Consider the following 44,920-nt stretch of genomic DNA (forward strand, 5'->3'; position numbering starts at 1 on the left):
GCTCAAAGCCTTGGAGCCGTGAAAGTCCGTCTTGTGCCTGGTGGTTAATGGCTGGTGTGCCCGAAACCAAATTTTAGCGGCGTTTCGGCACCGAAGTTTAATCGTCTCCCATATAAGGTGTTTCCTGAAGAACGACCCGGCAAATCGGGCGATGAGGCAGGGGCATGCGTCACAATAATTTCACGGCAATGGCCGCGATGGCGGTCGTCTTGATGATGTCTGGCTGTACGACGGGCGGCGTCGACACCACCAAGACCACCGCCATCCAACCGGCGGCAAAGAACATCGACACCTCCGATCTGGCGCAAGGCAAGGCGCAGTTTCGCGACGCCAATTACGGCCTCGCCGAAAAGCACTTCCGCAAGGCCGTCGAGTTGAAGGCAGACAATGCCGAGGCCTGGATGGGGCTCGCCGCTTCCTATGATGAACTCGGCCGCTTCGACTTCGCCGATCGCGCCTACGGCCAGCTTTTGAAAGTCGCCGGCCGCAAGCCGCAGATTGTCAACAACATGGGCTATTCGCAATTGCTGCGCGGCAATCGCAAGAGGGCCAAGGCGCTGCTGCTCGAAGCGAAGGCCGGCATGGCGGATCCCACGGTCGTCGACGCCAATCTCGCCTTGCTGAACAAGGGTTGATCCGGTCGTTGCGTCCTATGGTCCGGTTTCGGGACATAAGGCATCGACGCTTTGTAAACCCTATCGGTAGGTTGCGTCGAAAGATCGGCCGAAAACCATGTCTGAGAGCTGCCGCTGACCTAGAATACAGCGCAACCCGCCGACGCTCGAGAGGCCTTCGCCCGATATGCTGGACTTCAGTTCGCTCCTGCTCGCAGCCGCGCTGTCGGGCATCTGCCTTAGCGTCACCATGTTTGCGATCTGGTTCACCGCGCCCAAGGCAGGCTTCGTGCTGACGGTGGCGTGCGGCATTCTGGTGCTCGTCGCGCATGTGGTCCTGTTCTGGCAATACACCAAGGACCCCGATCCACTGCTTTGCCAGATCGTGCTTGCGCTGCTCAGCCTGGGGTTTCTGATCATCTGCGTGTCGGCCATGCAATATCTGGGTGTGCCCGGCTACAGACGTGCCGTTGCGCCGGCGCTTGCCGCCATGGCTGCCTGTGCCATTGTCACCTTCCTGGGCCTTGATGGCATCGGCTTCATCGTCACATACACCACGGTGACGGCGCTGCTGTCGGCGATCGGCGCCATGTTCTGGATCAGCGGCAGCCACGATCGCCGGATCCTGCTGGTGGTTTCGTTTCTGAGCGGCACCTGCGCGGTTTCGTTTGCGCTTTGCGGCGCGGTTCTGCTGACCAAAGGGCAATGGACGCTCGCGGTCGCGCCCGACAACTGGGCCGAACGGCTGAATTCCGTCGTGGCGGTGGCCTGCATGACCGGGCTCGGTGCCTTGACGCTCTCGCTCCACCATCTGCAGGCGCAGATCGAGCTGAAGGCCGAGACCATGACCGACCCGCTGACGGGGCTGATGAACCGCCGGGCGTTGACGTCGCTCTACGGAGCGCGGAGTTTCGGTCCGTTCATGTCCGTCGTTATGTTCGACCTCGATCATTTCAAGCGGACGAACGATGTCTATGGCCACCCGGTCGGGGATCAGGTCTTGTGCCGCTTCGCCGCGGTGATCAAGAAATATGCCAGGACCGGTGTCGACGCATTTCGCCTGGGTGGCGAGGAATTCGCCGTCGTCATGTCGCGAATGACGGAAGAGAAGGCCCATGATCTCGCCAGCAGGATCTGTGTGGCCTTCGGCACCGAGATCGTCGCCACCCAACTCGGCAAGTTGCGCAGCACGGTCAGCGGCGGCCTCGGCTTTGGCGAGGTAAGCGGCCGCACCCTCGATGACGTGCTTGGCGAAGCCGACGCGGCGCTCTATTCCGCCAAGCGCGCCGGTCGAAATTGCGTCATCGGTCGGGCGGCACCAGGCAAGGCCGACCCGGTCAAGCCGGCCTTGCGCTCCGCGTAGAGCCTGTTCCATCCCGATGGAACAGGGATGGGGCTCTACCTGTTTGTTTGAGCATGATCTCTGGACAAACGGTTTCCGTTTGTCCGAGAAAACCGGTACCCACTTTTCGGGATCATGCTCTGGCTACTCCGCCGCGCCCAGATAGTCCGACAGCGGCGGGCAGGAGCAGACCAGGTTGCGGTCGCCGGCGACATTGTCGATGCGTGAGACAGGTGGCCAGTACTTGGCCGCCGTGTCGGCGTCGCCGGCGGGATAGGCCGCTTCCAGGCGCGAGTAGGGATGGGTCCACTGGCCGGCCAGCACCTCGGTGGCGGTGTGCGGCGCGTTGACCAGCGGATTGTCGGCCAAAGGCCATTCGCCCCTGGCGACTTTCGCCGCCTCGCCCGCAATGGCGATCATAGCCTCGCAGAAGCGGTCGAGTTCCCGCTTGGGCTCGGATTCGGTCGGCTCGACCATCAGCGTGCCGGCGACCGGGAAGGACATGGTCGGCGCGTGGAAGCCGTAGTCGATCAGGCGCTTGGCGATATCATCGACACTGATGCCGGCGCTGTCCTTGAGCACGCGGGTGTCGAGGATGCATTCATGCGCGATGCGATCGTGCCGGCCCTTGTAGAGCAGCGGGAAGTGTGGTGCGAGCCGTGTCGCCACGTAGTTGGCCGAGATGATGGCGGTCTCCGTCGCCTGCTTCAGTCCGGCGGCGCCCATCATGCGGATATACATCCAGGTAATCGGCAAGATGGAAGCGCTGCCGAACGGCGCGGCCGACACGGCGTGCGCAGAACCCTCGGTGACATGTCCCGGCAGATAGGGCTCCAGATGGGCCTTGACGCCGATCGGGCCGATGCCCGGGCCACCGCCGCCATGAGGGATGCAGAAAGTCTTGTGCAGGTTCATATGGCAGACATCGGCGCCGATATCGGCGGGCCGCGCCAAGGCGACCAGGGCGTTGAGGTTGGCGCCATCGAAATAGACCTGGCCGCCATGCTCGTGGATGAGGGCACAGAGGTGGCGTGCACCTTCCTCGTAGACGCCATGCGTCGAGGGATAGGTGAACATCAGCGCCGCGAGATTCTTGGAATGCTCGTTGGCCTTTGCCCTCATATCGTCCATGTCGATATTGCCGTCCTCCAAGCAGCGCACGACGACAACACTCATGCCGGCCATCGCCGCACTCGCCGGATTGGTGCCATGCGCGGAGGAGGGGATCAGGCAGACGGTGCGATGGCCTTCGCCGCGCGAGCGGTGATAGGCGCGGATGGCGAGCAGGCCGGCATATTCGCCCTGGCTGCCGGCATTGGGCTGCAGGCTAACGGCGTCGAAGCCTGTGATCTCCGACAGCCATCCTTCCAGTTCGCCGATCATGGCGCGATAGCCGGCAGAGTGTGCGGCCGGCGCGAAGGGATGCAAATTGGCGATTTCAGGCCAGCTTACCGGCATCATTTCCGCCGCCGCGTTGAGCTTCATGGTGCAGGATCCGAGCGGGATCATGCTGCGGTCGAGCGCCAGGTCCTTGTCGGCCAGCCGGCGCAGGAAGCGCATCATCTCGGTTTCCGACTTGTTTTCGTGGAAGACCGGCTGGGTCAGAAACTCCTTGCCGCGCGGCTTGCCAGGCACGGTGCTGTCGGCCGATGGAGCGGCCTTGGCGCCGAACAGGGCCGCGATCGCATCGAGATCGGCATCGGTCGAGGTCTCATCGAAGCTGATGCCGACATGGTCGGCATCGATGACGCGCAGGAGCCGACCGGTCTGTTCGGCCGCAGCGGCGATCTGCGCCGCCTTACCCCCGGTCTTCACGGTCACGGTGTCGAAACGGCTCGCGCCAATCACCGCCACGCCTGCCGCTTCGAGGCCGCTTGACAGACGATTGGCCAGTGCGTGGATACGCCCGGCAATCGCCTGCAGCCCGGCGGGGCCGTGCCAGATGGCGTAAGCAGTCGCCATGTTGGCAAGCAGCGCCTGTGCGGTGCAGATGTTGGATGTCGCCTTGTCGCGGCGGATATGCTGCTCGCGTGTCTGCAAGGCAAGCCGATAGCCGGGCCGGCCCTTGCTGTCGGTGGACTGGCCAACTAGGCGGCCGGGCATCAATCGCGTCAATTTATCGGAGACGGCGCAATAGGCCGCGTGCGGGCCGCCAAAGCCCATCGGGACGCCGAAGCGCTGCATCGGGCCAACGGCAATGTCGGCGCCAAGCTTGGCCGGCGCGTCGGTCAGCGTCAGGCCGAGCGGGTCGGCGATGAAGACGACGATGGCGCCCGTGGCGCGCGCCTTGTCGATCGCCGCCTTGTGATCGCCATAGACGCCGAACGTATCAGGCCAGGAGACGAGCAGGGCAGCCGTGTTGTCGTCGATCGCCTCGCCGTCGATCTCGATGCCGAGCGGCTCGGCGCGGGTGCGAACCACGTCCAGCGTCTGCGGATGCGGCGTGCCGGCAAATGCGATCTTGGTGCGCTTGTCGCGGTGGTGGCGCAAGGCGATGCCGACGGCTTCAGCCACCGCCGTCGCCTCGTCGAGCAGCGATGCCGATGCCACCGGCAGACCAGTCAATTCGGTGACCAGCGTCTGGAAGTTGAACAGCATCTCGAGCCTGCCCTGGCTGATCTCGGCCTGATAGGGCGTGTAGGCCGTGTACCAGGCCGGGTTCTCGAACAGGTTGCGCTGGATTACCGGCGGCACCTGGACGCCATGATAGCCGGCGCCGATGAAGCTCTTCAGCACTGTGTTCTTGGCCATGGTCGCCGACAATTCGGCCAGCGCTTCCGCTTCGCTGGCCGGTGCGGGCAGGGTCAGCGGCAAGTCGAGGCGGATCGACTGCGGCACGGCCTGGCTGATCAGCGTCTCGACGGACGGAACGCCGATCACGGCAAGCATGGCTCTGACATCGTTGACATCAGGACCGATATGGCGGGCCGAGAAGGGAGTGAGTGCTGCGGTCATGTCAATACGTCCTGATATCAGCCGATATGGGCTTTGTAGGCGGCTTCATCCATGAGGCCGGCGAGCTGGCTTTCGTCGGCAAGCTTCATCTTCCACAGCCAGCCGGCCCCGGTTGCCGCCGAGTTGACCAGCGACGGATCCGACGACAGCGTGCCGTTGGCCTCGGTGATCTCGCCATCGACCGGCGCATAGACATCGGATGCCGCCTTGACGGATTCGACCACGACGGCGGTGTCGCCCTTGGTCAATTTCTTTCCGGTTTCGGGCAGTTCGACGAAGACGAGGTCGCCGAGCTGCTCCTGCGCGTAATCGGTGATGCCGACAGTGGCGATACCGCCCTCGACGCGGAGCCATTCGTGATCTGATGTGAAATAGGTCGTTGCCATTGAGATCATCCTTTGCGGTAGCGATGCGGTGTGAAGGGCAGGGAGCTGATATCGACTGGGATTTTCGTGCCGCGGACATCGGCGAAAACCCGTGTTCCGGGCTTGGCCAGTGGCGCCGTGACATAGCCCATGGCGACCGGATGGCCGGCTGACGGGCCAAAGCCGCCTGATGTGACATGGCCGGCGGGCGTGCCGTCGGCGTCAAAGAGCGCAGCGCCGGCGCGCACCGGCTGGCGGCCTTCCGGCTTCAGCCCGACGCGCTTTTGCGCGGGTCCTCGTTCCACGGCGGCGCGGAGCGCATCGGCGCCGATGAAAGTGCCGGAAGCGCGGATGTCTTTCGGAATAGCCCACATCAAGGCGGCGCTGGCCGGGTCGGTCTCCGGCGTGATGTCCTGGCCATGCAGGCAGAGCCCGGCCTCCAGCCGCAGGCTGTCGCGAGCGGCAAGGCCGATCCACAGCACGCGCTGATCGTCGAGCAGTTTCGCGACGAGATCGCGCGCATCGGCCTCCGGCAAGCCGATCTCGAAACCGTCCTCGCCGGTATAGCCCGACCGGGTCATGAACCAGTTTTTTCGCGGCTCGACGCCGTGCATGAACAGCAGCGAGCCGGTCTCGATGCCGGCACGGGAAAGGGCTGCCCAGGCTTCAGGGCCCTGGATGGCGAGGAAGACGCGGTCGAGCGGCTCGACTCTGACGTCGAAATCCGCGGCAAGCGCACGCAAATGCTTTTCGTCGGCGACGGCGTTGCCGGCGTTGGCGACCACCATGAAGCGCTGGTCGCCAAGCCTGGTAACGATCAGATCGTCCAATATCCCGCCTGCTTCATTGAGGAAGAAGGACAGTTTGGATTGCGAGATTTCGAGCGCGCCGGCGTCCAGCGGGCAGGCGCGGTTGAGCAAGGCAACCGCTTCCGGCCCGCTGATTTCGAACAGCTTCATATGCGAGATGTCGAACAGGCCGGCCAGTTCGCGGGTGTGAAGGTGTTCCTTCATGACGCCGGCCGGATAGGTCAGCGGCATCGACCAGCCGGCGAAGGCGCCAAAGCGCGCACCAGCGGCTACATGGATATCTTCGAGGGGAAGGTGTTTGCTGTCGTCGCCCGTCATGTCATCTCCAGAGTCGCACGCAATCGGTCGCGAATGGCGACCAGTCCGTGCCCCTCTGTCTGAAGCCTGAGAGACTTGCGCAGCCGGAACTCTGTCAGCGGCGCTTACACCTTCGGCGCGGGGGCAAGCCCCGACTTTCCAGAGTGTCTTTCCCGTCTACGGTTCTTTTGCCTGAGAGATTTCGGGCGATTTCCCCTTCGGCGGCAGCTTTCGCTGCTCTCTCCCGCAAACAGGTAGGACTCAGACCCTGAGTCCTCGACACGCCATCCATAGCTTGTGCGCGACGGCTTGTCACCTGTCAGCGACATCTAAAGCGCGTCGCGCTGTGGATGCGCTTTAGATCCTTGTTTTGATGCATGTCGTTCTCTCAAAACCGCGGCACACCTTGGGCGACATGCATTCGCCGACAAGTCTTCGCTAACCACGCCGTTTGCCGGTTTTTCAAGACACTGCTGATATGTTGGCGGGCATGACGCTTTAGGGCCGGCAGTGGACGGCGGCGGACGGGGACGACAAATGGGCGAATTGATCATGAGCGCGCCGGTGGCCGGGCTGACCTCGAAAAGCCGCATCGCCGCGGAGGACGTGGCGATGTTGCGCCATGAGGTGTTCGGCGACGGTGTGGTGATGCGCGGCGAGGCCGAGGCACTGTTCGCGCTCGATGCCACGGCGAAGGACAAATGCCCGGAATGGCCGCTTTTCTTCATCGAGGCGGTCACCGACTATATCGTCCACCAGGAGAAGCCGTCGGGCTATATCTCGCAGGACAATGCCGACTGGCTGATCCGCACGATCTCGCGCGACGGCATGGTCGACAGCCGGACCGAACTCGAATTGCTGGTGCACGTGCTGGAGGAGGCGAGATCGTCACCGGGCCAGCTTTGCGTCTATGCACTGCAACAGGTCGCCCACGCCGTCATCGACGGCAAGGGGCCGCTGATGCTCGGTGGTGCGCTGGTTCCCGGGCTGATCGCCAAGGCGGAGGTCGAACTGCTGCGCCGTATCCTTCATGCCCATGGCGGAGACGGCAACATCGCCATCACGCGCGCCGAGGCCGAGGTGCTGTTCAAGATCAACGAGCGTACCGCTCAAGGACATAACGATCCGTCCTGGAACGAACTGTTCGTCAAGGCGATCGCCAATTTCGTCATGTGCTCGGCCGGCTACGAAGCGCCGACGCGCGATGTGGCGCTGCGCCGTGATGCCTTCCTCGAACGCGCCGATCCGGAAATCGGCGGCTTCTTCAGCCGGATGGTCTCCGGCGGCCTTGCCGGCATCATCGAGGCCTACCGGTCCCCTGATGACATCGAGGCCGAGTGGGAAGCCAAGAACAGGGCGGCCGAGGCGCTCGCCCGCCGCGCCGAGACGATCGAAGCCGGCGAAGCCGGCTGGCTGGTCGAGCATATCGGCGTGGACCGGCCTCTATATGAGAACGAACGCGCGCTGCTGACGCTGATCAAGCATGCCTCGCCGGAAATCCACCCGGTGCTGAGGCCGCTGCTCGACAAGGTTGCCTGATGTGCTGAGGGTTAAGCGGCTGATCTCAGGGCATTATTTCCCTAAGTGTCAGATACCGCCATACCAGTCGTAGCCATTGTCTTCCCAATAGCCGCCGCGACCGCCGCCGATACTGGCGAAGCCGTCGACCAACTCGATCTTGTAGAGATATTTCGGCATCTTATAGCCGAGCTGCCGTTCGACGCGGACGCGCAACGGCGCGCCGTTCTCAACCGGCAGCGGCTTGCCGTTCACGCCATAGGCGAGGATCGTCTGCGGGTGACGGGCATCGATCAGGTCGATGGAGCCGTAATATTTGATGTCGCCGGAAAGGCTGCGGTCGATCGTGTCGAGGCAATGGAACATGACGTAGCGCGCCTGCGGCTTGACCACCGCCTGGTCCAGCACCAGCGACAGCGGTGTGCCGGTCCATTTGGCGATGCAGCTCCAGCCTTCGACGCAGTCATGGCGGGTAATCTGGGTGCGGCTCGGCATGTTCATCAACTGCTCGCGGCTGAGCGACAGCGGCTTTTCGACCAGGCCTGAAACTTCCAGCCGCCAGTCGGCGAAGTTGTTGGCGAGCAGGCCCTTGTAGACGTCATCATCGGGCGCCGTGACACCGTTCGGCCGCTGCGGCTGGCGGATGTCGGCTTCAGTGAATTCGGGCGCCAGGGCGTTACGTCCGGCGAGCAGGCGCTGTGCCCGGTATGTCAGGTCATTGGCGTTTTCGAGGAAACTGCGCAGGCCGCTGCCAACGCTCAACTGGCTGTCGAAGGCGTCGCAGCCCGACAGCATGATGCCGGAGGCACCGAGGCTGGCACCGGTCAGGAATTTGCGGCGGCTGATCTCAAACTTCGCCATGTCAGGCACTCCTCTCGGCAGTTTTGTCGTCCTGAGCGGGAGGATCCGTGCGGTACCAGCCGGTAATGATCGAGCGCAGTTCGTTGATCGGGCCGGCGGCCAGGATCATCAGGATATGGACGACGAAGAAGACGACCAGCAGCACCATCACGGTGAAATGGATGGTGCGTGCCGTCTGCCGGCCACCGAGCAGATCGTTGAGGAACGGCAGCACCGAGTTCATGCTTGGCGACATCGCCAGGCCGGTGATGATCATCAGCGGCAGGAGGACGAACAGCACGCCGCCATAAGCCATCTTCTGCAGCGTGTTGTACTCCCGGGTGTGGTGGAATCTGAGCTTGGCGTGATCGATGATGTCCTGCGGCAAGCGCTTCAGGTCGTCGAGGCGTGGTGCGAGGTCGCGGCGCAGATGGCCGTTCACGGTGCTGGCGACGAACCAGACGATCAAGGTCGTGGTCAGTATCCAGGCGAAGAAGAAATGGACGACACGGGCGGTGCCGAGGTCGTAGTAGGACGGGATGGTCGCCCAGGACGGAAAGGCGCGGGATGTCTCCTGGCCTGCCGGCCCCGACCAGCCGAGCACTCCTGTGGTGTCGAAGCGATGCCCAAGGATCTCGGTGTAGCCGCGTGGCCCGACGTTGGTGTTCTCGGCGCCGATGGCGAAGATGGTGTTGTTGTAGCCAAAACCAGACTCCTTGCCGATATAGAGCTGCGGGCGGGCATTGAAGATCTGCAGGCCGGACAACAGCATGAAGAACAGCGAGATGGCCCAGAGCCAATGCGTCAGCCGCGTCCAGCGCGACTGCCGGTAGATCAGCGGTTTTTCGTTCGACGCCGAAGCACCGGGATCGGCGGCGGATTGGCTTCTGGCAACGGATTCCATCTTGTCTCGTCTCCCGGCCTCACGGCGTGGCCTGCACGTTCATTGTCCTCCTGATACGTCGCGATCCAAACCAATGTTTCATCCGATCACGGATTTATTACGGAGCGCCCAGGCTGACGGCGAGATTGACGGCGGCGGCGACGATGACCGTGTTGAAGAAAAACGACAGGATCGAATGGACAAGCACGACACGTCGCATATGCGTCGTAGAGATGTTGGTGTCGGCGGTCTGCGCCGTCATGCCGATAACCGTCGAGAAGTAGAGGAAATCCCAGCCTTCCGGCCGTTTGTCGCCCGGGAACAGCAGTCCGCCGACCGGAACCTTCTTCTTGGTCTCGGCGTCGACCGTATCGCCGTCCATCCAGTAGACGTGCGCATAATGGAGCGCCACCATGGCATGGATCGTGAACCAGCCAAGCGGGATCGACAGCAGCGCGAAGATCAATTCGATAGGGTGGGTGCTGTCTTTCTCATTGATCAGCTGAAACAACGAGAAGGTGGCAACGCCGACGACGACCAAAGTCACCGCGAAGATGACCAGCATCGGCTGGTCGGTGGCGCGCGCATTCTTGCTCAGATACCTGCCGGTGAATTTCGGCATCTGGGTGACGACAAGAATGACGTAGGTAGCAAAGAATGCGTTGGCGCCGATCGAATAGGCGAGCGAGGCATGAAGCAGCAACGCCACGGCAAGCGCCACGACGCCGAAGCAGGCCGACACCGCAAACAGCATGTGGCGCTGCAAGGGAGGCTTCATCGGGGTTTCAGCAGCCATGGCGGTTCCAACCTTGGATGGCGCTCGGTTTCTACTGCGGTGTGGCGGATTTGAGCGCCCGCCGCAAGATGCGGTCGAGTTCGCCGAGAAACCGCGAACGGTCCTGCGGCGCGAAGCTGGCATTGTAGCCCTTGCTTTCGCCTGTCTCGCGCAAATGCTGCTTGAGGTCGCGCATCGCCACCGCCATGCCGATCGTTTCCGGCGTGAACGGACGTCCGGTTGGCCCAAGCACATGCGCGCCAAGCGCCACCGCGCGGGCGGCCAGCGGAATGTCCGCGGTGATCACGATGTCGTTGGTCCGCGCATTGTCGACGATCCAGTCGTCGGCGGCGTCGGCGCCCTTGGACACCACGACATTGCGGATCATCGGGTCGCGGGAAGGGCGCAAGCCACCATTGGAGACGTAAGTGACAACGATGCCATGGCGCTCGGCGACCTTTTCGACCTCGGCCTTGACCGGGCAGGCGTCGGCATCGACGTAAATAGCAGGTGCTGGCATCGCTGGTTCCAATGAGCATGGGGCCAGACGATTTCGTCCGGCCCCATGGATACAATCCGATTAGATACTAAGCCGGCAAGGCGCCGGACTTCTTCGCCGTCCAGGTGGCGATATAGTCCATCAGGCCGGGATTGAGGCAGTCATAGGGTTCGAGCCCGATCGACCTCAACTGGGCGCGGATGCCGTCCATACGGCTTGGATCGACGCCGGATTCGATGATCGACGAGACAAAGGCGGTAAAGCCCGGAGGTGACCAGCCGTCCTCCTCGAAGCGCTCCGGATGGATGAAGGAAAGCCCCTTGAACGCGTGGTCGCGCTCGACCGGTCCGTGCATGTGGACGCCGCAGCCGGTGCAGGCATGCCGCTGGATCAGCGCCGAGGGGTCGACCACTTTGAGCTTGTCGCCATTCTCGGTGACCGTCACGTCGCTCGTACCGGCAACCGCCACGACCGAGAACAGGGCCCCTTCGGGCTTCCAGCATTTGGTGCAGCCGCAGGCGTGGTTGTGGGCGATTTGGCCCTTGACCTTAACCTTGACCGGATTGCTGGTGCAGGCGCAGACCAGCGTGCCGCCGGCAAAGCTTGCGCTTTCCCTGGGCAAGCCATTGTCGATTTTCGGATGCAGTTTCTCCGCCATGTTTTTCTCCTCCCAGTTGTGAGCCACAGAGGTCGCAGGCCGGTTGGTCGGCGGCTTGTGGTCTTCTTCAGTAAACGACGACGCTTCGGATCGATTTGCCCTCATGCATGAGGTCGAAGCCCTTGTTGATATCCTCGAGCTTCAGCGTGTGGGTGATCATCGGGTCGATCTGGATCTTGCCGTCCATGTACCAGTCGACGATCCTCGGCACATCGGTGCGGCCGCGCGCGCCGCCAAAGGCGGTGCCCATCCAGGTGCGCCCGGTGACCAGCTGGAACGGCCGCGTCGAAATCTCCTGGCCGGCGCCTGCCACGCCGATGACCACCGACTTGCCCCAGCCGCGATGCGAGGCTTCCAGCGCCTGACGCATCACCTTGGTGCTGCCGGTGCAGTCGAAGGTGTAGTCGGCACCACCGATCTGGTCGGCGCCGCGCTTGGTCATGTTGACGAGGTGGGGCACGACATCGCCGTCGATCTCCTTCGGATTGACGAAATGCGTCATGCCGAATTTCTCGCCCCAAGCCTTCTTGTCGTTGTTCAGGTCGACGCCGATGATCATGTCGGCGCCGGCAAGTTTTAACCCCTGGATGACATTCAAGCCGATGCCGCCGAGGCCGAAGACGACCGCGGTCGCGCCTTGCTCGACCTTGGCGGTGTTGATCACAGCCCCGATGCCGGTGGTGACGCCGCAGCCGATGTAGCAGATCTTGTCGAAGGGGGCGTCGGGATTGACCTTGGCCACCGCGATCTCAGGCAGCACGGTGAAGTTGGAGAAGGTCGAGCAGCCCATGTAGTGGAAGATCTTGTCCTTGCCGATCGAAAAGCGCGACGAGCCGTCCGGCATCAGGCCTTGGCCCTGGGTGGCGCGGATCGCCGTGCACAGGTTGGTCTTGCGTGACAGGCACGACGGGCACTGGCGGCATTCGGGCGTGTAGAGCGGGATGACGTGGTCGCCCTTCTTGACCGAAGTGACGCCCTTGCCGACATCGACCACCACGCCGGCGCCCTCATGGCCGAGGATGGCCGGAAACAGGCCTTCGGGATCGGCACCCGACAGCGTGAACTCATCGGTGTGGCAGATGCCTGTCGCCTTGATCTCGACCAGCACCTCGCCCTCGCGCGGACCATCGAGGTCAACCTCCATGATCTCCAGCGGCTTTCCGGCGGCGACAGCAACTGCGGCGCGGGTTTTCATGGGGCAGTTCCTCCAATGCGAATTTTTTTCCAAGGTTTCAGGTTTTATCGACACGATCAACTGGAAGCTGGTGCCTGGACTGGGCCACAGCGATGAATTGGAATCGCAAATCGATTGAAAAGCAGTGATTTGCATGGTCGGCTTGACCCCGCAAGCACAGGCCATAAAAGGAACGGCCGACCCGAGGGATAACATTCCGCATGTTCACCAAGATCCTGATCGCCAATCGTGGCGAGATTGCCTGCCGTGTCATCAAAACGGCGCGCAAGATGGGCATCGCCACGGTTGCCGTCTATTCCGATGCCGATCGCGATGCGGTGCATGTCGAGATGGCCGACGAGGCGGTGCATATCGGGCCTTCGCCAGCGGCGCTGAGTTATCTCGCGCCTGAAAAGATCATCGCCGCCTGCAAGGAGACGGGCGCCCAGGCCGTGCATCCCGGCTATGGCTTCCTGTCCGAGCGGGCGGCCTTCTGTGAGGCGCTGGAAGCGGAAGGCATCATTTTCATCGGTCCAAAACCCAAGGCCATCAAGGCGATGGGCGACAAGATCGAATCGAAGAAGTTCGCCAATGCCGCCAAGGTTTCCACCGTGCCCGGCTGGCTCGGCGTCATCGAGAATGCCGACCATGCCGAAAAGATCGCCGGCGAGATCGGCTATCCGGTGATGATCAAGGCTTCGGCCGGTGGCGGCGGCAAGGGCATGCGCATCGCCTGGAGCCGGTCGGAAGTGCGCGACGGCTTCGACCGGGCGCGCTCGGAGGCCAAGAGTTCGTTTGGTGATGATCGCGTCTTCATCGAGAAATTCGTCGTCGATCCGCGCCATATCGAAATCCAGGTGCTGGCCGACGCGCATGGCAACGCGCTCTATCTCGGCGAGCGCGAATGCTCGATCCAGCGCCGCAACCAGAAGGTCGCCGAAGAGGCGCCGTCGCCGTTCCTCGACGCCAAAACGCGCAAGGCCATGGGCGAGCAGTCCGTGGCGTTGGCCAGGGCTGTCGACTACCAAAGCGCCGGCACGGTCGAGTTCATCGTCGACAAGGACAAGAACTTCTATTTCCTTGAAATGAATACACGATTGCAGGTCGAGCATCCGGTGACGGAACTTGTCACCGGCATCGATGTGGTCGAGCAGATGATCCGCATAGCGGCCGGCGAAAAGCTCGCCTTGAAGCAAGGCGATATCAAGCTGAACGGCTGGGCGGTGGAAAGCCGGCTCTACGCGGAAGACCCGTACCGCAATTTCCTGCCCTCGATCGGCCGGCTGACGCGCTACCGGCCGCCGGAAGAAGGCCAATTCGGCGATGTCGTCATCCGCAACGACACCGGCGTCACCGAAGGCTCCGAAATTTCGATGTTCTACGATCCGATGCTGGCCAAGCTGTGCACCTGGGCGCCGACGCGTCTGGAAGCCATCGATGCAATGTCGGAAGCGCTCGACAGTTTCGTCGTCGACGGCATCGAACACAACATCCCGTTCCTGGCGGCGCTGATGCAGCATCCGCGCTGGCGGGAAGGGCAGATATCGACCGCTTTCATATCAGAGGAATATCCCGACGGTTTTGCACCTGTCGTACCGAACAACGATGAGAAAGCCGTGCTGGCGTCGATTGCGACGGCGGTGGAACTGCTGCGCCGTGATCGGCTCGACCGGCTGGGCGGGCGGCTGGCGCCGCATTCGGGAGCGCTGAAGCGCGACTGGGTGGTGAAGATCGGCGATGATTATCTGTCGGCGTCGATCCTCGAGGGCATGATTTCCATTCCGCTGGAAATCGATCTGTCGATTGAGGGCGGCAAAGCACTGACCGTTGCATCCGACTGGCGGCCGGGCGACCTGATCTGGCGCGGCACGGTCGGCAAGCGCAAGGTTACAGCGCAGATCAGGCCGGTTGCCAATGGCTTTCGCATCGCCTGGAAGGGCATGTCGGTGACCGCGCGCGCCATGCTGCCGCGCACCGCCGAGCTTGAAAGGCTGATGCCGGAAAAGATTGCGCCTGACACGTCGAAACTGCTGCTTTGCCCGATGCCTGGCCTTGTCGTGTCGATTGCCGTTGCCGTAGGGCAGGAGGTCAAGACTGGCGAGACGCTCGCCGTGGTCGAAGCGATGAAGATGGAAAACGTGCTGCGTGCCGAACGTGACCTTGTCGTCTCCAAACTCAACGCCAAGCCGGGCGACAGCCTTGCCGTGGACGCGGTGATCATGGAGTTTGCGTAAAGGCTCGCCGGGCAGGCAGCCTGTGATCAGCAATGGTTTATGCTGGACTGGCATCACGCGGTCCCGGACAATACATCTCCATCGACTCAAGGACCTTCACGCAGCACCATGGCCGACGAAAAACTTCCCCGCGATCCCCTGAAGCGCGAAGCCGCAATAGCGGCAGCGCGGCCGGAGGCACCCGCTCGGCCCTTCGTCCATCTGCGCGTACATTCGGCCTATTCGCTGCTGGAAGGCGCCTTGCAGATTAGCAAGGTGGTCGCTCACGCGGTCAAGGATGAAGCCCCGGCCATTGCCGTCACCGACACCAACAATCTGTTCGGCGCGCTGGAATTCGCACAGAAGGCGGTGAAGGACGGCATCCAGCCGATTATCGGCTGCCAGACCGCGCTCGCATTCTCCGGTGAAAACAGCGACGGCCAGCGCGACCGCAGGCGGCAAGGCCCCGATACGCGGCCGGTCGTCCTGCTTGCCGCGACCGAGGCCGGCTATTCCAATCTGGTCAGGCTGGTCAGCCGCGTCTACCTCGAAACGCCGCCAGGCGAGGCCGTGCACCTGACCACCAATATGATGCAAGGCTATTGTGACGGGCTGATCTGCCTCAGCGGCGGGCCGCGCGGACCGATCGGCATAGCGCTCAAGGAAGATCGCCGCGACCTGGCCGAGGCTCGGCTTTTTACCCTCAAGTCGATGTTCGGCGACAGGCTCTATGTCGAGCTGGACCGGGTTTCCGGCTATGACCGGGTGATCGAGAAATCCTCGATCGATCTGGCCTACGCTCATGAATTGCCGCTGGTCGCCACCAACGAGGCGTTCTTCTCGGCGCGCGACGATTATGATGCGCATGACGCGCTGATCGCCATCGCCGAGGGCTCTGTCGTCGCCGTCGACAACCGCCGCCGGCTGTCGCCGGACAATTTCCTGCGCAGCCAGGCGGATATGGCGCGGCTATTCGCCGATCTGCCGGAAGCGATCGACAACACCGTCGAGATCGCTCTGCGCTGTTCCTACTATCCCAGGAATCGCAACCCGATCCTGCCACGCTTCACCGGCGGCGACGTCGCCGACAATGACGCCGCCGTGCAGGCGGAGGCCGACGAACTGGCCCGTCAGGCGCATGAGGGGCTCGACGCGCGGCTGGCAGCGCATGGCCCGACTCCCGGCTACACGGTCGAGCAATATCGCGAGCGGTTGAATTTCGAGCTCGGCATCATCACCAAGATGAAGTTTCCCGGCTATTTCCTGATCGTTGCCGACTTCATCAAATGGGCCAAGTCACAGGGCATTCCGGTCGGACCGGGCCGTGGTTCGGGCGCAGGTTCCCTGGTCGCCTATTCGACGACCATCACCGACATCGATCCGCTGCGCTTCTCGCTGCTGTTCGAGCGCTTCCTCAATCCCGACCGCGTGTCGATGCCCGACTTCGACATCGACTTCTGCCAGGATCGCCGCGAGGAGGTCATCCGCTACGTCCAGCAGAAATACGGCCGCGACCAGGTCGGCCAGATCATCACCTTCGGTACGCTGCAGGCACGCGCCGTGCTGCGCGACGTCGGCCGCGTGCTGCAGATGCCCTATGGCCAGGTCGACAAGCTCTCCAAGATGGTACCGCAGAACCCGGCCAATCCGGTCAAGCTCGCCGACGCCATCGCCAACGAGCCGCGCTTTGCCGAAGAGGCCGAGAGGGAGCCGATCGTCCAGACGCTGCTCGACATGGCGCAGAAGCTGGAGGGCCTCTACCGGCACGCTTCGACACACGCCGCCGGCATCGTCATCGGCGACCGGCCGCTGTCGGAACTGGTGCCGATGTACCGCGATCCGCGCTCGGACATGCCGGTCACCCAGTTCAACATGAAATATGTCGAGCAGGCCGGGCTGGTGAAGTTCGACTTCCTCGGCCTGAAGACCCTGACGGTGCTGGAGACAGCGGTGAAACTGATTCGCCGTCGCGGCATCGAGATCGACCTGGCGACGATCCCGCTCGACGATCCCGAGACCTACGCCATGCTGTCGCGCGGCGAGGTGGTCGGCGTGTTCCAGGTGGAAAGTGCCGGCATGCGCAAGGCGCTGATCGGCATGCGGCCCGACTGCATCGAGGACATCATCGCGCTGGTCGCGCTCTACCGGCCGGGGCCGATGGAGAACATTCCGACCTACAATGCCAGAAAGCATGGCGAGGAGGAGATGGCGTCGATCCATCCCAAGATCGACCATCTGGTGAAAGAGACGCAAGGCGTCATCGTCTACCAGGAACAGGTGATGCAGATCGCGCAGGAGCTTGCCGGCTACTCGCTCGGCGAAGCCGATTTGCTGCGCCGCGCCATGGGCAAGAAGATTCGCGCCGAGATGGACAAGCAGCGCGAACGCTTCGTTTCGGGCGCGGTCGAGCGCGGCGTCGGCAAGCCGCAAGCCGACTTCATTTTCGACCTGCTGGCCAAGTTCGCCGACTATGGTTTCAACAAGTCGCACGCCGCGGCTTACGCGGTCGTCTCGTACCAGACCGCCTATCTCAAGGCGCATTATCCGGTCGAGTTCCTGGCGGCGTCGATGACGCTCGACATGGGCAACACCGACAAGCTCGCCGATTTCCGCCAGGATGCGCTGCGCCTCGGCATCGAGGTTCTGGCGCCGTCGGTGATATCGAGTTTTCGTCCGTTCGAGGTCGGTGAGAACCGCATCTACTATTCGCTGGCCGCGCTCAAGGGCGTCGGCGATACGGCAGTCGAGCACATCGTTGCCCAGCGTGGCGAAAAGCCGTTCAAGAACCTCGCCGATTTTTGCGAGCGGGTCGATCCGAAGATCGTCGGCAAGCGCGTCTTCGAAAGCCTGATCATGGCCGGTGCGCTCGACTGCTTCGGCCATGATCGTGCGTCGATGCTGGCGGGCGTGGAACGCATGATGGGGCTGGCGTCGCTGGCACAGCAGAACGCGGTCTCCGGCCAGCACGACATCTTCGGCGCTTCGCTCGGCGCCCAGTCGCAGGCGCTCAATCTGCCGGCGACGGAACCGTGGCTCGCCGCCGACCGACTGCACCGCGAATTCCAGGTGGTCGGCTTCTACCTCTCGGCGCATCCACTCGACGAGTACAAGGCGGCCCTGCAGAAGATGCGGGTGCAGACGTGGGCCGAGTTTTCGGCGGCCGTCAAGCGCGGTGCCGCCGCCGGCCGTCTAGCCGGCACGGTGACATCCAAGCAGGAACGCAAGACGCGTACCGGCAACAAGATGGGTGTCATCGCCTTTTCCGATACATCCGGCCAGTACGAAGCCGTGCTGTTTTCGGAAGGACTGGCGCAATATCGCGACCTGCTCGAGGCCGGCCGCTCCGTCGTCATCACGGTCGCGGCCGAGGACAGGCCCGAAGGCGTCAATCTGCGCATCAACTCGGTACAATCGCTAGAGGACGAGGCAAGCCGCATCCAGAAGGCGCTGCGCATCTTCGTGCGCAACGCCGCGCCGATCAACACACTGGCTGGGCAGCTTGCCGTCAGGGGCGAGGGCCAGGTGAGCTTCGTGCTGATCAAGGAAGAAGGCGAGGGGGAAATCGAGATCGAGCTGCCGAACCGCTACCGGATCTCCCCACAGATCGCCTCGGCGATGCGAGCGGTGCCGGGCGTGGTCGAAGTGGAATTGGTGTGACCCCCGCTCTTCCGGGCTGGCTGCATTTCGCCGGGCGGTTCCTGCAGCGAACGCCACCGCAATCATCATGAAAGCGGCAGGCACGGGCGGATCACAGGCGGTTTCAACCCTGGCCCGGCTGCGCGACTGGCTGCGCAAGCTCTATCACGGGCGCACGCCGGCGGCTTTCCGGTTCCAGGTGGTGGCTGTCGTCATCGACCTCGCCATCATCGTTTTCTTTATCGCGACGCCGGTTCTCCAGGATAAGCCGTCATTCCTCTGGCTCGACTATTCGGCGGCCGCTCTCGTCGCTGCGGACCTGGTTGCCCGGCTGCTGGCTTCCAACGACATGCTGCGGCTGATGAAGCAGCCGACATCGTGGGTCGATGTCTTCATCCTGTTGACGCTGCTGATGCCGACGGCGTTGGCCAATCTCGCTTTCCTGCGCATCCTGCGGCTGTGGTCGCTGTCGCGCAGCGGTTCGCTCTGGCGGCATTTCGAGATGCGCGGCTTGCGGCCCTGGCGCGAAGCGAGCCAGGCGGTCATCAACCTTTTGACCTTTCTGTTCGTCGTCACCGGCTTCGTCTACACCTTCTTCTTTCGCACCGGCGCCGGCCTCGAAAACTACATCGACGCGCTTTATTTCACCGTCGCCACGGTAACGACGACCGGCTTCGGCGACATCGTGCTGCCGGGCATGGCCGGCAAGCTGACGGCGATCGTCACCATGATCATCGGCATATCGCTGTTCGTCAGGCTGGCGCAGGATCTTCCGGCCGGCCAAGGTGTTCTTTCCCTGCCCGCAATGCGGCTTGCAACGGCATGAGCCGGATGCCGTGCATTGCAAGGCCTGCGGCCATCTTCTCAACATCCCCGACGAGGGAAACTGACCAGCGGCGGTGTTACGACGCTACCACGTCGGCCGGCCTTATCGCCTTGCGCTGGAGATTGAGCAGATTGCCCATCAGGATCAGCAGCGCGCCGCTGGCGGTGAAGGCGTCGGTCTGTTCCTGACACAGCAACCAGCCATGGCATACTGGATGTGCCGCTCTTACGACGAGAGCATAAAATTCCGCCAATTACTTGATGAACCACATAATCCGCCGACGGGCACGGCTCTCGTATATCATTGACTAACTTGTTCTTGATAGTGTTGCTGCTAGGCAGCGGAAATGTTGGGCGTAGCCTGGTTGTCAGTAAGGCCTACGATGGGCGGAGCGAGGCACGATGATCGCGAAGGCAGATTTTGCGGGGGTCCAGACCGATCTGAATGTCCCGCGCGCCGATGATGCGGGGGCGCCTCTCGTATCGGCCATTATTCCTTGCCTGAACGAAGAGCGCACGCTCGGCATCTGCATCCAAAAGGCTCTCGATGCTTTTGCAAAGCGGGGTATCGAGGGCGAGGTGGTCGTCGGAGACAATGGGTCGAGCGATCGGTCGGTTGAGATTGCGGAGTCCCTCGGTGCGCGCGTCGTGCACCAGGGGGTCAAGGGATACGGCGCGGCGATTAGCGCGGCGGCTAAATCTGCACGAGGCAAGTATCTCATCATGGCGGATGCAGACGATTCCTACGACTGGAGCAGCCTCGGAGATTTCATCGACGCATTGGAGCATGGTGCCGAACTGGTCATCGGTGATCGCTTTGCGGGCGGTATCGAGCCGGGCGCCATGCCTCCGCTGCATCGATATCTCGGCAACCCGGTGCTTTCAATGATTGCCCGTTGGCTTCACCATTCTTCGATACACGATTTTCATTGCGGCATGCGCGGGTTGACCCGCGATGCGTTTCTGAGGATAGGCGCGCGCTCAACCGGCATGGAATTCGCCTCGGAGATGGTCATCAACGCGCATCGCGCAGGCCTCGTGATCCGTGAGGTACCGATCAAGCTCTATCCGGACAAGCGTGGCCGTCCACCCCATCTGCGCTCATTCCGTGACGGTTGGCGACACCTGCGACTGATCGTAGCCCATGCACCCGATACCATGTACCTTATACCGGGACTGACCTTGCTGGTGATTGGCATTGCTGGCCTTGCGATCCTCGCTGCGGGGCCTGTCCGGATCGCCGGGTGGTATTTCGGAATTCACTTCGTCGCACTCTCGGCAATGGCGACACTGATTGGTCTTTCGGCGATCCTTTTTGGCATGCTGGCCAAGGTGGCGATCGCTATTTATCACCCAGTCCACGGAGGCCGAATCGTGCCCTGGCTGATGCGCGGTCGCCCGTTGGAATGGCTGCTCTTCTCAGGTGGCGTGCTCGCAGTGGCCGGCTTTGTTGCGGACCTGTTGCTGGCGCTGCACTGGATTTTTGTCGGCGGGCCGATGGAGCGGTCGGTGCACCTGACCTTTGTGATCACCACCGCCTGCGTGGCAGGCATGTCCATGGTGTTATCCGGTTTCGTGCTCAAGCTGCTGCTTGATAATTTGGATGACAGGCCGCCCGACTGGCTTCCAGGCGGGAACTCGAGCAGGTAGCTGCGTGGGCGAAAAGCCATTTCTGTCCGTCGTCATGCCGGTCCACGAAGGTGAGGCATGGATTGGCGCGACACTTGAATCGCTGGCTGCTGAGCCGACCGGCGATCTGGAAATAATCGTTATCGACAGCAGTTCGACGAGCGCCACTGCTGCCATCGTCGAACGATTTGCCCACCGATTGCCCCTTCGGCTGCTTCAGCGAAGGGATCTTGCGCCTTGGCAAACAAAGACCAATTTAGGCGTCGAGTTGGCGGCCGCCGATCACGTCTGCATCCTCCACCAAGATGACCTGTGGCTGCCCGGGCGCGTCGAGGCCGCCCACCGCTGGCCCGCGACCTCATCCGAAGCCGGGCTTCATTTGGCCCCGACCGCCATCATTGACCGCTACGGCCGCCGAATTGGGCGCTGGAACTGCCCTTTGCCGGCTGACGAGGTGCTCGGAACTCAATTCCTGCTGGAGCGGCTGCTTGTTCAAAACTTTGTCTCGGTGCCCGCTCCGATATTCCGCAGAACCGCATGGCTGGAATGCGGAGGCATGGATGAGAAACTCTGGTATACGGCAGATTGGGACATCTGGGCGAAGCTCGCCAGTATCGGTCCTGTCGTTTATCACGACGAGATCACTACGGCCTTTCGGGTTCACGGCGGTTCGTTGACTGTAGCTGGATCCCGTGACGTTAGCGAATTCCGGTCGCAAATGCAGATTGTCCTGGAGCGCCATCTTTCCCGGCTTCCGGCGAGCAGCCGACGCTGGGTTGAACCTGCCGCTCTGGCGTCGATCAGCGTTAATGTCTCGCTGGCCGCCGCGTCGGGCGGCGACTTGAGAGCTTTGGTTCGCGCGGCTCGTGCTGTGCTGTCGCTCGGGCCGATGGGAATAAGGCGCTATTTGCGCGACTCGCGGTTGCGCGAGCGTGTTGTGTGCCGGCTTCGCGCCAAACTGACGGGAGCTTTCTGAGGCCGATGCCCAATCCAATTATATCCACGGATGAGCCGATGGAACAGGAGCGTGACGCGGGCATCCGCAAAAGACCGCTTTTGGAACGGGGCTGGCGATACACGCTAGTGGGGTTGATGTGCGCCATTGCGCACAACGCCATCATGATTGTGGTCGATCACTTGGGGGGACATTACCTGCTGGGCATCCTGATCTCATTCCTGGCTGTCACGCCGATCGGATACGGACTGCATAGCCGGTTCACTTTCGCGGAGCCACTTCGCCTGAAGGCATTCACGCGTTTCGCAGGAGGCGTGGTCGCGGCTTATCCGATCTCGGTAGCTATGATGGTCGTCCTCTGTTCCGGCTTCGACCTTAGTGTTCCGATTGCAACCCCAATCGCCACCATCGCCCTATTCGCCTGGAACTTTGCTGCCGCGCACTGGGCTATCCTGCCGCGTCTCCATCTGTACCCCGCTGCCGTGCCGACGGCACCCACTCACCCGGCGAAACGCCAATCAGCAAGAAACGAGGAATAAGAATGCTGGCACCAGGTCAGGTCGCGCGCAGGGTTCTCGGCCGCCATTTTGAGCCGGTCGGCAATGTGTATCGTCGTGTGTTCGTCAACCTCAACCTGATCGCGGATTTTCTTGACGGTGAGTTGCCGAACGGCGCGAAGATCGTGGACATCGGCGGCGGTGACGGCGCGCTTATCGAGCGGCTCCTAAATCGACGCCCTGACCTAGCTGTTACGATGTGCGATCTAGCTCCTTCAATCGGTACATTCTTGAGCGACGTACATCGGGCGAGGGTTGTACTTCTGCCTGCGACTGATCTCACCGAGGTTACTGGGCTTTACGATGCTGTCACGATTTCCGACGTCATCCATCACGTGCCGGTCGATCAACGCGACTCATTTTTCAAATCGCTGGCCAGCAGCTGCGAACGCTGGGCTTGCCGGAAGATCATCTTGAAGGACATTGAGCCGGGCGGCGTGCGCGCCACGCTGTCGCTTCTGGCGGACCGGCACATCACCGGAGACAAGCATGTCGTGCTGTTTTCACGCTCGGACTTTGCCGTCATGGCGCGACGGTATTTCCCAAAGGCGCAGAGGGTATCGGCTGTACCTGACTGGCCGAACTATTGCGAAGTGTTGAGTTGGTAGTCTCTGAACATTTTGACCTGCAGGGATGTCCCGCGATCAATGCCACCGCCCCGGGTTATGAGGGTGTTCGGCGCGATGGTGCGGGCGTACAGCCCGTTGAATTATTTGGTCGCGATGGTGCCGAGCATACTGGCGATCCGATGACTCTCGGGGCGATCGACAAGCAATTTGTCGATGAATTTGAGCGGGAATGTCAGCGTCAAGACCGCTCCTTTCGCCAACATGTAGCGGGTCCGGTTCTCCCGACCCACTATCACGCCGACGTACTCGGAAAGGATGTTGACGATTGCGCTCGTCGGTCCCTGATGCGTTTGAACCTCAACCCTTCCGAACCGCCGAAGAAGCTGCTCGATCCCGTCTTTCGTGAAGTTGCAGTAATGGGCAGGGTAGCCATGGTAGGGAAACAAGAACGGGTTGATGCACAGCAGCTTGCCGCCTGGTTTTAGGACGCGGAGCACTTCATCAACGACCGCAGCCGGATTGGGAACATGCTCGATCACGCTGTCCAGAATGATGTAATCGACTGAATCGCTCGGGAGTGGGGTGCGCTCAATATCCGCAACGAGATCGACATTCGGCGCCGGGAACAAGTCAATGTTGAGCACATCGGAGCGGATGCGCCGAGCGCCGGAACCGAACTCGATGACTATGGAGTGTGGAGGCACCGATGCTAGAAACGAATTCAGTGTGTCATGCGGTGAATACTCGCTTGTTATGAGCCGCTTCAGCAAATTGTAAAAGCGGGCGCGGGTGCTGGTGCCGGCATACGCCTCTTCATGGAAGCTGGCGTCGAAGCCTTGCCTTGTCGGTGGCTCGGCAAAGAACGGAATGCCTTTTCGAATGGGATAAATGGCTGAGCAGGACTTGCATGTTAGGGCATCGGGGCCTGTCACCAGCGCAGCATAGCAGGCTGGGCAGACAAGACCCGACGTGAATTTCGGTTGCAGCACGCGCGGTCCTTTCGAGTCTCCACACTATTGGGGAGAGCAGGTTACGATGGATGACTATAGGCCTTTCTTAACGAGCGAAGGCTAACAGTTGTTAAAATCCGCTCAGCGCGAGCTAAACGCGCGGACTCTGCAAGAACCCACTACACATGCGCGACCAAACAAAATCACGCAACGCGGTTTCGGCACGGTATTCGACAAGCAACCGCGCCGGGACCGAGGCGAAGCCGCCTCGCCAAACGGGCTGTTTGCGTTTGTGGAGCGGTAGCAGTCGAAGTGGCGAGGTGATGCACTTTCTGGCACGCCGGCGGGCCCTGGCCTGAGCCAGGGTTGGGGGTATCTTGGACACGCAAGAATTTGGACACAGATCAAGCCAGCCATTCGGTCTCGGGCAACGCCCGGCGACGATTTTTCTGAGTGTCCTGATCGCACTTAAGATCGTTTTGCTCTTCACCTTGGCTTGGAATGCTCGCTTCGTCATGGACGAATTCGTCCAACTCGGATGGGCCAAATATTTCTCCAACGGTCTCTTCGATACGATCTGGCACCCCAAGGCGGTCGGCTACGCGGTCTTCTACGAGATCGCCCACCTGATCGGTTGGGATGCCAGGTCGATCCTGCTTGCCGGCCGTATGCAGACTGCGCTGCTGGCGTGCGCGACCATTGCTTTGGTCTACGCATGCGCTCGCGCACTTGGAGAGGATCGGATCCGTGCCTTGGTCATTGTCCTCCTCCTCTTGTGCTTCTCGAATTTCATGGAGCGCATCTTTCGCACCATCGCCGAACCACTGGCAGTGTTCTTCGCGGTGGCGGCGCTGCTGGTCGTCCTGCGGGCACGTGAATTGAGCGGACGGCAGCTTGTCGCTGCCGGCATCCTAAGCGGCCTGTCGTTCCTCGCGACGCAGAAATCGATCTATTTCAATCTTGCGCTTGGCCTTGGTCTGGTCGCCGACGCGGCTTTGGCGAAACGCTATGCGGCAGGCATGGCGCGCGGCGCATGGCTTATGCTGGGATGGGCCGTTCCCATAATCGCCTATTGCTTTATCTTCGGCGGCGCCGACCCTGTTTCCATTGCCAGGAACCTCGTATTCGGTCCTCTTGAGATTGCTGCGCGCGGGGGCGGTGATTATGGGGGGCTGAGGCGATTCGTGTTTCAGACGCTCGCGCGAAACTATGTTCTTTATGTCTTCTGTTTCGCCGGCATGGCTCTGTCCCTGATGCAGATCATGAAACTCGATGAACGAAGGCGAATTGCCCTGATCTTCTCTGTCGTCATCACGGTGCTGGTTTTCGCGCACGACCAGCCGTGGCCCTACGTGTTCATCATGGCGTTGCCATTCATGTCATTATGGTCATTGACGCTGCTCGACGGCGTCGCAGCCCGCGTGCGTTACCTGCGCCTTGCGTGGACAGCGCTCGTCACGGCCATGGCTATAAGCTTCGTTGCCAATGTACTTTACCTTCGCTTCGACAATGCGGCCCAACTTGAACTGGTCGCGCGCGCAGAGTCATTGCTCGCGCCCGATGAGCGGTATTTCGACGGCATCGGGATGCTGCCAAATCGGCAGGAACCGACAACTTTGTGGCTCGATCAGCACTCTATATTCGCGACCTTGCTGGAAGGCAGGAGTTCCGAGGCCTACAATGTCTTTAGCGAGTCTCCGCCGAAGATGATCCTGTGGTCCTACAGAATGGACAAGATCTATCCCGTGGTCGCGCCTCAGATTGCGAACAGTTACGTCAGCGTCGCACCAAATCTCAGAATCGCTGGCAGTCGCCTTCATCCCGGTGAGAAGAAGATTTTCGACGTTCCGATTGCTGGAAGCTATGCACTCTACAGTGCAACCGGGACTCCCTTGCAAGGCTCGGTCGAAATTGATGGCGCCGTGCTTGATCCGCCATTTCACCTCCCGACCGGATCGAAAACCCTGACATTGCAAACCGGGTCAGGCGAAACATTGCTGCTGCCAACAGGTTCGTACGCCGGACACTTCAAGGCGGGCAGTGACAACGATCTTCTATTTGATGGCGTCTATGACTGAGCCGAGTACCGCTCGATCGAGGCGAGTGGCGGCAGTCGTATCGACGCCAGCCAACCTGTCGGATCGTAGCGACCGAACCAGGCAACTGACTGGGCGAATAGCCTTATAGCTGGGAGGCGACGACTTCGGCAGGCTGCGGCGCCTTGCGCTGGAGATTGAGCAGATTGCCCATCAGGATCAGCAGCGCGCCGCCGGCGGTGAAGGCGTCGATCTGCTCGCTATAGAGCAGCCAGCCGATCAGCGCCGACAGCGGCACACGCAGGAAATCCATCGGCGAAATGACGGTCGCGTCGGCATAGCCAAGCGCTCGGGCCATGCAGAAATGCGACGACATGCCGGTGAAGGCGATCAGCACGATCCATGGCCACAGTTCCAGGGGCGGGTTGCGCCACGTATAAAGCGCTGGAACGAGGCCGACCACCGACTGGATGATCAGCATCCAGAAGATGATGCGCACGACGCTGTCCGTTCGCGTCAGCGATTTGACCGTGACCACCGAGATGCCGAAGCAGACGGCGGCACCGAGCACGACGAGATGTCCGGGATCGACCGAGCCGACACCGGGGCGCACGATGATCACCACGCCGATCAGCCCCAGGACGATCGCCGCAAGCTTTGGCCGGGAGAGCCTTTCGCCGAGAAAAATCACCGCCAGGATAGCCGTCCAGATCGGTGTGGTGAATTCGATCGAGATCAGCACGGCCAGCGGGATCAGCGTTAGCGCGTAGAGCCAGGCCGCCTGGCCGGTATAGTGGATGACGTTGCGGGCGATATGGGCGATGGGGCGCTGCGTGCGCATCGCGGCAAAGCCGCCGCTCATCATCACCAGCGGCAGAAGGATGAAAAAGCCGATCACCGAGCGCAGTTCCAGCACCTGGAAGACGTTGAGTTCGGCTGTCGTGGCGCGGCCGGCGACCGACATCGCCAGGAACGAGGCGATCGACAACGCCATCCAGAACGCGGCCTTTGGAATCGAAGGGGTAGGTGTCATGCCGGCTGTGTCGCAGGACGGAGCTTTTGCCGCAATCGCTAGCCGCTGCATTCTTCTGGGCCAGTCGCCAAGGCTGGATGTTGCAAAACAGTCATGCTGCGGGCGGAACCTGAAACGGCAAGGGGCGTTGAGCCCGCGTAGCCAGCCGTGCCTGCGTTGTGAACTGTCCCACCTTTTTCGAGATCGACAAGGAGAGTTTCGATGAGATTATTCGCACAATTCGGCCTTGCTGGATGTCTGTTGGTTGCGGCAGGCACCGCGCATGCCGACGAGGCCAAATTTCTCCAGTCGTTCAGGGGCGATTTCGCCGGCAAGGGTATCGTCAAGGTGACCACAGACGCGCCAACGGTGAATGTGTCCTGTAACTTCAAGTCGAACGCGACGTCGACCTCATTGTCGCTCGACGGCAATTGCCGTGGACTGATTGTGGTGACGCGCGCCATCAGCGCGGATCTGAAAGCCAGCGGTGCCAGATATAGCGGCACCTATGTCGGTTCTCGTACCGGGCCGGCGCAACTCAACGGCAGCCGCTCCGGCAACGCGATCAATGTCGGCATCCGCTGGGCCAAGGAGGTCAATGGTGACCGAAGGGCACAGATGAGGGTCGAGAAACGCGGCGAGAACGGCATGCGGCTGACTGTCGTCGACACCGATCCGAAAACCGGCAAGAGCGTGGTGACGAGCAGGATAGACCTGCAGCGCAGTTGAATCTCAACGCAGCGATATGCAGCGTCACTCCTCGAGTGGTTCCGGCGGGTGGGCGTCGCGGCTCTTGCCGAAGGTATAGCCGGTTTCAACCGCCTTGCGGCCGAACTTGTCGCGCAGGGCGTCGATAGCGCCTTCGGCCATGGCGCGCTTGCGCGACTGGACGTCGACCAGATCGGGCGGGTCGGCCTTGTCGTCGTCCGAGAGGTCGCTGACGCCGATGCCGAGCAGCCGGTATTTCGTGCCATCGGTTTCCTTGCGCAGAAGTTCCACCCCGGTCTGAAAGATGCGGTCGGCGAGCCGGGTCGGGTCGCCGAGTTGGCGGTTGCGCGTGCGCAGCTTGAAATCCTGGGTCTTCAGCTTCAGCACCACGGTGCGCCCGGCAATGCCCGATTTCTTCAGCCGTGCCGAGACCTTTTCCGAAAGGCCCCTCAGCACCGCAACCAGCTCATCCAGCGAAGCGATGTCGGTGTCGAAGGTGGTTTCGGCCGATACGCTCTTGGCGTCCTGGTCGGGGTCGACGCGGCGGACGTCCTCGCCGCGCGAAAGGCGGTAGAGCCGGTCGCCCATGGTGCCGTAACGCCGCATCAGGTCGCCACGGTCCATCTGCTGCAATTGGCCGATGGTGCGGATGCCGTCCCGCTCCAGCGTGGCGTTGAACGCCTTGCCAACGCCCCAGATCATGGTCACCGGCTGTACCGCCAGGAAGCCGACCGCCTCGGCTTCGCCGATGACCGAGAAGCCGCGCGGCTTGCGGAAGTCCGACGCTATCTTGGCGAGGAACTTGCAATAGGACAGGCCGGCCGAAACGGTGATGCCGATCTCCTTCTCGACCGCCAGCGCGAAGCGCGCCAGCACCACCGCCGGTGGCAGGCCGTGCAGCCGTTCGGTGCCGGCGAGGTCGAGAAACGCCTCGTCGATCGACAGCGGCTCGACCAGCGGCGTCAGCGCCTGCATCATGGCGCGCACCTCGCGGCCGACGCGCACGTATTTTTCCATGTTGGGGCTGATGACGACCGCCTCGGGGCAGGCTTCGAGCGCCTTGAACATCGGCATTGCCGAGCGCACGCCCTGGATGCGGGCGATGTAGCAGGCGGTGGAGACAACACCGCGCTTGCCGCCGCCGATGATCAGCGGCTTGTCCTTGAGCGCCGGATTGTCGCGCTTTTCGATCGCCGCATAGAATGCATCGCAATCGATATGAGCCAGATGCAGCCGGTAAAGCTCGGGATGACGCGCGAGCCTTGGACTGCCGCAGCGCTCGCAACGGCGCGTTTCGCTGCGCTGAAATGTCAGGCAGTCGCGGCAAAAACCGTGGTGAGGATTGTTGACAGGAGCCGCCATTTGTGGGAACATAAAGAGAACAAACGCAATAGTACGACAGCGCAAGACCAGCGACAAGGGTGGTCTGGGGAGAACGCATGAGCACGACCATAGCGCCATTGACGCCCGCGCTATGGGCGGATTTCGAGGATCTCTTCGGCAAGCAGGGTGCCTGTTACGGCTGCTGGTGCACGCATTTCCGTATGGCGCCGGCGGTGCGCCGCGAAAGCAGCCGGGAGCGCAACAAGGACCACATCAAGGCGCGCATCGAAGCCGGCCCGCCGCCGGGTTTGCTGGCTTTCGAGGATGGCCAGGCGGTCGGCTGGATGCAGATCGGACCGCGCTCCGACGTGCCCGAATGGAACAATCAGGGCAGGGGTTCGGCACCGATCGATCCCGCCGACGCCGCGGATCCGGCCGTCTGGGCAATCTCCTGCTTCTTCATCCGCAGCAAGGCGCGGGGCAGGGGCATCACGCATCGCCTGGTCGAAGGCGGCATCGATTTCGCCCGCAAGAATGGCGCACGGCTGGTCGAGGCCTGCCCGATAGACCTGTCTCGCGATTCGCGCTCGATCGGCCTGTTCGTCGGCTCGTCGCGGGTCTTCGAGAAGGCCGGCTTCGAAAGGCTCGTGGAACGTAAGGCGGGCCGGCCGCTGATGCGGCTCGTGCTTTGATCGAGACGTTCCGCCCTGATAGCGTTGCGGATCCCGCCTTGCGGTTGCGGCGGTAATTTCATACCAGACGAACGAAGCGTTCCTTCTAAAGCGCATGCGCTTCAGGTTTTTTTGTTTATGCATGTCGTTCTCCCAAAACCGGGGACCCACTTTTGGGCGACATGCATTGTGTCAAACGGAGAATTCGCGTGAACCGTACCCTGCCATTCGTTTTCCTCCTTGCGTTGAGTGCACCTGCTTTCGGTCAGACTGTCGACAGTCAGGGTGCGAAGCAATTGTCCGACGACTTGTCCCGCTATGTCGGCAAGCAGGCGATCGACAAAGGCATCCTGAAGGTTTCGCTCGAGGGCAACGCCTACAAGATCCTGTTTGATTTCAAGGCACTTGCCGCATCATTCCCGGAGCAGAAGCTGCTGAAGTTCGACTTCGCTCCCTATGCGCTGATGGTCAAGCCGCGCAGCGATGGGTCCTGGGACGTCTCGATGGATTTCTCGCAAAGCGCTTCCTTCGAGTTCAACGGACCCGAGGGGCTGCAAAGTACGCAGTTTTCGATCAAGGACGGCAAGGGCTCGGGCGTCTACGACCCCAATCTGGCGGCCTTCACCAGCGGTACCAGTTCGATGGCCGGCATGACGATGGCATCGAAGGATGCCAAGCAGCGCATGGAAGCCAGCACTGGCGCCGGCACCGCGACCATTGCCGCGACCAAGTCCGCGACTGGTGGCGTCGATTTCACGACCTCGCAAAAGGTGTCGAGTTTTGTCGAAGCGATCAATTTCGACGATCCAGAGAGCGGGCTGAAATTCCCGGTCACCGTCAGGTCGCCGGAGCTGTCGGTCGAAGCCAGCGGCAAGGGCGTGCGGACAAAGCCGTTGCTCGATCTCCTGGCATTTGCGGTGGCGAATGAAGACGAGGCGACGCTGAAGGCCAACCAGGCGCAGCTCAAATCGCTTCTGCTCGCCGCCTTGCCGCTTTGGGAGCGTGTCGAGGGAACCTACGGCTTCAAGGATTTCGCCGTGGAAAGCCCGGTGGGCAATTTCGGCGCCACCCAGCTCTCCACTGCGTTCGGAAGCGACGGCGTCGCCCAGAACGGCACGATTACCTATGGCATCAAGGCTTCGGGGCTGACCGTGCCGCAGCAGCTTCTGCCGAGCTGGAGCGTGGGGCTGCTACCCACCGACATCGACCTGAACTTCGGCGGCGCCAACATCGATCTCGACAGCATGGCGAAGAAGGCGATCGAGGCCTTTGATCTCAATCAGGATCCGCCATTGTCGGCTGATTTCGGCGAGCAGCTCAAAGCCGACTTCATGGCCAAGACGCCGAAGGTCGTGCTCGGCCACAGCACGGTGAAGAACAAGGACACGGAGATCGCGCTGGAAGGCGAGATGACGTTCCCCGGCGAAAAGCCCGAAGGTAGCGTGACCGTCGATGTCGCCGGCTTCGACAAGATGGTCGAAGGCCTGCAAGAGGCGGCAAAGTCGGAGCCAGAAGTGGCGCAATACGTGCCCGTCGCACTCATGGCGAAAGGGTTTGGCAAGACGCTGCCCGATGGCCGGCTGGAATGGGTCGTCAACGCGAAAGCGGACGGTTCGGTCAGCGTCAACGGCGTCATGCTGAAACCCGCCGATCCGGCCGTGGACGACAGTGTCGATGATGATGACAGCGGGGACGATAGCGGTGACGACAGCGGCGGGGCAGGAGCGAACTGAACCCTTGAGAGCGGGGCTTTAGAGCCCCAGCGCGCTCGCGATCTTCGGCGCGGCCTCATGCCAGTCCTGGACGACGACGACGTTGTCCGGCACCGGCGGCAGGAATGCGCGCAGCGAATTGTCGGCCATCAAGTGGAACAGCTCTGCATCGGCGACCGCATCCTGCACAGACGCCAGATTGCGCGGCTGGTCGTCGACGAAGACGACCGGCCGGCCGGCCTTGCCGCGAAGCTTGGCCACCGCCGGCCCCTTGGCCATTTCAGTGGTCAGAAGCGGGTAGCTCACCCCGAGGGCATCGAGATGGGCGCGGCGCACGGCCCGGTGTCGATGCGGCATAGCCGTAAGCAAGATGATTTCCGCGCGGTCGCCAAGCCCTGCCAAGGCTTCCGAAGCACCTTCCGTGATACTCTGCCAGTCGGCCTGCGCGTCGAAGAAATCGCCTAGAAGTGCGGTGACTTCGGGCTGTTCGACCAGGCGGCCGCTCGCCGTCTCGGCGATGTTTCCGGTCAGCTGAAAGGAGGCCAGCGTAAGATCATAGCCGCGCGCCCTGAGAAAATTCGGAAACGGGCGGATGAATTCGAGCAAGACGTCGTCGACGTCGAGCACCAGCAGCGGACGGTCGTCAGCCACCAGTTCCTCGATCTGGCGCGCGGTTTCGGGATCGTCGCTCATATGGAATGCTCGTGGTTGTCGTCGCCCAGCGGCAGCGCCCGCAAGGCCTTGCCGACAGCAGCCGGCGGCGTGCCGGTTTCCTCGGCAAAGCGCATCAGCGTCGGCTCGTGGGCGAGAATGAACTGCAGGACACCGGCCAGGAAACCCGGCTCGCTGGCAGCCTGACGGATCGAATGCGCCTCGATGCCGGTGATCGCCAGAAAGCGCGGCAGCAGCTCCGGATCGGAGGCGACGAAGCCCAGGGCCTTCACTGCAATCGATTCCGCCTCTTCGCGCATTGACGCTGCGTTTGCCATCACTACCTTCGGTGTGGAATGAGTCTCTCCCGCAGTAATGGCAAGAGTTGCTTGCGGCAAGCCATTAGAGCGTGGCGCGCCCTTTGGACGCGCAAGGACGGGGTGGAATTTGCGCAGTTTTCCAGCCGCGGATTTCCGTTTCGTCAATGATATTGCCGTAAAGTGAAGCAGGGTTTGGTGCGTCTAGACATGGGCGCATGACGGTCGCCTTCGGGCGGAAGGACGACCGGGACGGGATATCGAATGCCGAAGAAGGTCATGATCGTCGAGGACAATGAGCTCAACATGAAGCTCTTTCGGGACCTCATCGAGGCAAGCGGTTACGAGACCGTGCGCACCCGAAACGGTCTGGAAGCGCTGGATCTGGCGCGCCAGCACCGGCCGGATCTCATCTTGATGGATATCCAGCTGCCTGAAGTGTCGGGGCTGGAGGTGACCAAATGGCTGAAGGAGGATGACGAGCTGCATGTCATCCCGGTCATCGCGGTGACCGCCTTCGCGATGAAGGGCGACGAGGAGCGCATCCGCCAAGGTGGCTGCGAGGCCTATATTTCGAAACCGATCTCGGTGCCGCGTTTCATCGAAACCATCAAATCCTATTTGGGCGATGCGTGATGTGCCCTTTCAGCCGAGCCGGAGCCTTGTGAAATGACTGCGCGGATCCTCGTCGTCGACGACATCCCTGCCAATGTGCGGCTGCTGGAAGTCCGCCTGCTGGCCGAATATTTCGAGGTGCTGACCGCTACAAACGGGCCGGACGCGATCGAGACCTGCGAGAACGGCAAGGTCGATGTTGTGCTGCTCGACGTGATGATGCCCGACATGGACGGGTTCGAGGTCTGCCGGCGGCTGAAGAGCGATCCGGCGACATCGCACATTCCGGTGGTCATGATCACCGCGCTCGACCAAGTTTCCGACCGCGTGCGCGGGCTCGAGGCCGGCGCCGACGATTTCCTGACCAAGCCGGTCAACGATCTGCAGCTGATGACGCGCGTCAAAAGCCTGGTCCGCTTGAAGTCGCTGACCGACGAGTTGCGGCTGCGCGCCTCAACGACGCGCAACATCGGCATCGAAGAGTTGCTCAGCCGCAATTTCGCGTCCGAGGACACAATGCCGAAAGTACTTTTGATCGACGAGCGCAAATCATCCGTCGAGCGCATCCAGAAGATGCTGCGCGACCGCGCCGATCTCGATATCTCCAGCGATCCGCATGCCGGCTTCTTCCAGGCCGCCGAGACGTCCTATGAATGCGTGATGATCTCGACGGCGTTCGCCGATTTCGATCCGCTGAGGCTCTGTTCGCAGTTGCGCTCGCTGGATCGAACCCGCTTCGTGCCGATCATCCTGCTGGCGGAGGAGGGTGAGGAGGAACGCATCATCCGTGGCCTCGAACTCGGCATCAACGACTATCTGATGCGGCCGATCGACCAGCAGGAACTGACGGCGCGGCTGCGTACCCAGGTGCGCCGCAAGCGCTACAACGACCAGTTGCGCGCCAGCGTCACCCAGACCATCGAAATGGCGGTGACCGACGGCCTGACCGGGCTGCACAACCGCCGCTATCTCGACAGCCACCTGCAGACGCTGTTCGATCGCGCCGTGGCACGGCGCCGGCCGCTGTCGGTGATGATCACCGACCTCGACCGTTTCAAGGCGATCAACGACGCGCACGGCCATGACGGCGGCGACGAGGTGTTGCGGGAATTTGCGCGACGGCTGCGCAAGAATGTCAGGGGCATCGATCTTGCCTGCCGTTTTGGCGGCGAGGAGTTCGTCGTGGTGATGCCGGATACCGAGGGCGCGGTGGCCGAGAAGGTGGCCGAACGCATTCGCGCCGAAATTGCCCAGGCGCCCTTTGCCATCGGCCAGGACGGCAAGACGATCGCAGTCACGGTCAGCGTCGGTGTGTCGTCGGTGCTGAAGGGCGTGGATACGGTGGCGGCGCTGATGAAGCGTGCCGACCTCGCGCTCTACGAAGCCAAGAGCGGCGGCCGCAACCGCGTCGTTGCCAAGGCGGCCTAATCGGTTCAGCCCCAATTTTCCAGTCAACCCGACAGGGTTACCCGTTTACCTTAATCCAAGCGATTCGCGAGCCTTGGTTAAGAAACTGTTGATTTTCATAAGCTCTTGCGCAAGTGTGAAGGCCAAGACGAAGCCGGCACGAGGATAGACAGCCGGCTCCGATCTCCAGAATACCCCATGATGCTCAGGTCCGCCGCATCTCCTGGGTCCGTGGGGTCGGCCGGCCGGCGCTGGCACTTAGTGGCCTCCTCGTACCGCTGCCAAACGCCGACCGGCCCCCTTCTTTCCAAAAGAACATCAGAGTTCGGTGCCAAGGCACGGAACTCTGCGTTTTTGCGGGTGAAAATCCGGATATCGTCCTCAGGAACTGCCACAGCATATCGTCTTGCGCGACAAGCTTGTTTCGTGGCAACCGACAGCGGAAGAATACCGATCCCTTCCATTTCATACATATGGCGCACCAGGGGCTTGCGGCAAGACCCAGCTCCTCCCGTAAGACAGCGGCCCAAACCAAGGTACGCAAAACGGGAGTGACGATCATGATTTCAGATCATGCGGTGGTGATCGCTGGGGGCGGTCCGACGGGATTGATGCTGGCGGGCGAACTGGCGTTGGCGGGCGTCGACGTCGCCATTGTCGAACGACGGCCGGACCAGAAACTCGCGGGCCTGCGCGCCGGCGGCCTGCATGCCCGAACCATCGAGGTGCTCGATCAGCGCGGGATTGCCGATCGGTTCCTCGCGCATGGCCAGGTAGGCCCGGCCGTGGGCTTTCACATGATCCGCCTGGACATCAGCGACTTCCCAACCCGGCACAATTATCTTTTGGCGCTGCGGCAAAACCACATCGAGCGGATCCTGGCCGATTGGGTCAGCGAGATGAAGGTGCCGATCTATCATGGACAAGAGGTGGCGGGGTTTACCCAGGACGACAGCGGCGTCGATGTCAAACTGTCCAACGGCCACCGGCTGAAGACGACATATCTGGTTGGTTGCGACGGAGGCCGCAGCACCATTCGCAAATCAGCCGGTATTGAGTTCGCCGGATGGGATCCGACGATGAGCTGGATGATTGCCGAAGTCGAGATGTCGGAGGAGCCGGAATGGGGTTTTCGCAGCAACGCCATCGGAATTCATGCCCTGGGTAAGATCGAGGACGGCAAAAAAGTTGGCGTCGTGCTGACGGAACCGGGCCTGGAGGCCCGCGGCGAACCGTCCCTGCGCGAGCTCAGCGAGGCGCTGATTGCCATCTACGGCACCGATTACGGGGTCCACAGTCCGACCTGGCTCTCGCGGTTCACCGACATGACGCGGCAGGCCGCGAAATACCGCGACAGACGCGTCCTGCTGGCCGGCGACGCAGCGCATGTCCACCCGCCGATGGGCGGACAGGGCCTCAACATCGGCGTGCAGGACGCAGTGAACCTGGGATGGAAGCTCGCCCAGGTGGTCAAGCGGACATCACCGGAAAGCCTGCTCGACAGCTATCACACCGAACGCCATCCGGTCGCTGCCCGCGTGTTGCGCAACACGATGGCACAGGTCGCTCTTCGTCGTACGGATGACCGCACCAAGGCATTGAACGACATCTTTGCCGAGTTGCTTGGCATGGAGGAGCCCCGCAAACGGATCGCCGCTGAGATGTCCGGCCTAGGCGTCCACTACGACCTCGGCGAGGGGCATCCGCTGCTTGGGCGGCGAATGCCCGATCTCGATCTGGTCACCGCCAACGGGCCATTGCGGCTCTTCACCTTGCTGCACGAGGCGCGGCCAGTGCTGCTTAACCTCGGTGAGACCGGCAGGCTGGACATCGCACTCTGGGCTGATCGGGTCCGGCTGATCGACGCAAAATATGCCGGTGCCTGGGAGCTTCCCATCTTTGGTGAGGTTGCGGCGCCAACCGCAGTTTTGGTCCGGCCCGATGGCTATGTGGCTTGGGTTGGAGTGGGAACCCAACAGGGACTGCCGGACGCGCTGACGACTTGGTTCGGACCGTCTGCTGCTGCGGGTTAGCAGATACGGTCGAAATGGCCGGCACGATCTCCTGACACGCGTTGTCGCCATCATCAACAGCATGAAAAAGGATGGGCCTCCTGACAAGCAATTGACAGCATCTTTCGTCTGTGCAGAAATTGGTTGGACCATTGGACCACTTGGAGCAGATGTGGACCAGAACAGCCTGCCACCCATTCAGACGACGGCGCGCGACGACGCCGTGCTGAAGGCGTTGGTAGGGTTTGTTCGCGCCGAGGCGTTGCAGCCCGGCGAGAGGCTTCCAACCGAGCGTATTCTGGCCGAGCGGCTGAAAGTGAGCCGCAACACGGTGCGCGAGGCACTGACACGCTGGGAAGGGCTTGGCCTCGTCGAGCGCCGGCAAGGCAGCGGCACCTATCTCAAGGCGGCTGTTTCACCCGACATGCTGCACATGCCGCTGACGCTGGCAGGCGGCAATGATTTCACCTCACTCATGCAGACGCTGGAAATCCGCCGCGCACTGGAGGCGGAGGCTGCGGCGCTTTGCGCAGAACGCGCCAGCCAAGCCGACATCGCCGAGATCGCGCGCAAGCTCGACATCATGGAGCAGGCGTTCCGCACGCGCGACGGCATGTCGTCGGAAGAGGACTGGGAGTTCCACCAGGCGGTCTACCGGGTCTCGGGCAATCCGCTGTTCGAGCAGATCATCGCCGCCATGCATGAGCTGTTCCATCGCTTCTGGGAGCATCCGCTCGGCGTGCGCGACTTCGGCCACGCCAGCTTTCCCTACCACCGCACCATCTACGAACGCATAGCCGCCCGCGACCCGCAGGGCGCCCGCGCCGAAGCGCTCAAGCTGATCGCCACCGTCGAGGACGATCTGAAGCGCGGTGCCGCCAAACTCAAACTTTCGAGCCAGACATGAACGAGCATCCATCAGGTTTCGATCACGACTATCTTGCCGAGGCGGCAACACTGCTGGCTCATGACGAACCCTTCCCCGGCGGTGCGGTGGTGCCGCCGATCTATCAGACCTCGCTGTTCACCTTTGCCAACTATGCCGAGATGGCCGATACCTTTGCCGGCAAACGAAAGCAGCCGATCTATTCGCGCGGCGACAATCCGACGGTGATGGAATTCGAGGCGCGTGTGGCCGCGCTCGAAGGTGCCGAGGCAGCACGCGGCTTTTCCAGCGGCATGGCGGCAATCAGCGCCACCGTGCTTGCCTTTGTTGGCGCCGGCGAGCGCATCGTCGCCGTGCGCAATTGCTATGGCGATGCCTACCGGCTGTTCGAGCGGCTGTTGCCGCGGCTCAACATCAAGGTCGACTACGTCGACGGCTCCGACCCGGATGCGGTGGCTGCGGCACTTCCTGGTGCCAAGCTGTTTTATCTGGAAAGCCCGACCTCGATGATGTTCGAGCTGCAGGACATCGCGCATCTGACGCGGTTGGCCAAGGAGCAAGGCATCGTCACCACCATCGACAATTCCTGGGCGACGCCGGTGTTCCAGAAGCCGATCACGCATGGCGTCGATCTGGTGCTGCACTCGGCCTCGAAATACCTTGGCGGCCACAGCGATACCGTAGCCGGTGTGGTGGCGGGTTCCGCCGGCCATATCAAGCACATCAATGAGCAGACCTATTCCTATCTCGGCGGCAAGCTGTCGCCGTTCGAGGCTTGGCTGCTGCTGCGCGGCCTGCGCACACTGCCGCTGCGCCTGCCGCATCACATGCAAAGCGGCCTGACCATCGCCGAACGGCTGAAAGCGCATGGCAACGTCGAGCGGGTCAACCACCCCGTCTATTCGAACCATCCGGGCAAGGCGACGCTGGCCGGCTATGCCGGATTGTTCTCCTTCGAGGTGACGGACGATATCGACATCCCGGTCTTCGTCGACGCGCTGAAATATTTCCGCATCGGCGTCAGCTGGGGCGGGCATGAAAGCCTGGTCGTCCCGGCCAAGGCGTCGCTGGAGCAGACGCCGGGCCTGAATTCGATGGCGCGCTTCGGCGTCAGCCCCCGAACCATCCGCTTCAATGTCGGATTGGAGAGTGTCGAGGACCTGTGGGCGGATGTCGCCCAGGCCTTCGAAAAAGCCAGAAAATAACAAGCGGGTTCAAAATGGGAGTCTTGAACATGAAGAAACTGACCGTCATGCTTGCCACCGTTGCGGGGCTGGCGATTTCCGCCGGAGGCGCGCTGGCCGATTCGACCCTGAAAATGGTCGAAGTCATCACCAGCCCGCCGCGCACCGAATTCCTGAAAAAACAGATCGCCGAGTTCGAAACGGCCAACCCCGGCATCAAGGTCGAGCTGATCTCGCTGCCCTGGGGCCAGGCCTTCGAAAAATTCCTGACCATGGTGCAGGCCGGCGATACGCCCGACATCGTCGAGATGCCGGAACGCTGGATGGGCCTCTATGCCAACAACGCCCAGCTGGAGGATCTCGGCCCCTATATGGCCAAGTGGGACGACGCCAAGACGCTCGGCGACCGTGCCAAGCAGTTCGGCTCGACCGTCAACAACACCCAGTTCATGATCCCCTACGGCTACTATGTGAACGCGCTGTTCTGGAACAAGAAATTGTTCAAGGAGGCCGGCCTTGATGGCCCGCCGGCGACGCTCGATGATTTCATCGCCGATGCCAAGAAGATTTCCGCGATTCCCGGCAAGTACGGCTACTGCCTGCGCGGCGGGCCGGGCGCCTTCAACGGCATGCACATGTTCATGAACATCGCCGCCGGCAAGGGTGGCTACTTCAACGAGGACGGCACCTCGACGATCAACGAAGAAGGCTCGGTCAAGGGCTTGCAGATGCTGGCCGACATGTACAAGGACGGCCTGGCGCCGAAGGATGCGGTGAGCTGGGGCTTCAACGAAACCGTCACCGGCTTCTATTCCGGCACCTGCGCCATGCTCAACCAGGACCCGGACGCGCTGCTTGGCATCGCCGACAAGATGAGCGCCGACGACTTCGCCGTGGCGCCATTGCCGGTCGGACCGAGCGGCAAGTCCTATCCGACCCTTGGCTATGCCGGCTGGGCGATGTTTGCCAACTCGCAGCACAAGGACGACGCGTGGAAGCTGATGGCGACGCTGCTGTCGCCGAAGGACAATCTGGAATGGGCCAAGGAAGTCGGCGTCGTCCCGATCCACAACGGCGCCGACCAGGATCCCCATTTCAAGACCGAGCAGTTCAAGGGCTGGTTCACGGAGCTGAGCGACAGCTCCAAATATGAAATGGTGACCCCGCCGACGCATCTGGAGAACCTCGGCAACTTCGTCGATCAGGTGGCGATCAAGAACTTCCAGGAAGTGCTTCTCGGCCAGAAGACGGCCAAGGAAGTCGCCGACCAATGGGCTGCCTTCCTGACCAAGGAACAGCAGGACTGGCTGGCGAAGAACAAGAAGTAAGCGCCTTTTCTTCCTTCTCCCCGTTCACGGGGAGAAGGTGTCACGAAGTGACGGATGAGGGGCGGCGCCACGCCTCGATAGGTTCGCGCTGCCCCTCATCTGCCTGCCGGCATCTTCTCCCTGTATTGTGACGGGGAGAAGGACGCTGTCCCCGACGCCGCTCCAGGGAGCCAGATCCTCAGCCCATGACCTACGCCGTGTCCGAAATACGATCCGCCGGCAAGCCGCGTCGCAAGCAGCTATCCCACGCCGCAATCGAGCCATGGCTCTATCTCAGCCCGGCGATCATCCTTCTGGTCGTGGTGCTTCTGGTGCCGCTGGTCATCGGCATCAGCTACTCCTTCCGCAAATTCTCGGCGTTCAAGTCCGAATATGTCGGGCTCGGGCAGTATCAGGCGATGCTGTCGGATCAGGTTCTGGGGCAGGCGCTGGTCAATACGTTGTGGTGGACCGTCGCCAGCCTGTTCTTCCAGTTCTTCCTCGGCCTCGGCCTGGCGCTGCTGCTCGACAAGCCATTCCGGGGCCGCAAGGTGGTGCAAGCCCTGGTGTTCCTGCCCTGGGCGGTGCCGTCCTTCCTGTCGGGCCTGACCTGGGCCTGGCTGTTCAACCCGATCATCGGCCCGTTGCCACACTGGCTGTTTGCACTGGGGTTGAAGGCCGAGCCGACCAATGTGCTGTCCGATCCTTCGACCGCCATGTGGGGGCCGATCGTCGCCAATGTCTGGTTCGGCATTCCGTTCTTCGCCATCACCCTTTTGGCGGCGCTGAAGTCCATTCCATCGGAACTGCATGAGGCGGCGGCCATCGACGGTGCTTCGCCCTGGCAGCGCTTCACCAAGGTGACGCTGCCGTTCCTGGCGCCGACCATCGCCATCACTGTCATGCTGCGCACCATCTGGATCGCCACCTTCGCCGACCTGATCTTCGTCATGACCGAGGGCGGACCCGCCGGCTCGACCAACACGGTGCCTGTCTACATCTATGTCAGCGCCTTCAAATCGCTGGACAAGGGCTATGCCTCGGCGGTGGCCGTGCTGCTGCTCGTCCTGCTCATTGCCTATGCGATCGCGCTGATCGGCATCCGTCGCACGCTGGTGAGGCACGTCTGATGATCGCAGGGCGTTCAACCTCGCAGCGCTTCTTCGGCGGCATCGGCCTTTACGCCGCAATCGCTGCATACGTGCTCTTTGCCCTGTTCCCGATCTACTGGACGCTGAAGATCTCGGTCACCCCGGAGCGGCTTCTCTATTCCGAGGGCATCACCTTCTGGCCATCGCAGATGACGTTGCAGAATTTCGTCACCGTGCTCGAGGCCACAGACTTCCCGCGCTATTTTCTCAACAGCGTCATCGTCTCGGTGTCGACAGCGGCGCTGGTGACGGTCATTGCGACGCTCGCCGGTTATGCCATGTCGCGCTTCACCTTTCGCGGCAAGGCAGCACTTGCGCTGATGTTGCTGCTGACCCAGACCTTTCCGCTGGTGATGGTCATTCCGCCGATCTACCGCGTGATGGGTCAGATTGGGCTGATCAACAGCCTGACCGGGCTGATCATCATCTACACCGCCTTCAACACCGCGTTTGCCACCTTCCTGATGCAGTCCTTCTTCGACGGCATTCCAAAGGACCTGGAAGAGGCGGCGATGATCGATGGCTGCACCCGCGCGCAAGCGATGCGCAAGGTGATCGTGCCGCTGACGCTGCCCGGTATGGGCGCGACACTCGGCTTCGTCTTCACAGCCGCGTGGAGCGAGCTTCTGTTCGCGCTGATGCTGATTTCCAGCGACGACCAAAAGACCTTCGCGGTCGGCCTGCTTACCTTCATCGGCAAGTTCGCCGTCGACTGGGGACAGATGATGGCGGCGTCCATCCTGGCGCTGATCCCGGTCTGCATCTTCTTCGCCTTCCTGCAACGCTATCTCGTCACCGGCCTGACCGCCGGCGCCGTCAAAGGATAGATCGATGGCCTCTGTTACGCTCGAAAAGGTCCGCAAGGATTATGGCGCCGTCCGTGTCCTGCACGCGGTCGACCTTGAAATCGCCGATGGCGAATTCGTCGTCCTGGTCGGGCCGTCAGGCTGCGGCAAGTCCACGCTCTTGCGCATGATCGCCGGGCTGGAGGAGGCTTCCGGCGGCGAGATCCGCATCGGCGAGCGGCTGGTCAACGATGTCGCGCCGAAGGACCGCGACATCGCCATGGTGTTCCAGTCCTATGCGCTCTATCCGCATATGGACGTGTCGAAGAACATGGGCTTCAGCCTGCTCTTGAAGAAAGCGGAGAAGACGACGATCGACGCGAGGGTGGACGGCGCGGCCAAGCGGCTCGGGCTCGACACCCTCCTGCAACGCTTGCCGCGGCAGCTCTCCGGCGGCCAGCGCCAGCGCGTCGCCATGGGCCGTGCCATCGTGCGTGACCCCAAGGTCTTCCTGTTCGACGAGCCGCTGTCGAACCTCGACGCCAAACTGCGCGTCCATATGCGCGCCGAGATCAAGGCGCTGCACCAGCAACTGAAAACCACCTCCGTCTACGTCACGCATGACCAGATCGAGGCGATGACCATGGCCGACCGGATTGTCGTCATGCATGACGGGCTGATCCAGCAGGTCGGCGCGCCGCTCGATCTCTACGACCGGCCAGCCAACATGTTCGTCGCCGGTTTCATCGGTTCACCCGGCATGAATTTCCTGCCGGCGACGATCCGCAAGAGCGGTGCCTCGGAGGCCGTGCTGGCCGATGGCCAGGCGCTGCGCCTACCGGAAGGCCTGCCGCTGAAGGACGGTGACGCCATCACCGTCGGTTTGCGGCCCGAGCATATCCGGCTGGCGGATGACGGTGCGTTGAAGGGCGAGGTGGTGGTGGTGGAGCCACTCGGGCTTTCGACGCAGTTCTACGTCAAGCTGGCCAGCCAGCAGCTTTGCGTCTTTGCCATGGGCCGTGCCGGCGTGAGGCCCGGCGACGTGGTACGGCTGGCGGCCGATCCAGCGTCGCTGCATCTGTTCGATCCGAAAAGCGGTGATCGCATCGGTTGAGGGAACTCAGCCCGGGCTGAGGGCATTGGGACGCGATCGACCAGTTGCACGGCGATCTGCACAGGCGCTGAACCTGCTGAACGACTGGCCTGCGGATTACGAACGGTCGTATCAGGCGCCAAATGTCGGGCAGGAAATATAAGGGGACACTACATCTCAATTAACTAAAGTAACGGAACGTCCAACAGACATTTCCGGAACCTAACAGGACCCCTCAGACCTTTGCGCGTAGAGAACAAGACTTTAGTCCTGCCGTCTTTTAAAAAGAACGGAAGCCATTTCGTCACGAATTAGAGCCGCCGTGCGAGAGGTCAATACCGCCGGCTGCATCTGCAAGTATGGATTAGTCGACGATGTGTGGTTATGGTGTGATCGCGGAAGACAGCTGTGGCGTCTAACCGCGAGGGCTTCTTTTAGGCAGCGGCGAACTGTCCATTGGGTTCTCAGCCGACTTGGCTGATCGCCGCTCTTTTAGCCACAGGGACTTCTTTCTTCTTGCCAGAATCTCGTCTCGAATGCTGTCTTCGGCGGTCACTCCGCCATGCGTCGCGGCAATCGCGTAGTCGGCTCTGTTGGTTCTATAGTCACCCTTTTGAATGGACATCGTTTCTCTCCCAGTTCGAGGCATTTCCCCCCTTTTGGCCTGACGCTGAACCTAACTGCCTATCCATCGTGCGAGTCTACCAATTGGCGATTGTATTAAAACGATACACTCCGCAGGCATGGTGATGGTGCGAGGTGTATGGCGTGTGGTACGTGGAATTGTGCGCGGCGCGCGACCTCATGCTTTCAGGCTAAGCGCAGCCGGCCTGACCACTTCTTTGCATCGCATGCACGACAGAAGCCCGCCTTGCGCGGCTTTTTTCATTGACCCTGTTGGGACCCTTATTGCGGAGCCACTGCAGGCGGACTCGGAGCCGGCGTAGATTCGGTAGAAGATGCAGGGGGATTATCAGGCGCAGGCTGAGGCGCAGGCGGGGCTGCCTCCTCGGTCAAAACCTGGTCAGTTCTGGCTTTGATCTCGTCGGCCGTCTGCTGACTAATCAGCCCGTTGCTGACGGCGATGCCGGCAACCAGGGCAACAAGGGCTGCAATGATTGCAGCTTTCAACTTCTTCGACATCCGTAGGGGCCTTGTTCAGCGCCCCCTGCCAGCCCACGACCCAAGGGTGCCGCAACCCTGGCGAACGGTCAATCCTTTTGGCTGGTGCCTTTGCGCGGATACAATGAAATCAAGTGGTTACAAACGAAAACGCCGCCCATTGGGCGGCGTTTCGGCATTGCAGAGGAAAAACCCAGATTACTTGATCTTGGTTTCCTTGAACTCGACGTGCTTCTTGGCGACCGGGTCGTACTTGCGGAACGACAACTTGTCCGTCTTGGTGCGGCTGTTCTTGCTGGTCACGTAGAAGAAACCGGTGTCGGCGGTCGACAGAAGCTTGATCTTGATGTTTGCGGCTTTGGCCATGATATCAGTCCGTTTGTTCGTGGAGTTTTGGCCGCTGGAGCACGGGGAGAACACCCGGACGCGGGAAACTTGGCGCGACACATAAAGAACGCGCCCGGAAAGTCAAGCCCGGCAGGCCTTGTGCGCAGGGCAATCGCTTCGGGTTAACGGGAGGTGCGTATGGGATGCGAATGTGATTCATGAGGGGCTTCGTGATTTGCGGAGCCCTCGATGTCGCGCCACGCTTGCCACTCGCATTCAATTCTAGATCATTTTTCGGCGCTGTCTGATCCCCGCCAGCATTGGCGTGTCGCCTACCCGCTGCCGGAAATCCTGCTTGTGGTGCTGTGCGCGACGCTGTGCGGCATGGACGATTTCGTCGAGACGAAGCTGTGGGGTGAGCAGCGCCTCGACTTTCTGCGCCGTTTCCTGCCCTATGAGCGCGGCATCCCGGCGCACGACACGCTCAACGACGTGATCAACGCGCTCGATCCCGACCTCTTCAAGACTTGCTTCACAG

At 61.8% G+C, this 44,920-nt stretch carries 40 protein-coding genes, 2 pseudogenes and 1 riboswitch (1 of these 43 cut by a window edge); of the genes and pseudogenes, 25 read left to right on the forward strand and 17 right to left on the reverse strand.

The window, feature by feature from the left end; genetic code table 11:
* From NKI73_RS06860 to NKI73_RS06870, 3 genes are all read left to right on the forward strand, one after another.
* On the forward strand, positions 1-22 hold the 3' end of the coding sequence (locus NKI73_RS06860) for a PA3715 family protein (RefSeq protein WP_352628100.1). 818 nt of this gene lie to the left of the window's left edge; 22 of the gene's 840 nt are visible here — the last part of the coding sequence; its start codon lies off the left edge, out of view; it ends in the stop codon at positions 20-22.
* A 142-nt stretch (positions 23-164) separates the two neighbouring features.
* Positions 165-635 (forward strand): hypothetical protein, encoded by a 471-nt coding sequence (locus NKI73_RS06865; protein WP_352628101.1) that lies wholly within the window; start codon positions 165-167, stop codon positions 633-635.
* Between the two features lie 166 nt (positions 636-801).
* On the forward strand, positions 802-1,977 hold the full coding sequence (locus tag NKI73_RS06870; RefSeq protein WP_352628102.1) for a GGDEF domain-containing protein: 1,176 nt from the start codon (positions 802-804) through the stop codon (positions 1,975-1,977).
* A 123-nt stretch (positions 1,978-2,100) separates the two neighbouring features.
* Here NKI73_RS06870 and gcvP read toward each other — a convergent pair whose 3' ends face one another.
* Genes gcvP through gcvT form a run of 3 tightly spaced genes read right to left on the reverse strand, consistent with a single transcriptional unit; the run spans position 2,101 to position 6,403 of the window.
* Positions 2,101-4,911, reverse strand: a complete 2,811-nt coding sequence (gene gcvP, locus NKI73_RS06875; protein ID WP_352628103.1) for an aminomethyl-transferring glycine dehydrogenase — start codon at positions 4,909-4,911, stop codon at positions 2,101-2,103.
* A gap of 17 nt (positions 4,912-4,928) precedes the next feature.
* Positions 4,929-5,297 carry a glycine cleavage system protein GcvH gene (gcvH, locus tag NKI73_RS06880; RefSeq protein ID WP_013531953.1) on the reverse strand — a complete coding sequence of 123 codons (369 nt, stop codon included), beginning with the start codon at positions 5,295-5,297 and terminating at the stop codon, positions 4,929-4,931.
* 5 nt (positions 5,298-5,302) lie between these two features.
* Positions 5,303-6,403 carry a glycine cleavage system aminomethyltransferase GcvT gene (gene gcvT / locus NKI73_RS06885; RefSeq protein WP_352628104.1) on the reverse strand — a complete coding sequence of 367 codons (1,101 nt, stop codon included), beginning with the start codon at positions 6,401-6,403 and terminating at the stop codon, positions 5,303-5,305.
* Between the two features lie 149 nt (positions 6,404-6,552).
* Positions 6,553-6,639: riboswitch (glycine riboswitch) on the reverse strand.
* 280 nt (positions 6,640-6,919) lie between these two features.
* On the opposite strand from gcvT, the gene NKI73_RS06890 reads away from it, so the two are divergent.
* Positions 6,920-7,921: a hypothetical protein gene (locus NKI73_RS06890; RefSeq protein WP_352628105.1), complete on the forward strand. Its 1,002-nt coding sequence runs from the start codon at positions 6,920-6,922 to the stop codon at positions 7,919-7,921.
* A 48-nt stretch (positions 7,922-7,969) separates the two neighbouring features.
* Here the strand turns inward: NKI73_RS06890 and NKI73_RS06895 are convergent, their stop codons facing one another.
* From NKI73_RS06895 to NKI73_RS06920, 6 genes are all read right to left on the reverse strand, one after another.
* Complete coding sequence (locus NKI73_RS06895) at positions 7,970-8,761, reverse strand: molybdopterin-binding protein (protein WP_352628106.1); 792 nt, start codon at positions 8,759-8,761, stop codon at positions 7,970-7,972.
* A 1-nt stretch (position 8,762) separates the two neighbouring features.
* Positions 8,763-9,644: a cytochrome b/b6 domain-containing protein gene (locus NKI73_RS06900; RefSeq protein ID WP_352628107.1), complete on the reverse strand. Its 882-nt coding sequence runs from the start codon at positions 9,642-9,644 to the stop codon at positions 8,763-8,765.
* Between the two features lie 97 nt (positions 9,645-9,741).
* Entirely contained in the window at positions 9,742-10,419 is a 678-nt protein-coding gene (locus tag NKI73_RS06905) for a DUF1345 domain-containing protein (RefSeq protein ID WP_352628108.1), read from the reverse strand.
* A gap of 31 nt (positions 10,420-10,450) precedes the next feature.
* Positions 10,451-10,918, reverse strand: a complete 468-nt coding sequence (locus tag NKI73_RS06910; protein WP_352628109.1) for a YaiI/YqxD family protein — start codon at positions 10,916-10,918, stop codon at positions 10,451-10,453.
* Between the two features lie 67 nt (positions 10,919-10,985).
* Positions 10,986-11,555 carry an S-(hydroxymethyl)glutathione synthase gene (gene gfa / locus NKI73_RS06915; protein WP_352628110.1) on the reverse strand — a complete coding sequence of 190 codons (570 nt, stop codon included), beginning with the start codon at positions 11,553-11,555 and terminating at the stop codon, positions 10,986-10,988.
* 67 nt (positions 11,556-11,622) lie between these two features.
* Complete coding sequence (locus NKI73_RS06920) at positions 11,623-12,750, reverse strand: S-(hydroxymethyl)glutathione dehydrogenase/class III alcohol dehydrogenase (protein WP_352628111.1); 1,128 nt, start codon at positions 12,748-12,750, stop codon at positions 11,623-11,625.
* Between the two features lie 200 nt (positions 12,751-12,950).
* Here NKI73_RS06920 and NKI73_RS06925 point away from each other — a divergent pair, with 200 nt between their 5' ends.
* The 3 genes and pseudogenes from NKI73_RS06925 to NKI73_RS06935 all read left to right on the forward strand — a co-directional run bounded on the left by NKI73_RS06925 (position 12,951) and on the right by NKI73_RS06935 (position 19,468).
* Complete coding sequence (locus NKI73_RS06925; RefSeq protein WP_352628112.1) at positions 12,951-14,963, forward strand: acetyl-CoA carboxylase biotin carboxylase subunit; 2,013 nt, start codon at positions 12,951-12,953, stop codon at positions 14,961-14,963.
* 108 nt (positions 14,964-15,071) lie between these two features.
* Positions 15,072-18,599, forward strand: coding sequence for a DNA polymerase III subunit alpha (dnaE, locus tag NKI73_RS06930; RefSeq protein WP_352628113.1), 3,528 nt, complete (start codon positions 15,072-15,074; stop codon positions 18,597-18,599).
* A gap of 67 nt (positions 18,600-18,666) precedes the next feature.
* Positions 18,667-19,468: pseudogene (locus NKI73_RS06935) on the forward strand (potassium channel family protein).
* 12 nt (positions 19,469-19,480) lie between these two features.
* Here NKI73_RS06935 and NKI73_RS06940 read toward each other — a convergent pair.
* A pseudogene (locus tag NKI73_RS06940) lies at positions 19,481-19,606 on the reverse strand (EamA/RhaT family transporter); the annotation flags it as partial.
* A gap of 199 nt (positions 19,607-19,805) precedes the next feature.
* Here NKI73_RS06940 and NKI73_RS06945 point away from each other — a divergent pair.
* From NKI73_RS06945 to NKI73_RS06960, 4 genes are read left to right on the forward strand one after another with little or no spacing between them, the layout of a single operon-like run.
* Positions 19,806-21,053, forward strand: coding sequence for a glycosyltransferase family 2 protein (locus NKI73_RS06945; RefSeq protein WP_352628114.1), 1,248 nt, complete (start codon positions 19,806-19,808; stop codon positions 21,051-21,053).
* Positions 21,054-21,057: 4 nt separating this feature from the next.
* Positions 21,058-22,008: a glycosyltransferase gene (locus NKI73_RS06950; protein WP_352628115.1), complete on the forward strand. Its 951-nt coding sequence runs from the start codon at positions 21,058-21,060 to the stop codon at positions 22,006-22,008.
* A 38-nt stretch (positions 22,009-22,046) separates the two neighbouring features.
* The gene (locus NKI73_RS06955) at positions 22,047-22,526 is read left to right on the forward strand and encodes a GtrA family protein (RefSeq protein WP_352628117.1); all 480 of its coding nucleotides are present in this window, start codon (positions 22,047-22,049) and stop codon (positions 22,524-22,526) included.
* 2 nt (positions 22,527-22,528) lie between these two features.
* On the forward strand, positions 22,529-23,152 hold the full coding sequence (locus NKI73_RS06960) for a class I SAM-dependent methyltransferase (protein WP_352628118.1): 624 nt from the start codon (positions 22,529-22,531) through the stop codon (positions 23,150-23,152).
* A gap of 101 nt (positions 23,153-23,253) precedes the next feature.
* Here NKI73_RS06960 and NKI73_RS06965 read toward each other — a convergent pair whose 3' ends face one another.
* Positions 23,254-24,102: a methyltransferase domain-containing protein gene (locus NKI73_RS06965; RefSeq protein WP_352628119.1), complete on the reverse strand. Its 849-nt coding sequence runs from the start codon at positions 24,100-24,102 to the stop codon at positions 23,254-23,256.
* 338 nt (positions 24,103-24,440) lie between these two features.
* Here NKI73_RS06965 and NKI73_RS06970 point away from each other — a divergent pair, with 338 nt between their 5' ends.
* Complete coding sequence (locus NKI73_RS06970; RefSeq protein WP_352628120.1) at positions 24,441-26,141, forward strand: ArnT family glycosyltransferase; 1,701 nt, start codon at positions 24,441-24,443, stop codon at positions 26,139-26,141.
* A gap of 103 nt (positions 26,142-26,244) precedes the next feature.
* On the opposite strand, the gene NKI73_RS06975 is transcribed toward NKI73_RS06970, so the two are convergent.
* Positions 26,245-27,132 (reverse strand): DMT family transporter, encoded by an 888-nt coding sequence (locus NKI73_RS06975; RefSeq protein WP_352628121.1) that lies wholly within the window; start codon positions 27,130-27,132, stop codon positions 26,245-26,247.
* Positions 27,133-27,333: 201 nt separating this feature from the next.
* Between NKI73_RS06975 and NKI73_RS06980 the strand changes: the two genes are divergently transcribed.
* Positions 27,334-27,840: a hypothetical protein gene (locus NKI73_RS06980; RefSeq protein ID WP_352628122.1), complete on the forward strand. Its 507-nt coding sequence runs from the start codon at positions 27,334-27,336 to the stop codon at positions 27,838-27,840.
* A gap of 24 nt (positions 27,841-27,864) precedes the next feature.
* Here the strand turns inward: NKI73_RS06980 and NKI73_RS06985 are convergent, their stop codons facing one another.
* Positions 27,865-29,193, reverse strand: coding sequence for a DNA polymerase IV (locus tag NKI73_RS06985; RefSeq protein ID WP_352628123.1), 1,329 nt, complete (start codon positions 29,191-29,193; stop codon positions 27,865-27,867).
* A 65-nt stretch (positions 29,194-29,258) separates the two neighbouring features.
* On the opposite strand from NKI73_RS06985, the gene NKI73_RS06990 reads away from it, so the two are divergent.
* Positions 29,259-29,834, forward strand: coding sequence for a GNAT family N-acetyltransferase (locus tag NKI73_RS06990; RefSeq protein ID WP_352628124.1), 576 nt, complete (start codon positions 29,259-29,261; stop codon positions 29,832-29,834).
* A gap of 188 nt (positions 29,835-30,022) precedes the next feature.
* Positions 30,023-31,546 carry a hypothetical protein gene (locus NKI73_RS06995; protein ID WP_352628125.1) on the forward strand — a complete coding sequence of 508 codons (1,524 nt, stop codon included), beginning with the start codon at positions 30,023-30,025 and terminating at the stop codon, positions 31,544-31,546.
* An 18-nt stretch (positions 31,547-31,564) separates the two neighbouring features.
* Here the strand turns inward: NKI73_RS06995 and NKI73_RS07000 are convergent, their stop codons facing one another.
* Together NKI73_RS07000 and NKI73_RS07005 are read right to left on the reverse strand one after the other, a co-directional pair.
* On the reverse strand, positions 31,565-32,218 hold the full coding sequence (locus NKI73_RS07000) for a hypothetical protein (protein WP_352628126.1): 654 nt from the start codon (positions 32,216-32,218) through the stop codon (positions 31,565-31,567).
* Positions 32,215-32,514 (reverse strand): DUF3572 domain-containing protein, encoded by a 300-nt coding sequence (locus NKI73_RS07005; protein WP_352628127.1) that lies wholly within the window; start codon positions 32,512-32,514, stop codon positions 32,215-32,217. The genes NKI73_RS07000 and NKI73_RS07005 overlap by 4 nt, the downstream gene beginning before the upstream one ends.
* Positions 32,515-32,772: 258 nt before the next feature.
* Between NKI73_RS07005 and NKI73_RS07010 the strand changes: the two genes are divergently transcribed.
* The 9 genes from NKI73_RS07010 to NKI73_RS07050 all read left to right on the forward strand — a co-directional run bounded on the left by NKI73_RS07010 (position 32,773) and on the right by NKI73_RS07050 (position 42,954).
* Positions 32,773-33,129 carry a response regulator gene (locus NKI73_RS07010; RefSeq protein ID WP_274533729.1) on the forward strand — a complete coding sequence of 119 codons (357 nt, stop codon included), beginning with the start codon at positions 32,773-32,775 and terminating at the stop codon, positions 33,127-33,129.
* 33 nt (positions 33,130-33,162) lie between these two features.
* The gene (locus NKI73_RS07015) at positions 33,163-34,536 is read left to right on the forward strand and encodes a PleD family two-component system response regulator (RefSeq protein WP_352628128.1); all 1,374 of its coding nucleotides are present in this window, start codon (positions 33,163-33,165) and stop codon (positions 34,534-34,536) included.
* A 539-nt stretch (positions 34,537-35,075) separates the two neighbouring features.
* Complete coding sequence (locus NKI73_RS07020; RefSeq protein WP_352628147.1) at positions 35,076-36,548, forward strand: FAD-dependent monooxygenase; 1,473 nt, start codon at positions 35,076-35,078, stop codon at positions 36,546-36,548.
* Positions 36,549-36,699: 151 nt separating this feature from the next.
* Complete coding sequence (locus tag NKI73_RS07025; RefSeq protein ID WP_352628129.1) at positions 36,700-37,434, forward strand: FadR/GntR family transcriptional regulator; 735 nt, start codon at positions 36,700-36,702, stop codon at positions 37,432-37,434.
* Positions 37,431-38,618 carry a PLP-dependent transferase gene (locus tag NKI73_RS07030; RefSeq protein WP_352628130.1) on the forward strand — a complete coding sequence of 396 codons (1,188 nt, stop codon included), beginning with the start codon at positions 37,431-37,433 and terminating at the stop codon, positions 38,616-38,618. The genes NKI73_RS07025 and NKI73_RS07030 overlap by 4 nt, the downstream gene beginning before the upstream one ends.
* Positions 38,619-38,647: 29 nt before the next feature.
* Positions 38,648-39,925 (forward strand): ABC transporter substrate-binding protein, encoded by a 1,278-nt coding sequence (locus NKI73_RS07035; protein WP_352628132.1) that lies wholly within the window; start codon positions 38,648-38,650, stop codon positions 39,923-39,925.
* A 185-nt stretch (positions 39,926-40,110) separates the two neighbouring features.
* On the forward strand, positions 40,111-41,034 hold the full coding sequence (locus NKI73_RS07040; protein WP_352628133.1) for a carbohydrate ABC transporter permease: 924 nt from the start codon (positions 40,111-40,113) through the stop codon (positions 41,032-41,034).
* The gene (locus NKI73_RS07045) at positions 41,034-41,882 is read left to right on the forward strand and encodes a carbohydrate ABC transporter permease (RefSeq protein WP_352628134.1); all 849 of its coding nucleotides are present in this window, start codon (positions 41,034-41,036) and stop codon (positions 41,880-41,882) included. Before NKI73_RS07040 ends, NKI73_RS07045 begins: the two co-directional genes overlap by 1 nt.
* Before the next feature lie 4 nt (positions 41,883-41,886).
* Positions 41,887-42,954, forward strand: a complete 1,068-nt coding sequence (locus NKI73_RS07050) for an ABC transporter ATP-binding protein (protein WP_352628135.1) — start codon at positions 41,887-41,889, stop codon at positions 42,952-42,954.
* Between the two features lie 394 nt (positions 42,955-43,348).
* On the opposite strand, the gene NKI73_RS07055 is transcribed toward NKI73_RS07050, so the two are convergent.
* Together NKI73_RS07055 and rpmG are read right to left on the reverse strand one after the other, a co-directional pair.
* A complete protein-coding gene (locus NKI73_RS07055; protein WP_352628136.1) occupies positions 43,349-43,558 on the reverse strand; it encodes a hypothetical protein in 210 nt (69 codons plus the stop codon).
* Positions 43,559-44,253: 695 nt separating this feature from the next.
* Positions 44,254-44,421 (reverse strand): 50S ribosomal protein L33, encoded by a 168-nt coding sequence (gene rpmG / locus NKI73_RS07060; RefSeq protein ID WP_006201775.1) that lies wholly within the window; start codon positions 44,419-44,421, stop codon positions 44,254-44,256.
* Positions 44,422-44,631: 210 nt separating this feature from the next.
* Between rpmG and NKI73_RS07065 the strand changes: the two genes are divergently transcribed.
* Positions 44,632-44,920 (forward strand): transposase family protein (locus tag NKI73_RS07065; RefSeq protein ID WP_352628137.1); only part of this gene is annotated, 289 nt, incomplete at its 3' end.

Origin of the sequence: Mesorhizobium sp. M0496 (assembly GCF_040321205.1) — a bacterium.
GTDB lineage: Bacteria > Pseudomonadota > Alphaproteobacteria > Rhizobiales > Rhizobiaceae > Mesorhizobium.

What these genes read in the sequence shown, in the direction of transcription:
- NKI73_RS06980 (WP_352628122.1), top strand. Translation starts at nt 27,334, where the DNA reads ATGAGATTATTCGCACAATTCGGCCTTGCTGGATGTCTGTTGGTTGCG.
- NKI73_RS06900 (WP_352628107.1), bottom strand. Translation starts at nt 9,644, where the DNA reads ATGGAATCCGTTGCCAGAAGCCAATCCGCCGCCGATCCCGGTGCTTCG.
- NKI73_RS06990 (WP_352628124.1), top strand. Translation starts at nt 29,259, where the DNA reads ATGAGCACGACCATAGCGCCATTGACGCCCGCGCTATGGGCGGATTTC.
- NKI73_RS07020 (WP_352628147.1), top strand. Translation starts at nt 35,076, where the DNA reads ATGATTTCAGATCATGCGGTGGTGATCGCTGGGGGCGGTCCGACGGGA.
- NKI73_RS06985 (WP_352628123.1), bottom strand. Translation starts at nt 29,193, where the DNA reads ATGTTCCCACAAATGGCGGCTCCTGTCAACAATCCTCACCACGGTTTT.
- NKI73_RS07045 (WP_352628134.1), top strand. Translation starts at nt 41,034, where the DNA reads ATGATCGCAGGGCGTTCAACCTCGCAGCGCTTCTTCGGCGGCATCGGC.
- NKI73_RS07050 (WP_352628135.1), top strand. Translation starts at nt 41,887, where the DNA reads ATGGCCTCTGTTACGCTCGAAAAGGTCCGCAAGGATTATGGCGCCGTC.
- NKI73_RS06910 (WP_352628109.1), bottom strand. Translation starts at nt 10,918, where the DNA reads ATGCCAGCACCTGCTATTTACGTCGATGCCGACGCCTGCCCGGTCAAG.
- NKI73_RS07035 (WP_352628132.1), top strand. Translation starts at nt 38,648, where the DNA reads ATGAAGAAACTGACCGTCATGCTTGCCACCGTTGCGGGGCTGGCGATT.
- gcvT (WP_352628104.1), bottom strand. Translation starts at nt 6,403, where the DNA reads ATGACGGGCGACGACAGCAAACACCTTCCCCTCGAAGATATCCATGTA.
- NKI73_RS07040 (WP_352628133.1), top strand. Translation starts at nt 40,111, where the DNA reads ATGACCTACGCCGTGTCCGAAATACGATCCGCCGGCAAGCCGCGTCGC.
- rpmG (WP_006201775.1), bottom strand. Translation starts at nt 44,421, where the DNA reads ATGGCCAAAGCCGCAAACATCAAGATCAAGCTTCTGTCGACCGCCGAC.
- NKI73_RS06895 (WP_352628106.1), bottom strand. Translation starts at nt 8,761, where the DNA reads ATGGCGAAGTTTGAGATCAGCCGCCGCAAATTCCTGACCGGTGCCAGC.
- NKI73_RS06955 (WP_352628117.1), top strand. Translation starts at nt 22,047, where the DNA reads ATGGAACAGGAGCGTGACGCGGGCATCCGCAAAAGACCGCTTTTGGAA.
- NKI73_RS06925 (WP_352628112.1), top strand. Translation starts at nt 12,951, where the DNA reads ATGTTCACCAAGATCCTGATCGCCAATCGTGGCGAGATTGCCTGCCGT.
- NKI73_RS07055 (WP_352628136.1), bottom strand. Translation starts at nt 43,558, where the DNA reads ATGTCCATTCAAAAGGGTGACTATAGAACCAACAGAGCCGACTACGCG.
- NKI73_RS07030 (WP_352628130.1), top strand. Translation starts at nt 37,431, where the DNA reads ATGAACGAGCATCCATCAGGTTTCGATCACGACTATCTTGCCGAGGCG.
- NKI73_RS07010 (WP_274533729.1), top strand. Translation starts at nt 32,773, where the DNA reads ATGATCGTCGAGGACAATGAGCTCAACATGAAGCTCTTTCGGGACCTC.
- NKI73_RS06975 (WP_352628121.1), bottom strand. Translation starts at nt 27,132, where the DNA reads ATGACACCTACCCCTTCGATTCCAAAGGCCGCGTTCTGGATGGCGTTG.
- NKI73_RS06905 (WP_352628108.1), bottom strand. Translation starts at nt 10,419, where the DNA reads ATGGCTGCTGAAACCCCGATGAAGCCTCCCTTGCAGCGCCACATGCTG.
- NKI73_RS06870 (WP_352628102.1), top strand. Translation starts at nt 802, where the DNA reads ATGCTGGACTTCAGTTCGCTCCTGCTCGCAGCCGCGCTGTCGGGCATC.
- NKI73_RS06920 (WP_352628111.1), bottom strand. Translation starts at nt 12,750, where the DNA reads ATGAAAACCCGCGCCGCAGTTGCTGTCGCCGCCGGAAAGCCGCTGGAG.
- NKI73_RS06865 (WP_352628101.1), top strand. Translation starts at nt 165, where the DNA reads ATGCGTCACAATAATTTCACGGCAATGGCCGCGATGGCGGTCGTCTTG.
- dnaE (WP_352628113.1), top strand. Translation starts at nt 15,072, where the DNA reads ATGGCCGACGAAAAACTTCCCCGCGATCCCCTGAAGCGCGAAGCCGCA.
- NKI73_RS07000 (WP_352628126.1), bottom strand. Translation starts at nt 32,218, where the DNA reads ATGAGCGACGATCCCGAAACCGCGCGCCAGATCGAGGAACTGGTGGCT.
- gcvP (WP_352628103.1), bottom strand. Translation starts at nt 4,911, where the DNA reads ATGACCGCAGCACTCACTCCCTTCTCGGCCCGCCATATCGGTCCTGAT.
- NKI73_RS06890 (WP_352628105.1), top strand. Translation starts at nt 6,920, where the DNA reads ATGGGCGAATTGATCATGAGCGCGCCGGTGGCCGGGCTGACCTCGAAA.
- NKI73_RS07005 (WP_352628127.1), bottom strand. Translation starts at nt 32,514, where the DNA reads ATGGCAAACGCAGCGTCAATGCGCGAAGAGGCGGAATCGATTGCAGTG.
- gfa (WP_352628110.1), bottom strand. Translation starts at nt 11,555, where the DNA reads ATGGCGGAGAAACTGCATCCGAAAATCGACAATGGCTTGCCCAGGGAA.
- NKI73_RS06960 (WP_352628118.1), top strand. Translation starts at nt 22,529, where the DNA reads ATGCTGGCACCAGGTCAGGTCGCGCGCAGGGTTCTCGGCCGCCATTTT.
- NKI73_RS07015 (WP_352628128.1), top strand. Translation starts at nt 33,163, where the DNA reads ATGACTGCGCGGATCCTCGTCGTCGACGACATCCCTGCCAATGTGCGG.
- gcvH (WP_013531953.1), bottom strand. Translation starts at nt 5,297, where the DNA reads ATGGCAACGACCTATTTCACATCAGATCACGAATGGCTCCGCGTCGAG.
- NKI73_RS06945 (WP_352628114.1), top strand. Translation starts at nt 19,806, where the DNA reads ATGATCGCGAAGGCAGATTTTGCGGGGGTCCAGACCGATCTGAATGTC.